We start from the raw sequence: 57,671 nt of genomic DNA on the forward strand, positions 1-57,671 counted from the left end.
CCAACCGCGCCGTGCGTGAAAAACTGATGGCCTTGTCGCAGGCGCGCGGCAGCCACGGCGGCCCGTACGACAACACCCAGGTGGTGCTGGCTATGGTCAAGCTGCGCGCGGAAAAAGCCGCGCTGATGGGCTATCCGAACTTCGCCGCGTATGCGCTGGAAGACCAGACCGCGCACGATACCGAAGCCGTCAACAAGATCCTGGCCGAGCTGACCCGCCCTGCCGTCGCCAATGCCAAGAAGGAAGGCGCCGAGATCCAGCAGGCCATCGACAAAGCCCATGGCGGCTTCCAGCTGGCGTCCTACGACTGGTCGTTCTACAGCGACAAGGTCAAGGCCGAACGCTTCAACTTCGACCAGAACGAACTGCGTCCCTACTTCGAACTCAATAACGTGCTGACCAACGGCGTGTTCTTCGCCGCGAACAAGGTGTACGGCCTGTCGTTCAAGGAGCGCAAGGACCTGCCGGTGTACGACCCGGACGTGCGCGTGTTCGATGTGTTTGACGCCGATGGCAAGCAGCTGGCCATCTTCATCGCCGACATGTACGCGCGCTCCAACAAGCGTGGCGGCGCCTGGATGAATGCCTACGTCTCGCAATCCTCGCTGATGGGTACCCATCCGGTGGTGGCCAATCACCTCAACATTCCAAAACCGAATGCGGGCGAGCCGACGCTGCTGACCTACGATGAACTGCGCACCATGTTCCATGAATTCGGCCACGCGCTGCATGGCATGTTCTCCAACGTGAAGTACCCGCGCTTTGCCGGCACCCGCGTGCCGCGCGATTACGTCGAGTTCCCATCGCAGGTCAACGAGATGTGGTCGGTGTGGCCGGAAGTGCTGGCCAACTACGCCAAGCATTATCAGACCGGCGCGCCGATGCCGAAAGAGCTGCTGGACAAGGTGGTCGCGGCGAAGAAATTCAACGAAGGCTTCCGCACCACCGAGTACCTGGCCGCGTCCATCCTGGACCAGAAATGGCACCAGCTGGGCGTATCGCAGATCCCGACCGACGTGCTGGGCTTCGAGGCTGCCGCGTTGAAATCGGCCGGTGTTGATTACGCCCCGGTGCCGCCGCGCTACCGCACCACCTACTTCTCGCACACCTTCGCCGGTGGCTACTCGGCTGGCTATTACGGCTACGTGTGGGCTGAGAAGCTGGACGCCGATGCGGTGGAATGGTTCGTCGAAAACGGCGGCATGCAGCGCAAGAACGGCGACTACTTCCGCAAGATGCTGCTGTCCAAAGGCGGCACCATGGACGCCATGCAGATGTACCGCAACTTCCGCGGCCGCGACGCCAAGATCGAACCGCTGCTGGAACGCCGTGGTCTGACTGAGAAGTAATCCGCTGTGACCGGAGGCTGGCGTCAGCTAGTCTTCGGTTTCTCTATCGGGATACTCCGGCTGTGTGGCGGGAGCGACAGGTATGGGGTAGCGGTGCTTGCGGGCCCATGTCCGGATGTCAGGAATAACACCGGGCTGTTCGCCGGATGGACATTCATGCAGGCACAGCCAGGTTTTACGGTGCATGCCGATCACTGGTTTTGGGGTGTCTCCAAACCCCGCCCAGCCCATAAAGCGGCCGATAAAATTGCCACGCTCACCATAGGATGTAACGTCGATATAGGGACGTTGCGCGCGATGGAGTTGGGCGGTCCACTCACGGCAACCAAAGCCACCGACTAGCGGTGTGTATGTCACCAGCCGACCATAACGGCGGCGATCAACCTGGGTACAAGGTGCTGGAAGATAGTGCACTGATTCGGAGTCGGACTCCGCCCAGTCTGCAAAATAATATGGTTTGCCATGCAGATCATCACGATTGACCAGTGCCAGTAGCGCGTTTGGTCTGTGCATCCCCTGAAACCGGGATAGCAAGGGATGTTGGCTGATTACCCTACCTGTGCGGTCGAATTGAAGCACGACTATGGCGGTTCCTGAATTGAAGACTGTCGTCGGTGTCAGCAATTCATCGGACTCCAGGTAGTCATTCTCGTTGTGACTTCGCAGGACATCCGCATTTTCATGCGCCGCTTTCATCGCGATTTGTCGAAAATTTCTGGCTGTATCGACAAACAGCACATATCGTATTTTCCAGGTAGGGGATTTGTCAGGCGGTGTACTGGGAGGTACGGCTGTCGTGCATATGGGCAGCAGGCACAAGAGCGCAAAGAGGCCATATTTATTCATAAATCTTCGGCTCCCTGACGGTTATATGAAGGTGATTTGCGTGGATTTTTTCTTCCCCGCTTTGCTGTTCGTTGCTGTGGCGGGAGCCAGGCTGTAGCGCGATGTACCAGGGATCTAAAATTTGCCGAACCAATTTATGCTTGGCTAAAGATTCACGCATCTGCTGCATGAGACTGGGCTCATTCGCTTGAAGCTCCTTCTCCCAGGCGACGCGGGCGATATCGCTGGCTTGAGTCGCGCCTGGGTCTTTTTTATGTTGTCGAGCCATCGCCTTTTTTTCCTGATGCTGCTGATGTAGCGCCTTTTCCTTATCGCTCACATTGGGATTGTGCGATGGCCCCTTATCATTCAACCCAGCCCGATTAATTTTTACCTTTTGCTGAGTATTGGTCAGGAAATCCACGTCCAGCCCCAGACCTGCGCGATGCACGATGGAACCTAATGAGGGCCGCCAGCAAGAGGTAATGTGCAGCTCGGTGATGCCTGCTTTGCGGGCTACGCTGAACAGCGCCGCAAACGTAAGTGGATGCGTCCGTGGCAACACGTCGGAGAGAAAAGAGCACGAGGTGATGTTGTTATGGGGGTTTTCCTGCTTGATCAGGCTGACACACAGCATCCCGCCTTCGTCCATGAGCGGTATATCCAGCTTGCCGGCGCTTAATCCACGATAAATGCCGCATACGGCTTTACGGATCGCAGGTTCCATGTCGTCTGGTAACAGATCGTTTGCTTCTGCTTCAGTGTATCGATGTGAAATGGCCATCCAGATATCGCCGGTTAGCAAGGCTTCATAACGGTCGACTGGCGGCGAACCGGGCTGGTTGGGCGCTTGTGTTTGCGCTTCACCGACAACCGGTTTAGCGTTGTGCGTTTTACCTGTTTTCTCGGTAATATTTACCAGCACATCGTGTTCTTTGACGTCCACAGCGTAGACAGGTGTACGGCGATGAGCCGGATGCACATCGCTGTTGAGATACAGCGCAACGCTGCTGCCAGCGCTGACAATCACGCTGATCTTGCGACTGGCTTTATTGAGTCTCCGCGGTTTGTCTGGAGACAGGACTGTGCCGTCAACAATCACCGTATAAGGCAACTCCAGGTCAGGATTGGTTGCGCTGGTATCGAACTGATAGCAGACGGTACGTTTTGCGCAGACGGGGACGATGGTCGTTGTAGCGTCGGCGGCGAGCTGGCAGGCGTGGGGCTGGTCACTCATCATAACTCTCCGTTTCCCAGTACAGCTTGACGGTGTCCGGATGGCTGCTGGTGACGCGCTGGGTATTGCCGTCCTGGCCGGTCTTGCCGCGAATGACGCTGCCGTCGGCAAGTTCGATGCGATAGGGGCGGCCGGAAACGGGCTGGCCGGTCCGTTCATCGACTGCACGGAAGGCGCCGCTGTACTGGCCTTGCTGGCCGCCGGTGACAGCGCCCTGCGCTTCACCCTGGCGGTCGTTGCACTGGCCATCATCGCTACCGCCATCGTCCACCACCATCTGCTGCTGGGTGGCGATGAGTTTGGCGCCGCACGCGGTTTTCATGCCGTCCAGTGCGGTGCCGCGGCCGGCGTAGGTGTGGCGGGCCAGGCCTTCGCTGATCGGATAGTTGCCTTTGCATTGGGGGCAGAACGTCATGTGGCCGATGTGCGCCACGGCGCGGCCGTTGGTGGTGACCAGTTCGTTGCCTTCGAGGACGGTGCCGCCGTGTGAAGTCGGGTCGCCTTTGCAGATGACTGCACGCAGCATTTCCTTCTCCCAGGGAAACAAAAACTCACTGTAGGTGGGCCGCTGCACGCTCATGTTGATCTGGCGCAGGCTGGAGCGTCGCATTTCGCTATCTTTGCGAGTAAGATCAACACTGGCGTTTTAACCAACAAAAGGTGACTTATGGACAGCAACCTCAAAGCATCGCTGAAATCCCTGCACGAACGCCTGGCACAGGCCGGGCCGGTGGATGAAGAGTTGCTGGAGCTGCTCAGGCAGCTCAACGGCGATATCGGCAGCTTGCTGGAACGCGGCAAGGACGAACCGGGCGAGACCACCACCTATGGTCTGGCGGAACGCACGCAGGAGCTGTCGGCCAAGTTCGCGGTCAAGCACCCGCAGCTGGAACCGGCGCTGCGCGAACTGGGAACCATCCTGTCGAATATGGGGATTTGAAAATAAGAAACCCGGGGAAGCCAGGTCCCCGGGTGGCCAGCGTTACTCAAACACCGGCATCTGCCAGCAGGAGTGTCCTGCCGCTACTCTGTTATAGCAAAGTTCCGGTCCAAATCAATGTGAGACTGACATCATTTCACTCAAGTGATTGAAAAGTAACAGAATTTTTTAAGTACCCGTGAGCGGAGCGGGGGCATTTCCGGTACAATACCGCCCCATGAATCCCCCTACCAATTTATTTGCGGCCGTCCCGAAACGGTCTGCACGCGCTGCCACTGCGCCTTTCCTGCCGATGTCCCGTGAAGAGATGGACGTGCTCGGCTGGGACGAGTGCGACGTCATTCTGGTGACGGGCGACGCCTACATCGACCACCCAAGCTTCGGCATGGCGCTGGTCGGTCGCCTGCTGGAAGCGAACGGCTACCGCGTGGGCATCATTGCCCAGCCGGACTGGCAGTCGGCGGATGCGTTCCGCACGCTCGGCAAGCCACGCCTGTACTACGGCGTCACGGCCGGCAATATGGACTCAATGGTCAACCGCTACACGGCGGACCGCAAGCCACGCTCGGATGATGCGTACACGCCCAACGGCGAGCCGAACAAGCGTCCGGACCGTGCCGTCACCGTCTACGCGCAGCGCTGCCGTGAAGCCTATCCGGGGATACCCGTGGTGATCGGCTCGATTGAAGCCTCGCTGCGCCGTATCGCCCACTACGACTACTGGTCGGACAAGGTGCGCCGCTCGGTGCTGTTCGAGTCCAAGGCCGACATGCTGATCTTCGGTAACGCCGAACGTGCGCTGGTCGACCTGACCAAGCGCATTGCCGATGGCGAGAACATCAAGACCATCCGCGACCTGCGCGGCACCGCGTTCCTGGTGCCGTCGGGCTGGATGCCGGGCGAAGAATGGGGCGTGCACAACAGCACCCGCGTGGATACGCCAGGCAAGGTCGACAAGCACATCGATCCTTATCTGATGGTCGACCAGAATTCGCCGACGTGCGCGACCGACAACAAGCCGGCGGAAGAAGTGAATCCGGCCATGGTCGAGCCGACCAAGGCCGCCGCGCCGCCACCGCCACCACCGGCCGAGGTGTTCAAGCCCATCCGCATCATGAGCCGCGAAGAACGCCGCGCCATGGAGCTGGAAAAACACCACAAGACCGTGGTGCGCCTGCCGTCGTTTGAAACCGTGAGCAGCGATGCGGTGATGTACGCGCACGCCTCGCGTGTATTCCACCTGGAGTCGAACCCGGGCAATGCGCGCGCGCTGGTGCAAGGCCATGGCGACCGTGACGTTTGGATGAACCCGCCACCGCTGCCGCTGCAGATGGACGAGATGGACAATGTCTACGACATGGCCTACGCACGCGGCCCGCACCCGAGCTATGGCAATGCCAATATCCCGGCGTGGGAAATGATACGCTTCTCGGTCAACATCATGCGCGGCTGCTTTGGCGGCTGCACCTTCTGCTCGATTACCGAACACGAAGGCCGCATCATCCAGAGCCGTTCCGAGCCGTCGATCCTGCGCGAGATCGAGCACATCCGCGACAAGACCAAGGGCTTCACCGGCATCATTTCCGACCTCGGCGGTCCGACCGCGAATATGTACCGCCTGTCCTGCAAGGACAAGGAAATTGAAACCACCTGCCGCCGCCTGTCGTGCGTGTACCCGTCGATCTGCGTGAACCTGGGCACCAACCACAATCCGCTGATCAAGCTGTACCGCCGCGCGCGCGAAATCCCGGGCGTGAAGAAGATCCTGATCCAGTCGGGTCTGCGTTACGACCTGGCCGTGCGTTCGCCGGAATACGTCAAGGAACTGGTGACCCACCACGTCGGCGGCCTGCTGAAAATCGCGCCGGAGCACACCGAAAGCAATGTGCTGAGCAAGATGATGAAGCCGGGCATCGGCGCCTACGACGAGTTCAAGGCCCTGTTCGAGAAGTATTCGCTGGAAGCGGGCAAGAAGCAGTACCTGATTCCTTACTTCATCGCGGCCCACCCGGGCGCCACCGACGAGGACATGCTGAACCTGGCGCTGTGGCTCAAGAAGAACAACTTCCGCCTGGACCAGGTGCAGACCTTCATGCCGACGCCGATGGCCATGGCCAGCGCCATGTATCACTCGCGCCGCAATCCGCTGCACAAGGTGACCGAAGACTCGGAAGAAGTGTTCACGCCGCGTTCGCTGAAACAGCGTCAGGCGCACAAGGCTTTCCTGCGCTACTACGATCCGAAGAACTGGCCTATTCTGCGTGATGCCCTGCGCAATATGGGCCGTGGCGACCTGATCGGTACTGGCGAGCGCCACCTGATCCCGCCATACACGGCGGGTGAAGAAAACTTCAAGGCCTCGCAAGGCAAGCGCGCGATGCCGATGCTGGCGCCTGGCAGCGACAAGCGCGGCGCCCGCGGTGCGCCGACGGTGGGCCGTGGCGGCAAGCCGAACGCCCTGACCGGTTCGCTGACCGCACGTGCCACGGTTGAAACCAAGGCCAAACCGTCGATCCTGGATACCATCAAGATCAAGAAACCGGCCGCTGCCGCACCCGCCAAGGGCGGCCGCGCTGCGCCACCGCCGCGCGGCCGCAAGTAGTCCGGCCGGCAGCCGAGCCCCACCGGCCTGAATGCGACCATGAGCGCATTCGGGCCGGTGGGGCTTTTTTTTCGTACAATTCCCAAAAGAAATGTTGTTAAATTACCCTAACGGTGTAATTACGTGGATAATTCACTCCTGCTTGTGCGATGCGTGGCCGTCATTGCGGGCTACACTGCTTGCACCGCAGACCTTATTCTGTGAACTGGAAGATCATGAAAAACTTTAAATTCTCCTCCCTGCTGCTGGCGCCGCTGTTTGCCGTGCTGGCGGCATGCGGCGGCGGTGGCGGCGGCAGCAACAACACGCCAACCACCCCGACCACGCCGACGCTCAAAAGTATTGCGGTGACTGTTCCGGTCAGCACCATTCCCATCGGCTCCAGCCAGCAGCTGACTGCGGTCGGGACGTATTCAGACGGCAGCTTTAAAACGCTGACCTCGACCACGGGCCTGGTCTGGACCACCAAGAGCGGTGGCACCAGCGTGGCGCAGGTGTTTAGCAATGGCAAGGTGACCGGCATGGGCGTGGGCACGGAAACCATCAACGCCACGCAGGAAAATGTGGTGGGCACGATTTCGCTGACCATTACCTCGCCCTGGACCGCCGTCGCTACCGGGGGCTACCAGACCATCGCCCGCAAGGCGGACGGCAATCTGTATGCCTGGGGCCAGAACATTCAGGGCCAGCTGGGTGACAGCAGCACCGCCAACCGCAACGCACCGGTGCAGGTCAACGCTGGCGCTGGCACCACCACGTGGCGCATGGTGGCGGTGGGCGACCAGTTTGCAGTGGGCATCCGTACCGCCGCAACCAGCGGCACCGGGACTAGCACCGGCGGTACGCTGTGGGCCTGGGGCTATAACCAGAATGGCCAGCTCGGCGATGGCACCCAGACCAACCGCTCGGTGCCGGTACAGATCGGCAAAGACTCTGACTGGACCTATGTGTCGGCCGGCAAGGGCCACGTGCTGGCGCTCAAGGGCGCCACAAATACGCTGTATTCCTGGGGCCGTAATGATACGGGCCAGATGGGCGATGGCACGCTGATCGGCAAGCTGGTGCCCACCAAGATCGGCACCGCGAGCTGGCTGACGGTGAGCGCTGGCGCGACGCACTCCATCGGCCTGCAAAAAGACGGCACGCTGTGGACCTGGGGCGGCAACTCCGATGGCCAGCTGGGCAATGCGACCTCGGGCAGCACGGCCATCCAGGCGCCGACCAAGATCGGCAACCTGACCTTTACCTCGGTGTCGGCTGGCGCCGCGCACTCGATGGCGATTGGCGCCAACGGCAGCCTGTTCGCGTGGGGCCAGGGCAGCTTCGGCCAGCTGGGCAACAACGGCGTGGCCAACCTGACGTCGCCAACCCAGATCGGCACCGACACCAACTGGTCGGTGGTGGCGGCAGGCGCCATCCACACCATGGCGGTACGCACTGACGGCACGCTGTGGGGCTGGGGCTCGAATATCGAAGGCCAGCTGGGTGACGGCAACGGCGATGAAGTGTCGCCGGTCCAGATCGGCACCGGCGCCAACTGGGTCACGGTCAGCGTCGGCACCGGCCACAGCTTCGGCCTGAAAGCGGACAACACCCTGTGGGGCTGGGGCCGCAACCAGGAAGGCCAGCTGGGTAATGGCAAAAACGTGCTGTCGCCAGTGCCGGTGAATATCCCGAACTGAGCCTGAGCGGCTAGACAACAACGGACGGCAGGCAGCAGCCTGGCCGTCCGTTGCTTTTTGTACTGTCCGGTTGGCAGACGCGCTACACTAGGATCATGGCCTTCCGCTTCCATGTCATTGCCAAACTCTGCACCGCTGCCGCCTTGCTGCTGGCTGCCATGCCGGGCATGGCGCTGGAAAAAATCACCTTGCAGCTCAAGCATGTGCACCAGTTCCAGTTTGCCGGCTACTATGCCGCAGTGGAGCAGGGTTACTACAAGGAAGCCGGACTGGAGGTGCAGATCCGCGAGGGCAGCGACGGCAACGAGCCGGAGCGCGACGTCATTGCCGGCAAGGCCGAATACGGTGTCGGCAGCAGCAGCCTGCTGCTGGCGCGGCTGGCCGGCAAGCCGGTGGTGGTGCTGGGCGTGGTGTTCCAGCATTCGCCGTATGCGCTGGCGATGCGCCAGAGCGGCGGCGATCCAGATATCCGCCGCCTCATCGGCAAGCGCGTGATGATCGGTTCCCTGACCGATGAGCTGGGCAATGCGGATGAACTGCTGGCCTACCTCATCAAAGAAGGTATCCCGCCGAACAAATTCCAGCGCGTCGAGCACAGCTTCAATCCCGAAGACCTGATCAGCGGCAAGGTCGATGCCATGACGGTCTACACCACCAACGAGCCGGACACCTTCGACCGCCTCGGCTTCCCGTATGATATTTACAGCCCGCGCGCGGTGGGCATCGACTTTTATGGCGATAACCTGTTCACGAGCGAGCAGGAGATTGCCAACCATCCGGCGCGCGTGGCCGCCTTCCGCGCCGCCAGCATGCGCGGCTGGCAGTGGGCCATGAGCCATCATGAGGATACCGCCGACCTCATCCTCAACAAGTACTCGCGCCGCAGCGACCGCCAGCATCTGCTGTACGAAGCGCGCCAGATGGTGCCGCTGGTGCAGCCGGTGCTGGTGGAAATCGGCTACATGAACCCGGACCGCTGGCACCATATTGCCGATGTCTACGCGGGCCTGCACATGCTGCCCAAGAACGCCAATTTCGACGGCTTTATGTACCAGATCGACAGTACCCGTCCCAGCCTGCTGTGGCTGTACCGCGTGCTGGGCGTGGCGGCCTTGCTGCTGGTGCTGGGCGCGGCCGTGCATTTCAGCCAGCTCGCGCGCGAGCGCAAGCGGGCGCTGGAGATCATCCGCAAGGGCGAGCAGCGCTTCCGCACCATGTTTGAAGCCTCGCCGCTCGGCATCGCGCTGATTGATTCGATCAGCTATGAGTACCGCGACATCAACGCGCGCTACCAGGAAATCCTCGGCCGTTCGCAGCATGAGCTGCGCGCACTGCGCTGGCTCGAGGTCGGCCACCCGGATGACGTGGTGCAGATCAAGGCGCAGATGGCCTTGCTGATCACGCAGCAGATCAGCAGCTTCAAGGCGCTGAGCCGGCTGTTCCGGCCCGATGGCAGCGTGGCGTGGATCGATGTCTCGGTGAATGCCATCGACACCGAAAGCGGCGGCCATCTGCACCATCTGTGCATGATCGAGGACGTCACGGCCAAGAAGCAGAGCGAGCAGCTGATCTGGCAGCAGGCCAATTTCGACACGCTGACCCATCTGCCGAACCGACGCATGTTCCTCGACCGCCTCGCGCACGACATGCTCAAGAGCCAGCGCGACAAGCTGCGCATTGCCATCCTGTTCATCGACCTCGACCACTTCAAGGAAGTCAACGACACGCTGGGCCACCAGCAGGGCGATGTGCTGCTGGTCGATGCGGCGCGCCGCATCAGCGCCTGCGTGCGCAAGTCGGACACGGTGGCGCGGCTCGGCGGCGACGAGTTCACCGTGATCCTGAATGAGCTCAACGAGTCGGACAACGTGGAGCGCATCGCCCAGGACATCCTCGACAGCCTGCTGCAACCGTTCGAGCTGGGCGCGGAGCAGGCGTTCGTGTCAGCCTCGATCGGCATTACCCTGTATCCCGACGATGCGCTGGACATCGACAGCCTGCTCAAGCACGCCGACCAGGCCATGTACGCGGCCAAGGGCGCGGGCCGCAACCGCTACAGCTATTTCACGCCGACCCTGCAGGTGGCGGCGCTGAACCGCATGCGCCTGACCAATGACTTGCGCGGCGCGCTGAAAGGCGAGCAGTTCGAGCTGTACTTCCAGCCCATCGTGCACCTCGAAAGCGGCGCCATCCACAAAGCCGAGGCGCTGATACGCTGGAACCATCCGCAGCGCGGCGTGGTGAGTCCGCTGGAGTTCATCCCGCTGGCCGAAGCCAGCGGCCTGATTATCGACATTGGCGCCTGGGTGTTCCGCGAATCGGCGCGCTGGGTGCAGCACTGGCGCCAGCAGTTTTATGCGGATTTCCAGGTCAGCCTGAACCAGTCGCCGCTGGAGTTCCAGCGCGAGGGCGAGTCCTACGAGTGCTGGGTCAGCCATTTGCAGGCGCTGGCGCTGCCCGGCCAGTCGCTGGTGGTGGAGATTACCGAGGGCCTGCTGCTGGACGCCAGCAACACCGTCAGCACCCGCCTGCTGCAACTGCGCGACGCCGGCATCCAGGTGGCGCTGGATGATTTCGGTACCGGCTATTCCTCGCTGTCCTATCTGAAGAAGTTCGACATCGATTACCTCAAAATCGACCGCTCCTTCACGCGCAACCTGGCGCCCGATTCCAGCGACATGGCGCTGTCGGAAGCGATCATCGTCATGGCCCACAAGCTGGACCTGAAAGTGATTGCGGAAGGCGTGGAAACGCCGGAACAGCGCGACCTGCTGGCCGCCGCCGGCTGCGACTATGGCCAGGGTTATCTGTTTGCCAAGCCGATGCCCGCCACCCAGTTCGACACCTTCCTGCGCGCCGCTGCCGCCGCCTCGGTGGAACAGCGATAATAGCTATCCCATCTGCGAGCGTGATAGTTAATGCCAATTGAAACTATTGAAACAATCAATTTTGCAAATAGGGTAAAAGCGCTTAAACTGGCGTCTCAATGATTCACAACCCAACGAGGAAACCACAATGTCCCTGATCAATACCCAAATCAAACCATTCAAGGCAACCGCATACCACGCAGGCAAATTCATCGACCTGAGCGAAGAGTCCCTGAAAGGCAAGTGGTCCGTTCTGATGTTCTACCCAGCCGACTTCACCTTCGTGTGCCCAACCGAACTGGAAGACCTGGCCGAGCAACAACCTGAATTCGCCAAACTGGGCGTGGACGTGTACGGCGTGTCGACCGACACCCACTTCGCGCACAAAGCATGGCACGACACCTCGGACGCGATCAAGAAAGTGAACTACCCACTGATCGGCGACCCAACCGGCACCCTGTCGCGTAACTTCCAAGTGATGATCGAAGAAGAAGGCCTGGCACTGCGCGGCACCTTCGTCATCAATCCAGACGGCTTCATCAAAGTGCTGGAAGTGCATGACAACGGCATTGGCCGCGACGCCAGCGAACTGCTGCGCAAAGTAAAAGCCGCTAAATACGTTGCCGAGCACCCAGGCCAGGTATGCCCAGCAAAATGGACCGAAGGCGCAGCTACCCTGACCCCATCGCTGGACCTGGTTGGCAAGATCTAAGGTCTTGAACAACACAGCAGCAAACAAGTAGTTACCGCGATGCCGGACCGGGCGTCCGGCCCGGCATCCGCCTAAATATTTGTAAAGGAAGAAATCATGTTAGACGCTACCCTCAAAACCCAGCTGAAAGCCTACCTGGAAAAAGTGGTCCACCCACTCGAGCTGGTCGCTTCTCTCGATGACAGCGCCAAAGCCCGCGAGATGAAAGAACTGCTCCTCGAAATCGCCGAGTTGAGCGACAAGATCTCGCTGGTCGAGCGTACTGAAGCTGGCGTGCGTACCCCGTCGTTCAGCATCAACCGTGCAGGCACCGGGATCGGCGTGCGGTTTGCCGCCATCCCAATGGGCCACGAATTCACTTCGCTGGTGCTGGCGCTGCTGCAAGTGGGCGGCCACACCATCAAATTTGACGAAGCCGTGATCGAGCAGATCCGCAACCTGGATGGCGATTACGAATTCGAAACCTTCATGTCGCTGACCTGCCATAACTGCCCGGACGTGGTGCAGGCGCTCAACGCCATGTCGGTGATTAACCCACGCATCAAGGTCACCACGATTGACGGCGGCCTGTTCACCCAGGAAGTCGAAGACCGCCAGATCCTGGCCGTGCCGATGATGTTCCTGAATGGCCAGCATTTCGGCCAGGGCCGCACCTCGGTCGAGGAAATCCTCGCCAAGCTGGACACCAATGCCAGCGTGCGTGCGGCTGCTGAACTGAGCAAGAAAGATGTGTTCGACGTACTCATCGTTGGCGGTGGCCCTGCCGGCGCCGCTGCGGCGATCTACGCTGCCCGCAAAGGCATCCGAACCGGTGTGCTGGCCGAGCGTTTCGGCGGCCAGGTGCTGGATACCCTGGCGATTGAAAACTTCATCTCGGTCAAGGAAACCGAAGGGCCGAAGTTTGCCATCGCACTGGAACAGCACGTCAAGGAATACGACGTTGACATCATGAACACCCAGCGCGCCAGCAAGCTGGTCAAGGTTGGCAAACGGATTGAAGTGCAGACCGAATCGGGCGCAGTGCTCAAAGCCAAGTCGGTGATTCTGGCGACCGGTGCACGCTGGCGCGAAATCAACGTGCCGGGCGAGAAGGAATACCGCAACCACGGCGTGGCTTACTGCCCGCATTGCGATGGTCCGCTGTTCAAGGGCAAGCGCGTGTCGGTGATCGGCGGCGGCAACTCCGGCGTGGAAGCCGCGATTGACCTGGCTGGCCTGGTCAGTCACGTGACCCTGATCGAGTTCGGCGCCGAACTGCGTGCCGATGCGGTACTGCAGCGCAAACTGCGCAGCCTGCCGAACGTGAAGGTGATTACTTCGGCGCAAACCACCGAGATCCATGGCGACGGCAAAAAGGTCAACGCGCTGAGCTACACCGACCGCAACACCAACGAGTCGCACAAGGTGGAGCTGGAAGGCGTGTTCGTGCAGATCGGTCTGGTGCCAAACACCGAGTGGCTGAAGGACACCATCACGCTGTCGCGTCACGGTGAGATTGAAGTCGATGCCCGTGGCCAGACCTCGCTGCCAGGCGTGTTTGCCGCAGGTGACGTCACCACCGTGCCGTACAAGCAAATCATCATCGCCACCGGCGAAGGCGCCAAGGCAGCACTGTCCGCCTTTGACCACCTGATCCGTTCGGACGATGACGAAGTCGTGGAAGAATCGGCTGACAAGCACGCAATGACGGCTTAATTAGTTGGTCGTCTGATCCCAGGCCCGGAAGTTGGAAACAACTTCCGGGCTTTTTATTTCGGAATTTCAGAAATATCCGACATATTTAAGCTATTCAAGGAGAATTTCGGTAAATCAGAAATTCCTCTCTTATACTGATTGAAGAATTTAAATTTCTGAAAGTCCGAAATGAATGACTCGACTGGCACCAAGCCTTCCTCAGTTCAAATCGTGCGTCACACTGCAGATCTCGGACAGCAAATACGGGCACATCGAAAACAGCAGGGGTTGAGAATCGATGACGCTGCGGCATTGAACAATGTCTCTGTGGACCTGCTGTCACGCCTTGAAAATGGCGCAGGCGGTGTACGCACCGACAAGCTATTTGCGGTGCTGGATGGGCTTGGACTAGCACTGGTCATTGCGCCCAAAGACCATGACTTCCTCAAACACTTGCCCCGGGATGCCGCATGAACGGGACCGCCCACCGGCTATGTTTGTGGCTGGAAAATCGTCTGGTTGCAGACATTGAATATGTTCCGACTGAGGAAAAGTGGTCACTGCGCTATGCCGAGGACTGGTGCGCCGATCCGGATGCATTTCCACTCTCGCCAGCCACGCCCCTGGATCAGCACATACCCTCTGCCACGGTGCGGCGTTTCATTGAGAACCTGCTGCCGGAAGGCCATGCGCTGGATATCGTGGCATCGAGCCAGGGTATCGCAAAAAGCAATGTGTTTGGACTGATCCGGGCGTTGGGATCGGAAACCACTGGTGCTTTCCGGTTTTTGCCGCAAGGCGTGGACGGCACAGTGGAGCAGCAAGCTGGCGCGCTACGTGAAATTTCGGTGGCAGAACTTGACCAGCGGATTGCTGGCCGCGACAAGCGTCCATTGATTGAATGGGACGGCAAGGTACGCATGTCGGTTGCCGGTTATCAGGACAAATTGCTGGTCTATTTTGACGGCAAACCCGAGGACGGCGCCCGCATGTTCCTGCCGGATTTTCCACTCGCTTCCACGCACATACTGAAACCGCAGCCCACCGAAGCGCGCTTGCCGCATATGGTAGCCAACGAACATTTCTGCATGACCCTAGCCCAGGCAATGGGCCTGCCAGTTGCGGAGGTGGCGATACTGCGTACGCCGAGGCCGGTACTGGCGGTGCGCCGATTTGATCGTACCGCCTTGCCTGGCGCACGGTGGCGGGTAGCACGCAAGCACATCATTGATGCTTGCCAGGCGGCCGACATGCCCGTCAGTTATAAATACGAGCGCAACATCGGCAGTGTCGGGGAGGCAGCGCGTTATCGGGATGGCGTTGGCTTGCCGGTGTTATTTAGTCTCCTTCAATTTTCCAACCGTAAAGCGCTCGACAAGCTGGCGATGTTGCGCTGGGCCTTGTTCCAGCTGATGATCGGCAACAGCGACGCGCACGGCAAAAATTTTTCCTTCTTCGTCCATGCCGCCGGCTTGCAAGCCGCGCCTTGGTATGACCTGGTGAGCGCCGTGCAATATCCGCAGTTCTCGCATGAGCTGGCGATGGCGTTTGGTGACGCGTTCAAGCTGGATCAGATCAAGGCATTTGCCCTGGCTGAGTTTGCCCAGCGCTGCGGTATTGACCGGCAACTGCTGGTGCGTGAATGCCGGCGATTACGTGATGGTGTGCAAAAACATGCGCTACAACTGGCGCAAACCGGTCCTTATGAAGATGGCGAGCGCGAACTGGTTGCGGCGATTGCTGCATACGCTATCGCACAGGCAGAGCAGTTGTGCGGTAGCGCGGTGGACGCCAGGCAGATCACTGGCGAGATGCTGTAAAGCTCAGGCGCTCAGGTCGTGGCTGGCTTGACGGGTACGCAGTGCGATGGCGTTGCGGTGGCGCGCGCGCAGGCGCGGGTCGGTAATCAAGCGGCCCAGCGTTTCGCCTATCACCATCACTACGCCCAGCAGCGGCAACACCAGCATCAGGCCGGCGACGCCAGCGACCGAACCGCCAATAAAAATCATCAGCACCGTAATCAGGGGATGGATGTGCAGGCTGCGGCCCAGCGTGAGTGGCATGAATACAAAGTCATCCAGCAGGCGTACCAGGATGAACACGCAGATCGCCAGGTAGGCCACCGATGGATCGTTGGGCGCATCGGTGGAGGCGACCATCACCACCAGCACGCAGCCGACGATGGAGCCCACATACGGCACCCACGCCAGCACCGCTGCAATCAGGCCCAGCACCAGCGGCGAGGACACGCCTATCGCCCACAGGCCAAACGCCAGCACCGCCGTATCGAGTATGGTCAGCCGTATCAGGCCCTGGAAGTAGCGGTGTGCGGTCTGGTCCACCTCGTGCAGCAGGCACAGCGTCCGTTCAAAGAAGGCATTCGGCACTGCGCGCGCCAAAAATTTTTTAAAGCGCAGGCCATCGCGCAAAAAGAAAAAGGTCAGGAACGGCGCCAGCAGCAGCGAGGGCAGCCAGCCTGCGGCCGAGACCAGGATGTCGGTCAGGTGCGACTGGATGAAGTCGCCCGTGAAGGCGCTCATGCGCTGGTTGACGGTTTCCGCCAACTGCACTTGCCGCAATATCGGGAACTGCTGCTCCAGCGCCATCATCGTGTGGCGCACGAAGTCCAGACCGCCCTGCAGATAGATGCCCAGCATGTCCTGCCATGAGGTCGATGGCGTGGACTTCCAGAAGACGGCCGCCAGGATGGCCAGCGCTACCAGCAAGGTGAACACAGTGCCCACCAGCATAGTGGCCGCATTCTGGCTGAACCCCATGCGGATCAAGCGCTGCATGGGCGGCTGCAGGATGTAGTACAGCACGATGCCCAGCAAAAATGGAATCGCCAGGAACAGCATCTGCTGCAGCAAAAACAGCAGCACGCAGGTGGCGGCGATGATGCCGCTCCATACCACCGGGCCGCCGCGCTTCTGGGTCGGCAGCAGGTTCATAGCGCCTCGACTTGCGGCTGGCCGCCCATCCAGTCACGCAGGCGGCGGCCGATGTGGCGTGCCAGGGCCAGCGAAATCTTGTAGCCGATCACGGGATCGGTTTCCATCAGGCCCATGAAGTCGGCACGGAAGAACACCGCCAGTTCGCAGTTGTCCAGCGCGCGCGTCTGCGCGTTGCGTGGCGAGTTGTCCAGCAAGGCCAGGTCGCCAAAGAAGGAACCGGCCGACAGTTCGGCCACCACCTCACGCCCGGCACCCAACTGGCGGCTGATGATGACGCGGCCCGACATCACCAGATACAGCGCCTGTCCCTCTTCGCCTTCGTCAAAGATGATTTCATCGGCCAGGTAGCGGCGCTCGTGCATGAGGCCATCAACGATTTTCAGTTCGAGCGGCGTCAGCGACGAGAACAGGGCTGATGCTTTCAAACGCAGCAGGCGTGGCGACAGCTCGGGCGATTTGAGGAAACCGAAAATCAAGGGAACTCCAGGGTGGGGATAAGGGGGATCCCCGTTATTGTCGCCGGTTTTCCCCTGTTGCTGCGTGTTTGTTGTTAAGAAATCACAGCTGTACTGTGCCTTGCAGCGGTAGTGCCGGTTCCAGGTGACTGGTCAGCACGATGCACTGGCGTTGCAGGCGCTCCCGTGTGGATAGCTGCTGGCGCAGGTAGGCGACCGCATCCACATCGAGGCCATTGAAGGGTTCGTCGATGAGCAGCAGTTTGACGGGCAGTGACAGCGCCAGCGACAGCTGCATTTTCTTGTGCTGGCCCAGCGACAGCGTGGTGACGGGCTGGTCCAGCGTCGGCAGCAAATGGAAGGCGGCCAGCTGGGCGTTGAGCTGTTCGGCATCGGTGCCGGGATACAGCGAAACGTGCATGTCGAGGATTTCGCGGACGGTCAGCCATGGCAGTTGTGGCGTGTCGCCACCGCAGTAGTAGCAGTGCAGACGGTAGGCCAGCGGCTGGGCGTGGATTTCGATATCGTCGATCCAGATCTTGCCCGTGTGCGGCGCGAGTACGCCGCACGCCAGCTTCAGCAGCGAGGTCTTGCCGGCGCCATTCTCGCCACGCAGCCAGGTGATGCCGGCGCCCAGCCGCAGGTTGAACTGGCGGAACAGCGGGTGGCTGGCGTATTCAAAGTTGAGCTGCTCGATTCTTAATTCCATAGTTCGCTTCCAATGGCGGTCAGGATGACGATGGCGCCGATGACCAGGCCGACGCGGCCGCGCGTGCTCAGACGGCGCAGCGAAATGAGGGCGATTTGTGCGATGCCTGCGCAACAGATCCATACGCTTGCCACGGTGTGGCTGTAACCTGGTGCGCTGCGGCCCAGCGTGAGCGCGGCAAACCACAGCAGCACGCACACACCCGGAAGCAGCGTGAACAGCATGGCCAGCCGGTACAGGTGTGCCGCAGGCACAGGCCAGCTGGCAGCGACAGGGCGCAGCAGCGTGATTTGTTCGCTCACGGCCTTGTCGCCACGGTCAGTCAGCAGCATGGTCATCATGGCGGCGCTGATGCCCCAGACGATGGGCGGGATCAGAGGCGGATGCCACAGCCACACGGCGATGCTGCCCAGCGCACCGGTGAGCAGCAAGGTCTGCTGGATGCCAACCACGTTTTCCGCGCGCCAGAACGGCAGCCAGAACAGTTGGCGCCAGTAATACGACAGCTTGGCCGCACCGCCGAAGACGCCGCGCCGCGCACTGCGGCGCACGGATGGTGCGGAGCGATAGGCCGTCGGTGCCGGGCGGCTGCGGCCGGGCTTGCGCGCGGCGGGTGGCCGGGCGCGGTGCATGAGAATCAGTGTGGCCAGCAGCCAGCCCAGCAACAGCGAGACGACGGTCAGCATGATGGCCTGCGGTGCGACGGGACGCAGCCAGTCCGGCCACTGGTACAGCCAGATGGCAGCAGAGATGGCATAAGCACCGCTGAGCGGACCAACGATCATGCCGGCCACAGCGGCATCGGCCTGCCAGCGGTGGCGGGCCGTGATGGGCAGCGGCCGGCTCCACGCGATCACGGCGGCGGGATGCAGGCGCTTGCGCAGCAGCCACACGGGCGCGGCGATGAACAAGGTCTGGCCGACGAACAATCCCAGCGCTTGCGGCCACGGCTGGGTGGCGGCAAACAAACCGGGCAAGGCAATCACCGCGATCAAACCCAGCAGCACCTGGGCAAAGATCAGCAAGATGTATTCGAGGGAACTTTTAAGGCTGGCGGCAAATTGCAGCAGGGCATGCCTGGCCAAGCGGAGACGAAAGCGCGGGTAGGAGGTTTTCATTGCACGCCAGCATACCTGTTATTGCTGAAGCGGAAATGAAAAAGGCCCGATGCGAACATCGGGCCTTCTTCTGAATATTGGCGGAGCGGACGGGGCTCGAACCCGCGACCCCCGGCGTGACAGGCCGGTATTCTAACCAACTGAACTACCGCTCCAATTCGTTTTTCAAGTTTTACTGGTGGGTGCTGAGAGGCTCGAACTCCCGACCTACGCCTTGTAAGGGCGCCGCTCTACCAACTGAGCTAAGCACCCAGTAAACTTGTCAGCGTTGTTTCATTTAACTGCTACAACTGCTGAACGAGGCCGTATTCTACAGGGCACCGAAACGATTTCGCAAGGGGTTTTGAAAATTATTTAGAAAATTGTTTTGCGGCCTCGTGCAGCGATGTCAATATTGCTTCATGAATCCTACCCTTGATCCCTTGTACCAGCGCGTGAGCGCGCGGCTGATACCGTTCCTGTTCCTGTGCTTCGTGGCCGCTTATCTGGACCGCGTCAACGTCGGCTTCGCCAAACTGCAGATGCAGGCCGACCTGCAATTCAGTGACGCCGTGTACGGTGTCGGCGCCGGGATTTTCTTCATCGGCTATTTTTTGTTCGAGGTGCCATCCAATCTGCTGATGACGCGCACCGGCGCGCGCATCTGGATTGCCCGCATCATGATCAGCTGGGGACTGATCTCCTCGGCGCTCATGTTCACCAGCAGTGTGACGACTTTTTATGTGCTGCGCTTTTTGCTGGGCGCGGCCGAGGCGGGCTTCTTCCCCGGTATCATCCTGTACCTGACCTACTGGTACCCGGCCCAGCGCCGTGCGCGCATGGTGGCGGTGTTCATGAGCGGCGTGGCAGTGGCGGGCGTGGTTGGCGGTCCGCTGTCCGGCTGGATCATGAAAACCTTCGCAGGGGTGAATGGCTGGAGCGGCTGGCAGTGGCTGTTCCTGCTCGAAGGCCTGCCTTCGGTGCTGATCGGCGTGTGGACGCTGTTCTATCTGGACGACGGCATCCGCAGCGCGCGCTGGCTCAGCGAACAAGACAAGCAGACGCTGGAACGCGAGATCGCCGCCGACCGCCAGGCGCAGCAGCATATGCCGCTGGCGCAGGTGTTCAGCAGCGGCAAGGTGTGGCTGCTGGCGCTGGTCTACTTCCTCTGTGTGATGGGTTTGTATGGCGTAAGTTTCTGGCTGCCGCAACTCATCAAGAATAGCGGCGTGACCGATGTGCTGGATATCGGCCTGCTGTCCGCCGTGCCGTATTGCGTGGCGGCAGTGGTGATGATACTGGCCGCGCGCCATTCCGACCGCAGCGGCGAGCGGCGCTGGCACACGGCGCTTGCCGCGCTGGCTGGCGCGGCGGGACTGGTGACGGCCACGGTCTACAGCGACAACACCGTGATCGCGCTGGCGGCGCTGAGCGTGGCCACGGCCGGCATCCTGTCCACCTTCCCGATCTTCTGGAGCCTGCCGACCGCGATGCTGGGCGGCGCGGCCGCAGCGGCGGGTATTGCGATGATTAACTCGGTTGGCAATCTGGCCGGCTTCGTGGCGCCCTACCTGGTGGGCGTGGTGCGCGATGCCACCGGCAGCACCGCCAGCGGCATGTATCTGATTGCCGCCAGTCTGCTGGCCGGCGCGGTGCTGGTGGTGGCTGCGGTACGGCGATTACCTGGGACGTAATCGCCGCCGTGCCGGCATTGCCGGAGAATGGTTTCTGTCGATACGACATTACCACTCACCAAGGAGAACATCATGAATGCAGCCAATATCGCCACCCAATACCTGGCCATCTGGAATGAACGCGATGCCGCCGCGCGCCGCGCGCTGGTCGCCAAGGCCTTCAGCCTGGATGCCAGCTATATCGATCCCATGATGCGCGGCGCCGGCCATGACGGCATCGATGCCATGATCGCTGGCGCCCAGGGCCAGTTCCCCGGCTACCGTTTCGAACTGGCGGGAACGCCGGACGGCCACAACGACGTGGTGCGCTTCTCATGGTCGCTGGCGGCGCCGGGTAGTGCGCCGGTCGCGTTTGGCACCGACGTCGCCAAAGTAGCGCCGGACGGCCGCCTGGCCAGCATCACCGGCTTCCTGGACGCAGCCTGAGTCCGCCGCCCCTTATCATTGCCTTCTCAAGGAGACCATCATGTCCGCCATCAGCGCACCAGGTTTTATCCGTACCGGCGACGGCGTCGATCTGTTCTACCGTGACTGGGGCCAGGGCGAGCCGGTGCTGTTCATCGCCGGCTGGTCGCTGCCGTCTGACATGTGGCAGTACCAGATGCTGGCGCTGTCGCAGCGTGGCCTGCGCTGCATCGCCTTCGACCGCCGCGGCCATGGCCGTTCCAGCGACCCTGGGCGCGGCTACGACTTCGATACGCTGGCCGATGACATTGCCGCCGTGATTGATGCGCTGGGCCTGGAGCAGGTCACGCTGGTCGGCCATTCGATGGGCTGCAATGAAATCGTCCGCTACCTGAGCCGCCATGGTGAGGCGCGGGTCAAGCGCGTCGCTCTGCTCGGCACGATGACGCCGATGATCTGCCGCGATGACAGCAATCCCGATGGCCTCGATCCGGCGCTGCTGGCGTTCTTCCGCACGCAGCAACTGGGCCGCGATTTTCCGGCCTGGATAGACGAGAACATGCCGCCGTTCCTGACACCGGACACCTCGCCTGGGATCGCCAACTGGTTGCGCCAACTGGCGCTGGGCGCGTCGCTGCAGGCGCTGGTGGAATGCAACCGCGCGCTGGCCAGCGCCGATTTCCGCGCCGAGCTGGCGCGCATCAGCTCGCCAGTGTTGCTGATCGCCGCCGACCAGGATGTCAGCGCCCCGTTCGAGCTCACCGCCAAACCGACTGCGGCGCTGCTGCCCAACGCGCAACTGCGCATGTATCAAGGCGCACCGCATGGCATGTTCGTCACCCACACAGAGCGCGTCAACGACGACCTGCTGACGTTCCTGGATGCGGCATGAGCGCGGCCACCGAATATTTCAGCGACTTTGCCGCAGCGCTCAAGTACTGGCGCGGCAAGCGCGGCTATAGTCAGCTGCGTTTGTCGACCGAGAGCGAAATCTCCCAGCGCCACATCAGCTTTTTGGAAAGCGGCCGTTCGCAGCCCAGCAAGGAACTGATCCTCAAGCTGGGCATGGTGCTAGAGGTGCCACTGCGCCAGCGCAATGCCATGCTGCTGTCCGCAGGTTTCGCACCGGCCTACCAGGAACGCAATCTGTCCGACCCGGAACTCAAGGCGGTGCGCCAGGCGCTGGAATTCATGCTGGCGCAGCAGGCGCCGTATCCTGCGCTGGTGGTGGACCGTCTGTGGAATCTGCTGATGCTGAACGAGCCGGCGCTGCACATGCTGCGCTGGCTGCACGGCCTGCCACCCGATGCACAATTGCCCACCGACGGCTCGCTCAACGTGATCCGTCAGACGCTGGACCCGAACGGCCTGCGTCCCTATCTCGCCAACTGGGAAGACGTCAGCGCCGACCTGCTGTTGTGGATACAGCGCGAAGCCATGAGTGATGGTCCCGGCAGCGAAGCCACGGTGCTGCTCAGCGATCTGCTGGCGCTGCCCGGCATCGCCGGCATGCCGCGCATTCCCAACCTGGACCGCCGCGCCTTGCCTTTTCTGCCCATGACCTTGCGCAAGGACCGCGTGGAGCTGAATCTGTTCACCACCATCGCCACGCTGGGCACGCCGCATGACGTGACAGTGCATGAACTGCGTGTGGAAAATTTCTTCCCGGCCGACGAGGCCACGGCCAACTGGTTCAAGCAGCGCTAGCGGTGCTAGTGCGCTGGCAGTGCGTCGAGGATGTCGTGCGTGCCGCTGCTGAAAATCTGGCGCGTGATGTCTTCGCCCAGATAGCGTGCATAAATACGCTGCACCGTGCCGTCTGCCACGATCGCGCGCAGCGTGTCCGCATAAGCTTGCAGGACCTTGGGCGGCACCTTGTTGGAAACATACATGCCGACCAGCGCGCGCGGCGATTCGGCAAACGGCGTGCCGGTCATCTTGCCCATCATGCCGAACGCGCGCTGGTGCAGCACATGGATGGCGGGCGGCGCCAGCGTGCCTTCCGCGCGGCCGGCCTGAATTTTCCGGAACACCACGCTGTAATCGTTGACGTATTCCAGCCGGCCCAGCTTTTGCAGACGGTCCATTTGCACGGCCGTGGCGGTAGAATAGGAAATCCCGCGCGTGACGTTGAGGCGGGCTTTGCTGTGCTCGACAAAATCGGCCAGGCTGCGGAACTTGCCGGCGTGCTTGTTCAACAGCAGCAGCTCAAACTGGGTGGAGGTGTACGGCAGCCAGACGCCATAGCGGTCGCGCTCCGGAGTACGCAGCGATGCGCCCGTCAGGTCCAGCTCGTTGTTGAAGAATTGCGCGTATAACCGGCCGTGCGGATACCAGCGGATATGGAATTGGCAGCCGCTGCGCTTGCGCATTTCGGCCAGCACATCCACGGTGCTGCCGCGGAAGCTGGCGCCGTCCCGGAAAGCCGAGTAACCGAGGTCGCTCAGACCGACACTGGCGGGCGGGCATGCCCCATGGGCCGCAGCGAGCGGCAGCCAGCAGGCCAGCAAAACGGTGGTCAGGCGTTTGGTCATTGTTGCAGTGTAGCATTAGCAACTTGCGGTCAGGGCAGTTTCCGTGGATACTGTATGCATTCCCAGTAATCGTTCTGCATTATGGCTGAAGCCGAGCGCCGCATTGCCCACATCGACATGGATGCGTTTTTCGCGTCGGTCGAGCTGTTGAGTTATCCGCAGCTGCGCGGCCAGCCCGTGGTCATTGGTGGACGCGGCCATGCGCCGGAGCAGCGCGCAGATGGCTCGTATGTGTTTGCGCGCCTGCGTGATTACGTGGGGCGCGGCGTCATCACGACCGCCACCTACGAAGCGCGCGCGTTTGGCGTGGGTTCGGCCATGGGCATGATGAAGGCGGCCAAGCTGGCGCCGGATGCGATATTGCTGCCGGCCACGTTTGACGCCTACCGCCACTATTCGCGGCTGTTCAAGGAAGCGGTGGCCAGCATTGCGCCGGATATCGAGGACCGCGGCATTGATGAAATCTTTGCCGACCTCACGCATGTGGAAGGCGAAACGCGTGCGCTGGCGGCGCGCATCAAGCAGGCGGTGCTGGATGCTACCGGCCTCACTTGTTCGATCGGCGTCACGCCCAACAAGCTGCTGTCGAAAATCTGTTCGGATCTGGAGAAGCCGAACGGGTTGACGGTGCTGGGGTTTGAAGACATCCCCGCGCGCATCTGGCCGCTCAATGTGCGCAAGGTGAACGGCATTGGTCCCAAGGCCACCGCCAAGCTGGCTTCGCTGGGCATCGAAACCGTGGGGCAGCTGGCGCATACCGACCAGGGGCTGCTGCAGGATTATTTCGGCGCGCATTACGCGGCGTGGCTGGCGCGCGCGGCGCACGGCATCGACGAGCGGGAAATTTCCACCAGCCGCGAGAGCAAGTCGATGTCGCGCGAGACCACGTTTGAACGCGACCTGCATGCGCGCCAGGACCGCGATGCGCTCTCGGCCATTTTGGTGCGGCTGTGCGAGCGGCTGGCGGAAGATTTAAAGCGCAAGAATTACGTCAGCCGCACCATTGCCGTCAAGCTGCGCTATGACGATTTCCAGATCGTCAGCCGCAATGTCACCTTGCCGTTACCGGTGGCGGATGCCGACCAGATCCTGCACGCGGCGCGTGAATGTCTGAAGCGGGTGCCGCTGCAACGCAAGCTGCGCCTGCTGGGCGTGCGCGCCAGCGCACTGGAACCTCCCGGCGCCATGGCGCGGATACCACAGCCGGTGCAAGGCGATTTATTTGCCTGAGCCCGGGCCGGTATCAGCGTGTAAAATGGCGCTCTTTTGCAATCTCCGAAACAAGGCCTGTCAACTTTATGTGGTTCAAGAATCTACAGATTTACCGTCTGCCGGCCCCTTGGGCCTATACCCCCGAACAACTGGAAGCCGCGCTGGCGACCCAGGCTTTCACGCCGGCCAGCAGCAATGAATTGCTGCGCCAGGGCTGGGACACGCCGCGTCCTAACGGTGGCCTGGTGCATGTAGTCAACAAGCAAATGCTGATCTTGCTGGGCGCCGAGAAGAAACTGCTGCCAAACAGCGTCATCAATCAGGTAGCCAAGGCGCGCGCTGCCGAGATGGAAGAAGCCCAGGGCTTCGCTCCCGGCAAAAAAGCCATGAAAGAATTGAAAGAACGCGTGGCCGATGAGCTGTTGCCGCGCGCGTTCTCGATCCGCAGCAATGTCTGGACCTGGATCGATCCGGTCAATGGCTGGCTGGTGGTGGATGCCGCCAGCCCGGCCAAGGCCGATGAAGTCATCAAGCTGCTGCTGAAGGCAGTCGACCGCATGCCGCTGGAAAGCCTGCGCGTGCAGCGCTCGCCGGTGGGCGTGATGACCGAATGGCTGCAAACCGATGAGGCGCCAGCTGGTTTCACCGTCGACATGGATACCGAACTGCGCGCCACCGGCGAGAGCAAGGCGGCCGTGCGTTACGTGAAGCACTCGCTGGACCCGGAAGAAGTGCGCCGCCACATTGCCAACGGCAAGCAGTGCACCCGCCTGGCCATGACCTGGGACAGCAAGATCTCCTTCGTGCTGACCGAATCGCTGGCGATCAAGGGCGTCAAGCCGCTCGACGTGCTGGACGAAAAAGACGCCGGCGTGCGCAATGACGACGAGCGTTTCGATGGCGATTTCATGCTGATGACCGGCGAATTGGCGAAGATGATGGCCGACGTGGTCGAAGCGTTGGGCGGCGAAGCCAAGGCCTGAACTTCTTTGCCATTCAGTAAAAAATGCCGCGAAGTCATTGATTTTGCGGCATTTTTATATGGTGAAATGGTAAAAAAAGTCGCATTTCCCTGAGGAAATTACCTGAAATTCTGCTATAGTGAATAGTCTTAGCAAAAAAGGAACTTCCTATGAGCGGACCCATCGGCCTGACGAGTCAACAGATCGCCAATCTGACCACCCAGCAAATTGCTGCATGGTCAACCGATGACATTCGTGATCTGATCAGCAGCCAGATTCCTGGACTGCGGACCGATCACGCCGCCGCTCTGAGCAGCTTGCAGCTGTCCGTCCTGTCCCCGACCAATTTCGCGACCCTGGCCACCCAGGACATCGCTGCCCTGAAACCTGCCGTATTGAATGCTGCCGGTGCCGTGTCGCCTGCGCTGATGGCCATGCTGAGCAGTGCCCAGATCGTGGCGTTGACCACTGCCCAGGTTGCAGCACTGGGCACCCGTGCCTTCAGCAATCTGGCCCCGGGCGCCATTGCCGTGTTTGAAACGGCCGATGTCGCTGCACTGGGTACCGCCAATATCGCCTTGCTGCAGCCCGACGATATGGCGGTCATGCAGAGCCAGCAGTTTGCCGCGCTCAGCAGCCGCCAGTTCGGCGTCCTGTCCAGTGCCGACATCCAGGCCATTGGCAACGTCAGCTTTGCCGCCTTGAGCACGCAAGTCATTGCCGGGCTGGGCAGCAAGCAGGTCAGCGCGCTGACCACCAGCCAGGCCATCGCCTTGAGCACGCTGCAGGCAGCGGCGCTGACGTCGGCGCAGCTGGCCTTGCTGAGTTCCGACAATTTTGCCGTGCTGGAAGCCGCCGACCTTGGCGCGATGAAGACTGCCACGATCGCCAGCCTGTCGACGCGCCAGATGGCCGCACTGAATTCCACCCAGCTCGCAGGGTTCACCACCGCGCAGCTGGCGGCGCTCGGTACGCGACAGGTGGTGGCGCTGAATAGTGCAGTACTGACGGGCCTGGCGGCGTCCGGCCTGGCTGCGCTGAGCACGGCTGCCATCGCGCAATTGAGCGGCGGCGTGCTGGGTCAGCTCAGCAGCGACCAGCTGCGTGCCCTGTCCACCCAGCAGATCAATGCCATGGGCAGCGCGCAGTTTGCCGCGCTGGGCAGCGACCAGATCACCAACTTGCGTACTGCGCAGCTCAGCGTGCTGGGATCGCGCCAGTTCGCGGGCCTGGGCGTGGACGATATCGCCGCGCTCGATGAAAACGATTTGCCTTTCCTGAGCACAGCGGCGATGGCCGCGTTGAGCTCGCAGCAATTCAGTGCGCTGGGCGGCAGCGACTACAGTGCGATCGCCTCGCTGAGCACGGCGCAGATCGGCGCCCTGCGCTCCACCGCGCTGGTGGCGATGACGAGCGCCCAACTGGCGCAGATGAGCACCCGCCAGGTGGCGGCGCTGAGCAGCAGCCAGGTCAGCGCCATCTCGACCAGCGCCCTGCATGGCCTGTCGGCGGGCGACATTGCGGTGCTGCGCACCAATGTGGTGGCGGGCTTGTCGACAGCACAGGTTGCCGCGCTGGGCAGCGACCAGCTGGCCGCGTTCAGCACGGGCCAGATCGCTGCCTTGAACAGCCGCCAGCTGGCGGCCCTGACCAGCAGCACCATCGTCGGCCTGTCCAGCGCCGGGCTGGCGGCATTGACTACCAGCGCCGTGCCATTGCTGACGCCGGCGTTGCTGGCCGCGCTCAGCGTCGACCAGTTGACGGGCCTGAGCTCGCGCCACTTTGCCGTGATGAGCACGGCACAGATCGCAGCCTTCGATGCGACCCAAATCGCTTCGCTGAACACGGCGCAGGTGGGCATCCTGAATTCGCAGCAGATCACGGCCTTGAGCACTGACGAGGTGGCCGTACTGGGCAGCAGCGCCATGCGCGCGCTGAACACCAGCGCGATTGCGGCGCTGAATTCGGCGCAGCTGTCGGCGCTGGGCGAAGATCCGGGCGGCAGCCTGTTTGGCTTGCTGACCACGGCACAGATCGCGGCGCTGCGTTCGGGCGCGCTGGCCGGCATCAGCAACGAGCAGATCGTGGCGCTGACCACGGCCCAGGCCGCAGTGCTGAACAGCGCCCAGATCGCCGGCATCGCGACCAAGCTGGTGCCAGCGCTGGAGTCCGCCGACCTGGCCGCATTGAACACGGGCGCCATCTCCAGCCTGAGCACGGCGCAAATGGCGCAGCTGAGCGCGGAGCAGGTGGCGGCACTGACCACGCTGCAAGCCAGCGTGCTGAACTCGCGCCAGTTTGCCGCCCTGACGCCGGGCGCACTGGCCGGCCTGGAAAGCGCCGACCTGGGCGCGCTGACCACGGCCACCGTGGCCGCCATCAGCACCGATGCGCTGGCGGCACTAAGCACCAGCCAGCTGACCGGCCTGAGCACGCGCCAGGTGACGGCGCTGAATGCCGGCCAGCTCAACGCACTGACGCTGGAGCAACTGGGCAGCCTGCGCACCATGCAGATCGCTGCACTGGGCTCGCGCCAGGTAGTGGGCCTGAGCACCGACGTGGTGGCAGCGCTGGGCAGCACCGGCCTGACCGCGTTGAGCGTGGGCGCCATCGGCGCGCTGAACTCGGCGCAACTGACTGTGCTGGAGCAGAACATCCAGGTATTGAGCACGGCGCAGATTGCCGCGCTGCGTACCAGCGCCCTGCTGGGGCTGACGCCGGAAGAAGCCGTTGCATTGACCTCGCGCCAGGCTGCCGCGCTCAGCGCCGACCAGGTGCGCGTGCTGAGCACGCAAGTGATCGCCGCCATGGAGGGCGTGGATTTTGCCGCGCTGCGGACCTCGGCGATTGCCGCATTGAACACCGCACAGGTTGCGGCGCTGGGCAGCGACCAGCTGGCCGCCATGACCGGCCCGCAATTCCTGGCGATGAGCACCGGCCAGCTGGCTGCGTTGCCGACCAATGTGATCGCGGGCTTCGGCACCAGTGGCCTGGCGGCCATGGGGCCGGCGTTCCTGGCGGCCTTGCCGGGCGATCTGCTGGCGACGCTGAGCACGGACCAGCTCAACAGCCTGAGCTCGCAACAGTTTGGCGTCTTCAGCAGCCGCCAGCTGCTGGCGCTGAGTCCTGAACAAATCGCCGGCCTGGGCAGCAAGCAGCTGGCCGGCCTCAACACGCGTAACCTGCCGGGCCTGACGGCGGCAGATATCGCTGCCATGGGCAGCGATGGCATGCAGGCGCTGAGCACGGCCATGCTGCTGGCATTAAACACGTCGCAGCTGGCGGCGCTGGGCGCCAATCCTGGCGGCAATCTGTTTGGCGCATTGACCACGGCGCAGCTGGCCGCGTTTGGCACGCGCGCCATCAGCCAGCTCACCACCGACCAGATCGTTGCGTTGAGCACCACCCAGGCCTCCGCGCTGAGCAGCTTGCAGGTGGGCGCGTTCAGCACGGACGATATCGTGGCGCTGGAAACCGCCGACCTGGCGGCCTTGCGCACGGTGGCCGTGCGGGCCCTGAATTCGCGCCAGATTGCTGTGCTCAGCAGTGAACAGGTAACGGCGCTGACCAGCAGCCAGATCGCGGCGTTGACCGCCGCCCAGTTCTCGGCATTGAGTTCGGATGGCGTGCAGGGCCTGGAACTCAGCGATATCCCGGTGCTCAACACCAGCGTGATTGCCGGCCTGTCGACCCGTGCGTTGACGGGCTTGAGCACCGACCAGGTGGCCAGGCTGGGCACCAACCAGATCGCCGTGCTGGGCAGCGCCCAGCTTAATGCGCTGGGCAGTGACCAGCTGATCAGCCTGGGATCGTCCCAGGCTGCCGCGCTGAACGCGATCCAGCTGGGCAATATGAGCACGCGCGCACTGGCGTCGCTGAGCACCGACAATCTGGCAGTGCTGAAAACCGCAGCGATTGCGGCGTTGAATGCGGCGCAGTTGAGCGTACTGGGCAATGATCCCTACGGCAGCGGCGCCACCGCGATTGCCTCGCTGACCACGGCCCAGATCGCTGCGTTGCGCGCGCAGGCCATGGCCGGCCTCAGTGCGGCGCAGGCCGCCGCGCTGACGTCGAACCAGGTGGCGGCGCTGAGCAGCGCCCAGCTGGCCGCGATGCCGGGCGCCGATGTGGCGGCCTTTGACCTGGAAGATATCGCCGCGCTCAAGACTGCCACCATCCGTGGCCTGTCGTCGGCGCAGCTGGCCGCCTTGAACGGCGACCAGTTCGGCACGCTGACCACGGGCCAGTTTGCCGCGCTGGGTTCGGGCGCCATGAGCGGCCTGACCAATGCACAAGCGGTGGCCATCACGGTCAGCCAGGCCGCAGTGATGACCAGCAGCCAGCTGGGCGCGCTGTCGCTGTCCGCCGTGGGCAGTCTGGAAGCGGAAGATGTGGCGGCGCTGCAGACCGGCGCCATCACCGGCCTGAGCTCGGCGCAGATGGGGGCCGTCAGCGCCGGCCAGCTGGCCGCGTTGTCCACGGCCCAGGTGGCCGTGCTGAGCAGCCGTCAGATTGGCGGCCTGCACGATGCCAGCGTGGCCGGCTTGTCCGCCGCCAGCCTGGCCGTCCTGAGTACGCAGGCGCTGACCGGCCTGGCCGCCAGCGCGCTGACGCAGTTGAATGGCGACCAGCTGCTGGCCTTTACCACGCGCCAGATCAGCAGCCTGAGCTCGCGCCAGATCGGCGCGCTGCAACCGGGCCAGATCACGGCGTTGAGCAGTGACCAGGTCGGTGCGCTGGGTTCGCGCCAGACGGTGGCGCTGTCGTCGGCCGCCATCAACGCGCTGAACGAGGACACTGGCGTGCTGAGCACGCAAGCGGTGGCGGCGCTGACCGCGGCCCAGATCGTGGCGCTGGGCGCCAGCGCGAGCGGCGAGGCGGTCAACTTCGGCCTGGTGACGACGGCGCAGATCGCCGCCATCAGCACCGGCGCCCTGCAGGCGCTGAGCAATGCCCAGCGTGCGGCGCTGAGCGCGGCGCAGGTGGCGGCGCTCAGTGTCAAGCAAGTCACTGCCTTGTCGCAGAGCTTCCTCAGCGGCATGAGCAATCCACAGATTGCCGCCATCGGCACGGCGCAAATCCGCGCGCTGACCACCGCGCAGCTGGACGCCTTCAGCATCGACCAGTTTGGCGCGTTCAGCGCCGACCAGGTCCGCGCGCTGACTGCCGCCCAGTTTGCCAGCCTGACGCCGGCCGAAGTGGGTGCGCTCAATACCGCCGCGCTGGGCGCCGTCAGTCCGGGCACGATTGCCGGCCTCACCTCGGACCAGCTTACGGCCATTGGTACGCAAGGATTTGCGGCCTTGAGTCCTGAACAGGTAGCTTCGCTGACCACCAAGGCCTTTGCCGGCCTGACCACCGCGCAGGTCGCCGCGCTGACCCCGGCGCAGGCGGCAGCGCTGAGCGCCGGGCAGATGCTGGCCTTGCCGCTGACCGTGGTGGCCGCCCTGCAGGCCGAGGATATCGCCGCGCTAAAGCAGTCGGTGATCGCCTCGCTGAAAACCCAGCAGCTGCTGGCGCTGAAGAGCAGCCAGATTGCCGCGCTGACCGCAACCCAGGTCGCCGCCATGGGCAGCGCCCAGCTCGCCGCGCTGGGCGCGTCGCAAGTGGTGTTCCTCGATCTGGAGGATGTGGCTGCCATCAATCCGCTGTTCCTGAACGCCGCCGCCAAGGATGGCAACCTGCTGGCCGCGATGAGCACCACGCAGCTCAAGGCGCTGACGGGGGCGCAGGTGGCGGCGCTGAATTCGGTCGCCATCGCGCGCTTGCAGCCGGCCTCGCTGGCGGCGCTGGAGCCGGTCGATGTCGCCATGCTGGGCACGGGCGCGATCCGCGCGTTGAGCGAACAGCAGCTGCTGGCGCTGACCGCTGAACAGATCAGTGCGCTGACGGTGCAGCAGGTCGCCGCGATCCAGCCCGGCAGCAACGTCAACCAGTTCACTTCTGCCCAGATCTCGGCCTTCACCGGCACCCAGCTGGCCGCCATGAGTACCGCGCTGATTGCCGACCTGAGCCAGGCTAACCTGGGCGCCATCGATGTGTGGGATATCGCCAGCCTCGGCACGCAGCAGATCCGTGCGCTGTCGCCATTCCAGATGACCGCGCTGAGCCTGGATCAGTTGCGCCAGCTGAGCACGCGCCAGACCCATGTCATGACCGCCGACCAGTACCATGCGTTGACCGACAGCCAGCAGGCGGCCTTCAGCGCCGAGCAGAAAGCGGCGATGCCGTTCGTCACGCCGCTGGTGCTGGACCTGGACGGCAACGGCATCCGCACGCTGGGCCTGGAGGCGGGCGTGCAGTTCGACCTGGCCGCCAGCGGCAGCCGGGGTGCCACGGGCTGGGTCGGCCCCGGCGACGGCCTGCTGGCGCTGGACCGCAACCATGACGGCATCATCAACGACGGCAGCGAACTGTTTGGTTCGGCCACGCGCCTGGCGGACGGCAGCACGGCCGCCAACGGCTATGTGGCGCTGGCCGCGATCGACAGCAATGGCGATGGCGTGGTGGATGCCAAAGACGCGCTGTTTGGCGACCTGCGCGTGTGGGTGGATGCGGACGCGGATGGCGTCAGCCAGGCCGGCGAGCTGAAGACACTGGCCGAGTTGCATATCACCAGCCTCAAGCTCGACGTCCAGCGCGGCAACGCGGTCGACCACGGCAACCTGATCGGCCTGACCTCAAGCTACACCACCGACGATGGCAAGTCGCATGCGGCGGCCGATGTCTGGTTCGCGCAAGGCCTGAGCAGCAATGTGAGCGGTATGGCGCACGCGCTGTCATCGTTCACGGCGGCACAAGCGGCGCCTGCGCCAGCGTCCGGCCAGCTGGCGGCGCACAGCGCGCGCCTGGCGGCAGCGCTGCAGCAATATGGCGCGCCACTGACCGCCAGCGCCGCGCAGAGCGACTCTGACAGCCTGCGCCTGAAGGCATTGCAGTCCTCCGCCACGCCCGGCATGCTGGCGCTGCCACGCGCGTAATTTCCTTTTCCCCCGGCTAGCCGCGTGTGCGGCGGGCTGGGGGCGTCCGCCGATCCACTTCAGCGTTCGATAAAAAAGGAAAACCTATGAGTATTGACCGTAATTTGACGACCGCGCAGTTTGCGGCCGGCGGTACGCGCTTGATCGCCAGCCTTACCACCGCCGACCTCGCGACGCTCTCCACCGACTATCTGGTCGCCATGACCACCACCCAGGCCCGCGCACTCAGCGGCGCCCAGCTGCTGGCCCTGCCGGGCGCCAGTGTCGCCGCGCTGGAAACAGCGGATGTGGCGGCCCTTGGCCTGTATCCGCTGACACTGGCGACGCAGTCCACCAACTTGATGTCGGCGCTGACGCCGGAACAGGTGGCGGCGCTGACCACGCCGCAGGCGCTGGTACTGAGCCCGAAAGGCCTGGGCAGCGTCAGTCCTGAGGCGCTGGCCGCCTTGCACACGCAGCAACTGGCCGTGCTGCGCGAGATGCAGCTGCGCGCGCTGACGGCAGCGCAGATCCACACGCTGACCTCCGACCAGATCGCCGCGCTGACGGTGCAGCAGCTGCGCGTGATGCCCAACAAGCGCGAACCGGGCGGCGACATGTTCCGTCCCGACCAGATCGTCGCGCTGGGCACGCACCAGATCGCGGCGCTGAACACCGCCATGCTGTCGGCGTTCAGCGCCACCGAGATGGCAGCGATTGAAACGCGCGACATCGCCGTGCTGAAGGCTTACCAGATTGGCGTGCTCAGCGTGGACCAGGTGCTGGCGCTGAACAGCGACCAGCTCGGCGCCATCAACAGCATGCAGATCGGCGCGCTGGGCACGCAGCACGTACAGGCGCTCGACAGCGGCCGCCTGCACGCGCTGAGCACGGCCGCGATCGGTGCGCTGACCAGCCGCCAGCTGAATGTGCTGTCGAGCGACACCTTTGCGGCGCTGGACAACGAAGAACTGGCCGCGCTGGGGCCGCTGGCGATCACCGGTCTGGCGACGCGTCTGCTGGCGGTGCTGAATCCGGACCAGATCACCGCACTGACGCCACGCCAGATCGCGGCGCTGAGCTCGGCCAGCCTGAACGCCCTGCGCACCGAGCAGTTCCTGGCGCTGACTACCAGGCAGATCGCCAGCCTCAGCGTGACCCAGCTGGGCGGCCTGTCAACCGCCAACCTGGCGGCGATCCAGGCCGAGAACCTGAGCGCCCTGCCTGCCACGTTTATCGGTGCGCTGAATGCGCAGCAGTTTGCCGCACTGGGCGGCGCCGCGCACGACATCAGCTACCTGAGCCTGGACCAGATCACCCAGCTGCGCACCACGGCGCTGGCCGGCATGACGACTGACCAGGCAGTGGCGCTGACCACCGAGCAGGTGGCGCGCCTGAGTGGCGTGCAGGTCAGCGCGTTGTCGACCAGCGTGATCGCGGCATTGGAGACGCAGGACTTTGCGGCGCTCACTGCGACGGCGATTTCGGGCCTCAGCACACGCCAGTTTGCCGTGCTGAGCAGCGACCAGATCCTTGGCCTGAGCACCGCGCAGGCATCCGGGCTGGGCAGCCAGCACATCGCCGCGCTGTCGAGTGCCGTGATGGCGCAGATGCAGGTGGAAGAAATCGCTGCGTTGCGGCCGCTGGCGATTGCCGGATTGCGCATCGACCAGTTGCGCGCCATGTCCAGCGACCAGATCCATGCGCTGACGGCGGCCCAGTCCAGCGTCCTGAGCAGCAACCAGTTCCGCGCGCTGGACACGGGCGCCGTCGCCGCGCTGGATACCGAAGATATAGCCGTGCTCAACACCAGCGTGATCGCCGCGCTGTCGACCAGCGCGCTGGCGGTGCTGCAGACCGATCAGGTGGCCGCGCTGACCGCCACCCAGATCGGCGCCATGAGTACGGCTTCGCTGGATGCGCTGAGCGACGAACAGTTTGCGGCGCTGGGGTCGCGCCAGATGGCCGGCTTGAGTTCGCGTCAATACCAGGCGCTGTCCACGCGCGACATGGCGGCCATTGGCACGGCGCAGTTTGGCGGCTTGTCGACGCAAGTGATCGCCAGCCTGAGCTCCACCCAGGCGGCCATGCTGAGCACGGATCAAATCGTCGCGCTGACCGTGACCCAAGTGGGCGCGCTGACCAAAACCGTACTGAGCGCGCTGGGGACGGAAGACATGGCGGTGATGGAAACGGCCGACCTGCGTGCGCTGAGCAGCGCCCAGCTGAAAGTGCTGTCGACCACGCAGATCAGCGCCTTCAGCAGCGTCCAGGCGAACGTGTTTACGACCGCGCAGACAGCGGGCCTCAGCACGGCGCAGATGGCCGCGCTAAGCGCCGCCAAAACCGCCCCGGTCCACAGCGCGCTGAGCCTGCGCGTCCGCGACCTGGCACAAGCGCTGGCATCCTACCATCCCGACATCGTCACACCGGGCCTGGACGCGCTACGCGAATCGGCGGCAAGCCATAGCGTACAGCTCAACCTCTACGCACCCGACACACCGCAGCACCTGGTTCCTCCCCGCAAATAAAAATCCGGGGTCAGTTCTTGCAATCCAACACGAGCTCTGCCTTTAATGCCTTTAATGGCTGAGGCCGTGTTGGATTGCAAGAACTGACCCCGGATGGTTTACAGGGGTTGGAAGACGCCGGCGGCTTTGTTTTTCTGGACGTTGTCCCAGGCGAAGATCTTGCCGTTCATGGCGACATACACGCCCGCCGGCAGCGTCTGCGCCACGCCGGCGGCAAAGCCGAGGTTGAACATGGCGTCGGAGTTGGCAATCGAATACGGTATCATGGCTCCGGTCAGGACGATGGTCTTGCCGAGGTTGGCCGGCCCCAGTACGGCGGCCGTCTGCGGCATGGTGTCGGTACCGTGGATGATGACGATGGCTTGCTCGCTGGCCGCTTGGCACGAGGCCAGGATGCGCGCGCGGTCGGCGTCGGCCATGTCCAGCGAATCCATGAGCGGTAGCTGCTCCAGTGCTACGTCTACTGTCAGGCGGCAACGCTTGAGCAGCTCGGGCACGTGGCTTTCGGCAAAGCCCAGGGTGCCGTTCAGTTCGTTATAGTGTTTGTCGAAAGTGCCGCCGGTGGCGAGGATGCGCAGGGTCATGGTAAAAGCTCAGGCGAATGAAAAATGATGTGCATCATAACCTAAACCACGGCCATCAAATGCTGCTGAAATGCACTGGAAAACTCGGCAGACAGCAGCTATATTGGTTTCTTTGTGTGTTGACTCCCTATGAAAGCGCTTGCTCCCGGCACTGTTATTTTCCACCGCCACCGTGGCTACGGGGTGATCACGACGGTCAATTTGCTGACCGGCTGGATTTCCGCGCGCTTCGGCAGCGAGTCGCGCACGCTTGATCTGAACCTGTCCACCGATGAAGTGCAGTTTGCCGATGGCGAGGCGATCCTGTTCCGCCGCGCCCCGCCCGACCGCATGCCCCATGCGCGTCTGATGGCGGTGGTGCGTGCACTGCACCAGGCCGGTTATCAGAAGCTGTATCTGTATTCCTGGCCCAAGCCGTCCGGTCTGCACTGGCGCTGGCATTTGTTCACGGGGCCGCGCGACTGGATGCAGCGCGCCTGGCGCGAGGGCTGGTATGGCTCGGGCGCCGATTACAACGTCAATCCGGTGATGGGCTGGGGCGACTCGCCCGGCGCCACCACGGAGGAGCTGATCCACGCGCTGGCGAAGTTCGATCCGCAAGGGCTGGCCCAGGCGCTGGGCCGCGATGAAGACCACACGGCCTGGTTTGCCAGCGTGTGCGATGCGCTGCTGCCCGGCTATATGTACAGCCTGGACATGCAGCGTCCCCAAGGCGGTCCCCTGCTTGAGATGCCGTCCGTGCCCGTAGTGCCGGTGCGCGCTGCGCTGCCGCCTTACGCCGGACCGGACATCAGCTGGCCGCCCGGCTGGGCCGGCCTGTGGAGCAAGGTGCACGCCATGCCCACGCCGCGCATCAATCTGAGCGGCATCCCGGAGCAGACGGACTAGCGGGCGTTGGCCGCGTAGTCCGGATTGTGGAGATTGGCCGGCGTGCCTTGCGCAAACGCGACCACGTTGCTGAACGCGTGGTGGAAGTACAGCTCGTAGCTGTCCTGCTCGACGTAGCCCAGGTGTGGCGTGGCCAGCACGGTAGGCATGCGCAGCAGCGGCGACCCCGCATCCAGCGGTTCGGAGGGGAACACATCCAGCGCCGCATAGCCGGGATGGCCTTTCTGCAGAGCCTGTTCCAGCGCATCGGCCTGGACCAGCTCGGCGCGGCTGGTATTGACGAACAGCGCGTCCGGCTTCATCTGGGCCAGGTCGTCTGCGCTGACGATGCCGCGCGTGGCGTCGTTCAGGCGCAGATGCAGGCTCAGCACATCGGCTTGCGCAAAGAAAGCCGCGCGCGAGGCCGCCGCCGTGCAGCCATCCGCCACCGCCTTGTTGCGGCTGGCCTCACTGCCCCACACCAGCACCTGCATGCCAAAGGCGCGGCCGTAGCCGGCAATCAGCTGGCCGATCTTGCCGTAGCCCCAGATGCCCAGCGTGCGGCCCTTGAGCACATAGCCCAGCCCGTTCAGCTGCGGATTGATGGACGCGGTCTGCCACAGGCCTTCCTTGAGGTTGTTCGCATACGGCACGATCTTGCGGGCGGCCGCCATGATCAGCGCCCAGGTCAGTTCGGCCGGTGCGGTCGGCGAACCCACGCCTTCGGCAATTGCGATGCCCAGTTCGGTGGCAGCCGCCACATCCACATGGCCGGCCAGTTTGCCGGTCTGCGAAATCAGCTTCAGATTGGGCAGCTTGGCCAGCAGCGCGCGGTTGAACGCGGTGCGCTCGCGGATTAACACCAGCGCATCAAACGGCGCCAGACGCAGGGCCAGCTGGCCCAGCCCGCGGGTGCTGCTGTTGAACACTTTTACTTCGTGGTCTGCCAACAACTGAAAGCTTTTCAAGCCTGGAGTTGCATTTTGGTAATCGTCAAGAATTGCGATTTTCATGTGAGATAAGCGATTTTTGAATAAATTTCGTAGGGAAATAACAGTCTGGTGGAGACCTTGAATAGCTTACTACTTTAGTCAACCAATTCTCCTACATTTTTGTATGGAAGCCTTGTTGAGGGGTGTACAATCGGCCCACCAAACCATGGCCCGTCGACCAGATCCGGGCCGCGCAAGACCGCCGTAGAACCGCCGACCCATTTTCGAATGGACCTCTGAGCGCAAGCCATAAGCTGACGACGATCCCGCGCTACCGAATTCTTAATTAGCATTGGAGAGGTACCATGAATCAACCTGTGATGGGTGGCGTTGCGCCATTGAACGCCCCAGCTTACATCAAACAGCAAAAGCTCATCAATTGGGTGGCCGAGATCGCTGCCCTGACGAAACCGGACCGCATCTACTGGTGCGATGGTTCGCAAGAAGAGTACGACCGCCTGTGCGCGGAGATGGTTGCCGCCGGCACCATGAAAAAGCTAAACCAGGAAAAGCGTCCCAACTCCTACCTGGCGTGTTCGGACCCGACCGATGTCGCCCGCGTGGAAGACCGTACTTTCATCTGCTCCAGCACCCGGGAAGAAGCCGGCCCGACCAATAACTGGATGGACCCGGCGGAAATGCGCGCCACCCTGAGCCCGCTGTTCGACGGTTGCATGAGCGGCCGCACCATGTATGTGGTGCCGTTCTCGATGGGTCCGCTGGGCTCGCCGATCGCCCACATTGGCGTGGAACTGTCGGACTCGCCTTACGTGGCGGTCAACATGCGTACCATGACCCGTATGGGCAAAGCCGTCTACGACGTGCTGGGCACCGACGGCGAGTTCGTCCCTTGCGTGCACACCGTGGGCGCACCGCTGAAAGCCGGCCAGAAAGATGTGGCCTGGCCATGCAACGCCACCAAGTACATCGTGCACTACCCGGAAACCCGCGAAATCTGGTCCTTCGGTTCGGGCTACGGCGGCAACGCGCTGCTGGGCAAGAAGTGCTTCGCGCTGCGTATCGCCTCCAATATGGGCTTCCAGGACGCCCAGAACGGCGGCACCGGCTGGCTGGCCGAACACATGCTGATCCTCGGCGTGGAATCGCCGGAAGGCAAGAAGCATTATGTGGCAGCGGCGTTCCCGTCGGCGTGCGGCAAGACCAACTTTGCCATGCTGATCCCGCCAACCACGTTCAATGGCTGGAAGATCACCACCATCGGCGACGACATCGCCTGGATCAAGCCGGGCAAGGATGGCCGCCTGTACGCGATCAATCCGGAAGCGGGCTACTTTGGCGTGGCGCCGGGCACCAACGAAAAAACCAATTACAACTGCATGGCCTCGCTGCGCGAGAACACCATCTTCACCAACGTCGCGCTGACCGATGATGGCGATGTGTGGTGGGAAGGCCTGAGCAAGCCGGCGCCACAGCACCTGATCGACTGGCAAGGCAAGGACTGGACGCCGGAGTCGACCAGCAAGGCCGCGCATCCGAATGCGCGCTTCACCGTGGCGGCGACCCAGAACCCGGTGATCGACCCGGCCTGGGACGATCCAGCCGGCGTGCCGATCTCGGCCTTCATCTTCGGTGGCCGCCGTTCGACCACCGTGCCGCTGGTGACCGAAGCCCGCAACTGGGTGGAAGGCGTGTACATGGCTGCCACCATGGGTTCCGAAACCACCGCTGCCGCTGCCGGCCAGATGGGCGTGGTGCGCCGCGATCCGTTCGCCATGCTGCCGTTCATCGGCTACAACATGAGCGACTACTTCCAGCACTGGCTGAACCTGGGCGAAAAAGTCGGCAAGATCGACGGCGCCGAGCTGCCGAAGATCTTCTGCGTCAACTGGTTCCGCACCGATGAGCAGGGCCACTTCGTCTGGCCTGGTTTCGGCGACAATATGCGCGTGCTGAAGTGGATGCTGGAACGTATCGAAGGCACCGCCGGCGGTATCGAAAACATCTTTGGCACCACGCCGCGCTTTGGCGATCTGAAGTGGGACGGCATTCCGTTCTCGCCAGAAGAGTTCGAGACCATCACCTCGATCGACAAGGACGCCTGGCGCGAAGAATTGAAGCTGCATGAAGAACTGTTCACCAAGCTGGCTTACCGCCTGCCGGAAGAACTAAAGGCAGTGAAAGCCGACCTCGAGAAGCGCCTGGCAAAATAAGCCGGCCGGAGGAGACCGCAACGGCGCGTAGCAATACGCGCCGTTTTTTTTGCTTGCTGTTTCGCACAGGTGTGCTAAAGTTCAGCCCATGGATACCCTGACCGCAAAAAGCGAAGCCACCTTTGCCGCCATCATCGCCGCCGCCATGGCCATGGCGGCGGCGGATGGCATCGGCAAGCTGTCGCTCGGTGAACTGGCCAAGCGCACCGGCATCAGCAAGAGCGGGGTGTTTTCGCGTGTCGGCTCGCTGGAGGCCTTGCAGGAAGCGGTGCTGGATGAGTATGACCGCCGCTTTGCGGCCGAGATCTTCCTGCCGTCGCTGCAGCTGCCCAAGGGCTTGCCGCGCCTGCTCGCCCAGGTCAACGCCTGGTCGCGCCGGGTGGCGGAAGAGGGCTTGCACAACTCCTGCCTGTACAGCGCGGGCGCGTTCGAGTTCGATGACCAGCAAGGCCCGCTGCGCGACCGCCTGCACCGTGGCGTCGAAGCCTGGCGGGCCTCGCTGCGCAAGACCATCCTGCAAGCCATGGAGCTGGGCCATCTGCGGCCGGACACCGATGCAGGCCAGCTGGTGTATGAAATCTACAGCCTGGTGGTGGGGCTGATCCATGACACCCGCTTCCTGCACGACGAACAGGCGCGGCGCCACATGCAGCGCGCCTTCAGCCGGCTGATATCGACCTACAAGAGCTTTAACGATCTGGAATAAACCCCGGTGCGCCGCAGTGGACGGCGCATTTTTCACGGCTAATTTCGCACAGGTGTGCGAAACAAAGGAGAACATGATGTTTGCTTTGCTGTTGCTGATTCCCGCTGCGGCCTACCTGTTGTGGCGCAGTCCGCTGGGCCAGGTGCTGCGGTCGCTGCCGAACAACAATGATGATTTTGTCCTGTTCTGAAGGACGCTTTTTGTTAGACTCGCGGCATGACTACGAGCCCCAACGATAACGCCAGCCTGCTGGCCCGCATTGCCCAGACCACCCGGCCCAACCTGGTCGTCACCATCGGTTACGGCGACGAATTGCCGGTGTTCCGCCACGCGCGCGCGCTGTGGCAGTTTTATATGTGCCATTTCCCCGGCATCGAAGTCATCTTCGTGCGCTGGTCGGACAAGCTGAAACGCGGCGAGGTCATGTCCGACGGCCACGACCTGCTGGTCGGCATCGGCGGCGATTTCCAGGGCGCGGCAGGCTATAACACCAGCGGCGTGTGGTCGCAGTCGGAAAACGCGCGCTGGATTTACCGCCAGGTGCTGGTGCAGGACTACCTGCTGCGCACGCGCGATGCGCCGTTCTTCCTGTACCAGACCACGATTACCTCGGTGGTGGATTTCCGTGGCCTGTGCACGGTGCTGGACCACATCGCGCCGGAGAATTGCTTTGCCGGTCCGGTGGGCCGCCTGAATGCGCCGGAAGCGTTTGCCGGCCTGACCTTCATCAGCGGCGCCAGCTCACTGATGTCGCGCGATGTGCTGGTGCGTATGCGCGAGCGCTACGATCCCAGCCACGTCTACGCATCCTTGCCCAACGATATCTGGCAGGCGGCCGTGCTGCATGACGTGCCGCGCCAGGCGCTGCCGACCTTTAACTTTGTCCGGCCACGCGCACCGCGCGCCGACGCCAGCTACCTCTACGCATTGGCGACGCAGCTGCTGCAGCAGGGCCAGTACCACTTCCGCATCAAGACCGTGGCGCCGGAAGACGCGGCCGGCCGCCGTGAAGACATCGATCCGTGGATCATGCTGCGCATCATGGAAGCGATCCTGGACAGCGAACATACGCCAGCCGCCACGCTGACCATGATCGACAAGGTGCGCCGCCTGACCGACGGCGGCGCCGGCGGTCCGATTGAACCGCGCCGCGCCGCGCCCGTACACATCGGTCCGCGCGACTTTGCCATGAACGACGGCGAACTCGCCTAGCCGCCTGGCCTTATTGCGGCTGCTCCTCCAGCAGGAAGAAGGTGGTGGGGCCAAAGCTCGTCAGATGGTTATCCAGCTCGAACTGCCACTCGATACCATCCAGGCTTTCCACGGACGTGCTGGCGAGCGTGTCGCGGCGGTTGCCACGCAGGTCGAGCGCGATTAAACGCATGGGCGTTTTGTGCTTGAGTTTGATCGAAGCCTTGGCCACGCCGCGGCGTATCTGGACCGGCATCTGGCCCAGCGTTGTCAGCGTCACCAGCGTGGTATCTTTGAACTTCATACCGGTATTTTGCGCATCGGTGGCAAAGATCATCAGGATACGTTTGCTGTCTTCCAGATTACCTTCGTTCAGCGTGCTGGCGGACAGCAGCGCCGGACCATCAATGCTGGTCACTTTCAGGGCATTGAAGCGGTAGTTGCCGATCGCGGTTGCGGTCGACAGCACTTCGGAGCGCGGCGTGGTCACCGTGATGCGGCGATTGGTCTTGTCCAGCGCGAATTGACCGGTGTCGCTCTGGTAGTAGGCATTGGCAAGCGTGACGTGGGGCGGCAGGATGTTGTTATCCACCAGCGTCTGGATGCGTGCCGCCTGATTGATGTTTGACAGGCTCGGCGTCATTTCGACCGTGATGCCGGGAACCTTCACCGAGCTTTCCAACGGGTGGCGGATCTCGAGGCCCGTCAGCAAGCCGAGGATGCGCAGGTCGGACATGACGGCATTGCCGGAATCTTTGGGCACTTCGTTATCCGGTGAAGGATACTTGACCACCACCCGGTTAGGCGACGGTGCGACATCGCCGCGCAGGAACAGCAAGGCTGACAAGGTCTCGCCCGCACGCAGCACCGGATCGATGCCCACGCCATAAGGATTGATGGCCTGCTTGCGGATGATGCCGGGCTGGCTGAAGCTCAGATCGACACCGCCTTCGCCGTGCATGCATATCATGTCCCAGCCCTGCAGCGCGGCGATGGCGGGCGTGACCACCGAGCCTTCAAAGCGGTACTGGTTCCAGAACACCTGGCCGTACTCGGTCACGATAAACGGCTTGCCGGCATGGCGTGCCGAGGCGATGCGGGCGACGAAATTCAGGTCAGGCGCATCGGTCTGGCTGCCCTGGACGGCGGTGGCGCCGGGGCCAGCGCCCGCAACCTCCTGGAAATAACCGTGGGCGTCGATCAGTTCCAGGCTGGAGCGTGTCTTGTGGGCGGTGATGCGGTCCCAGTTGTTATAGCTGGTGACCAGGCCATGATAGCCAAGGCTGTTCAGATGTGCCGTCATCCACACCACCGAATTCTGCTGCAGCTGGGTCAGGAAATCCTGGAACGTCGCCATGCGCTGGCTGTAGGCGTCCCTGGTTGGCGGCATCTCGATATTGCCGTCGGCAAGATGTTCGGTATTGGCCAATGCACCGCTGTCCTTGGCCCAGTCCGCTTTGAGCTGATTTTCATTGGTACCGTATTTTTTGAGCAGATAGGCATTGAAAGGCTGCTTGAGTTCGGGCTGGAAGCCAACCAGATTGAGCGGTTTGCCGTCGATATCCTTGGCCTGGGTGGCCAGGTAGTTGATCTCGCCTTCATTGACCAGATTGACCGCGATGAGTGCCGGGTCGCTCAGTGTCGATTGCTGGGTGTAAGGATTGACCGCAGCGTAGATGGCGTTGACCTGGTTTTTCCAGGCGTCTTTGGCGGCCTGGTCCGATGGCAGCTGGACCCGGAATTTCAGGTTCAGATTACCTTCCCAGCGGTTGTTCTTGTCGTTGCCAATGGTGCCGTTATCCGAGGACATCATATCGATGACCCAGTAGATGCCTGCCGCCTTCAGCTCCGCAAGAAATTTGTAGAACCGGCGCAGCTGTTCGCCATCGAACTGGTTATCCACCTTGCTTTTATGCATGAGGATGCCTTCAACGTAGTGCAAACGCACCACGTTGTAGCCATGCAGCTTGAGCTGCTGGGCATACACGGCGGCGGTGTTATCGTCCGGGAAGGAGCCCGTAGCCGGACTCCAGGCCAGCGAGACGCAGTTCAGTTTGGCGGGCACGTCCTTGCGGTCGTCGAACACCAGCCGGCCGTTCCTGGCGAGGACGGGGCCATGGTCGCCGGCCTTACCCGCAGGCAGTAGCGCGCTGAAATCCAGCGGACTGCCTGCGGTGATCTTCAAATCATTTTCGGCGGTCGAGATTTCTTTCCAGGTATCGACAGCGAAGGCGGGCGCGGTGAAAGCAAAAGCCGCTACCAGCCAGGCAGTCGCGGCATGGGAAAAGGCAGGTCGCATCGTCACTCCGGGAAGGGATGTAAGGCGGCCATTATGATATTTATTTTACAATTTCAAAAGCTATATTTTTTTACTTTTGATATTGTGCGTGCTCGCCCAGTATGGCTTTCGGCTCCAGGTAGGCGTCCAGTCCGTAGGGGCCGAATTCGCGGCCGATGCCGGATTGTTTGAAGCCGCCGAACGGCGCGATGAGGTCATCGTGGATGCCGTTGATGTGCACCCGGCCGGCCACCAGCTGGTGCGCCACGCGGTTGGCGCGCGCCAGGTCGGTGGAGCTGACATAGGCTTGCAGGCCATAGGGCGTGCCATTGGCGATGGCGATTGCTTCCTCCTCCGTTTCATAGCGCATGATGGACAGTACCGGACCGAAGATTTCTTCTTTGGCGATGGTCATGGATGGCGTCACGCCAGCGAACACCGTAGGTTTGACGAAGTAGCCTGCTGCCAGTCCTGCCGGTTTGCCCAGGCCACCCGTCACCAATTCCGCACCTTCCTCGATGCCGGTGCGGATGTAATGCTGCACGCGCTCATACTGCTGGTGCGTGACGATGGGGCCGAGCGTGACAGCCGCGTCGTGCGGATCGCCCACCACCACAGCCTCCGCCGCCATTTTGGCCAGCCGCTTCACCTCGTCCAGCCGGTGGCTGGGCACCAGCAGGCGCGAGCCGGCGATGCAGGCTTGGCCATTGTTCATGTAGCAGGCCGCCACCGCCATCGGGATCGCCCGGGCGAAATCGGCGTCGTCCAGAATGACGTTGGCGCTTTTGCCGCCCAGTTCCAGCGTCACGCGCTTCATGGTGTCCACACCGAGACGGGCGATGTGCTTGCCGACGGGCGTGGAGCCGGTGAAGGAGATCTTGGTGATGTCGGGATGCGTGCTCAGCTCCGCACCCACCACGTCACCGCGGCCGTTGACGATGTTGAGCACGCCCGGCGGCAGGTCGGCCGCATGGAAGCATTCGGCCAGTATCTGATTCTGGCGCGCGCTCAATTCACTGGGTTTGACCACCACCGTGCAACCAGCTGCGATGGCGGTAGCGACCTTGTTGGCGATGAACCAGGCGCTGGAATTCCAGGGCGTGATGATGCCGACCACACCCACCGGCTCCAGCACCACCGTGGACTTGTTGATGGTCTTGACGTATGCGTGGTCGTCCATGACCTGCTTCACATCCAAAAACATATTCGCGGTGTAGCGCGAGCGGGCCACGCTGGTGTTGTGTGGGCCGCCATACTCCTCCACCAGCGCGGCTGCCGCTTCATCGGCGCGCGCCAGGACGGCGTCATGCAGGCGTTGCAGCATCGCGCCGCGCTGCGCCTTGGTGGTGCGCGAGAAGGCCGGGAAAGCCGCTTTGGCGGCAGCGATGGCCCGGCGCGCGTCTTCTGCATCGCCGAGGCGTACCTGGCCCGCCAGCTGGCCGTTGCTGGGGTTAAGCAGGTCAAACATCTCGGTGCCGTGCGGCGTGACGAACTGGCCGTTGATGTAGATGTGGTCGATGATGTACATGGCAGCTCCTTATGGGGAATAGAGGATAGGGATGCAGCCATTCTAGGAATCCGTGGTTGCGCGCATCAGTGGGATTCCTGCAGCATGGTTGCCTGATTCTGCATTCCATGCCGGAGTTTTAGCATTTCGTCACATTTCGCAAGCGGCTGGCAATCTGCCACGCTACAGTGCACGCTCAACATTTTTATAAGATAGGCCGACATGACAACGACTACCCGTATCGGCGCTGCCAGCGCCCTGTTGTTCTCCCTGATCCTGGGCGTGGCCCATGCCGACACTGCCGCTCCCGACCTGGAAGCGCGCCGCACGGCGTTGAATAGTCTGCTCAAGGAGCAGTGGGAATACACCATGCGCTCCAGCCCTGAATGGGCATCGCTGTTGGGCGACAAGCGCTACAACGACAAATGGTCGGACTTCTCGCAGGCCGGCATCGAGGCCGATCTCAAGGCCAGCGCCGATTTCCTCAAGCGCTTCGAGGCGGTCGATACCACCGGCTTCCCGCTGCAGGAACAGCTGAACCGCGAGCTGATGGTACGCCAGCTGCGCCAGAATCTGGACGGCGCCCGCTTCAAGGACTGGGAGATGCCACTGGCGCAGAACTCCGGCATCCATATCGATGGTCCCATGATTATCTCGGCGCTGAACTTTGAAACCGTCAAGGATTACGAGGACTACATCAAGCGCCTGCACGCGCTGCCCAAGCTGTTCGAGGAAACTCGCGTCCAGATGGACAAAGGTGTCAAGGATGGCCTGATGCCGCCGAAATTCCTGATCCCGAAAATCGTCAAGCAATGCGAAGACGTGGCGGCCATGAAGCCCGCCGATTCGCCGTACGCCGAACCGCTGAAGAAGATGCCCAAGGATTTCTCGGCAGCCGATAAAGAACGCCTGACCAAGGAAATTCTGGCTGCGGTGAAAACCGATGTCGCACCGGCCTACAAAAAGCTGGCGGTCTACACCAAGACCAAATACCTGCCGCATGGCCGCACGGAAGTGGGCATGTGGTCGCTGCCGGACGGCGTGGCACGCTACAACTTCAAGGCGCAGTCCTCGACCACCACCGAGATGTCGGCGGAACAGATCCACCAGCTAGGCCTGTCGGAAGTCGCACGCATTGAAGGCCAGATGCTGGAAACCGCGAAGAAGCTGGGTTACAAGGATCTGAAGTCGTTCAACAAGGCGGTGGAAGCCAATCCGGCGCTGCATCCGAAATCGCGCCAGGAGATCATCGACCTGTATCAGAAATACACGGACCAGATGTACACCCAGCTGTCCAACCAGTTTGGCGTGCTGCCGAAGAATAAGGTGGAGATCAAGCCGGTGGAGGAGTTCCGCGAGAAGGGCGCTTCCGCTGCGGCCTATATGCCAGGTTCGCCGGACGGCAAACGTCCGGGCCGCGTGATGGTCAACACCGGCGATTTCGCCAAGCGCTCCACCATCGATATCGAAACCACCGCGCTGCATGAAGGCGTGCCGGGCCACCACATGCAGCTGACCATCGCGCAGGAAATCCAGGGCCTGCCGGACTTCCGCCAGCAAGGCAATTACACCGCGTATGCGGAAGGCTGGGCGCTGTACTCGGAACGTCTGGGCGAAGAGCTGGGCTTCTACAAGGACCCTTACAGCTACTACGGCCATTTGCAGGATGAGATGCTGCGCGCGATCCGCCTGGTGGTGGACACCGGCCTGCATTACAAGAAGTGGAACCGCCAGCAGGTGGTGGACTTCTTCCACGCGCATTCGGGCATCGGCGAAGTGGAAGTGCAGAGCGAGACGGACCGTTACATCGTCTGGCCAGGCCAGGCGCTGGGCTACAAGATCGGCCAGCTGAAGATCCTCGAACTGCGTGACTACGCGCGCAAGGAACTGGGTGACCGCTTCGACATCCGCAAATTCCACGACCAGGTGTTAGGCGCCGGCGCCTTGCCGATGGACGTGCTGGAATCGCACATCAAGGATTGGGTCGCAACGGAGAAGAAGACCGTCGCAAATCAATCTTCGTAACCCACCAGGCCTTGTTGCGGAAAGTGAAGTCAAGGGCGCCGATGGCGACGACCTTGCCTTCACTGGCCGAGACTTCGCCCGCCTTGGGCAACGTGGTCAGATCTGGATTGTTGTGGCCCAGCGCATCCAGCGCCTGCAGCAGCACGACATCATCGCGCTTCAATGCAGCGCAGGCGCCATACTGGTCGCAGACCTGCACCGGGAAGGCGATGAAGCGTGCCGCGCGGTCCAGCATATCCTCGTTGCCCAGGTAGTTGAATACCCATCCCGCCGCATCGGCCAGCTCGCGTGCACGCGCCAGTACGGCGTCGTTTTCCTGTTTGATCTCTTCCCGCATGGAGCGGCCCTGGCCGTACAGCATGTCGTCCACACGCCAGCCAGCGTCCTCTTTTACCAGCACGTAGCGGATCTGGCGCTCATAGGCTGAGCCCATATCGGGATAGACGTTGAACGTGGCTTCCACGGTGTTCTCGCCAACGCGCGCCACCTGGAAGTGCGAGCGTTCGAAATCCAGGCTGGGTGGCACTTCCTGCGTGTCGAGAAACACATCGCCATCGGCGCCATAACCGCAGATATCGTCGCCGCGCGACAGGCTGTCGCACAGCTGGAGGTTGGCGTCGACCAGCGCTTCCAGCTCGGCAGAGTAGAAAGCGCCGGCAGGCAGCTGGCTGGCCTGGCGGATCTCCGGCCGTGCCATATGGTCTTTGTAGAAATTGGTGATGAGGTCCAGCTGCTGCTGTTTCTCCGACCAGGCTTTATCGGCCAGCAGGCCAATCGCGGCAAAGGCAAACAAGCCCACGCCGATCGGCAGCAGGCGCTTCTTGTTGATGTTCATGGCGTAGTCCGGAGTTTCTTCATGTCTTGCATAGGCGGTGCGCCAAACAGGCGGCGGTATTCGCGGCTGAATTGCGATGCGCTTTCGTAGCCGACCTGGTAAGCGGCCGTGGTGGCATCGACATCGCCATTCAGCAGCAGCGTGCGTGCCGCCTGCAGGCGCAGCTGCTTTTGATACTGCATCGGTCCCATCGTGGTCACGGCCTTGAAGCGGTGGTGCAGGCTGGAGATGCTCATGTTGGTGGCCTGCGCCAGTTCCTCCACTTTCACCGTCTGATCGTAATGCTCCCTGAGCCAGGCAATGGCCTTGCTGATGCCGCGGTCCTGCTGGTCCAGCACAATGTTCTGGTACAGCTGGCGGCCGTCAGCGCCGGTCAGCATGCGATAAATGATTTCGCGCTTCAGTCCTACCGACAGAAACGCCGCTTCCGCTGCTGGCGCTGCTAGTAAGCGCACCAGCTGGTATAAGGACTCCTGCAAGGCATCGTCGGTTTTGCCGACGAAGGCGCCGCGCACCGGTTCCTGCGTATCGATGGCGATTTTCGCCTCCAGCACGACGGCTGCGATTTCCTGCGGATCGAGTTCGATATTGAGCAGCAGATAGGGCTTGTCCGGCGTGGCGTTGACGATGTGGCCTGCGGCCTGCATGTCGACCGACACCACCAGGTATTCACCGGGGCCGTAATCGAGGATGTCCTCGGCCAGATGCACGCGCTTCTGGCCCTGCAGGATCACGCAGCACGAGGGTTTGAGGACGCCGCGCGTGACCGGCGTGGGATGCGATGAACGCAGCAGCGACAGAAACGGAATCGCCGTCGCCACCCGCTGTTCGTCCAGCACATGGCGCTGGACGAGATCGATCATGTGATCGAGGCGGGTGGGCGATGGATCCCGTTTCATGGCATGGCTTACTTCAGCAGCGGCACCAGGTATTTACCGGTCACGCTGGCTGCGTTGGCCGCCACTTCTTCCGGCGAACCGCTGGCGATGATCTTGCCGCCGCCCGCACCGCCTTCCGGACCCAGGTCGACGATCCAGTCAGCGGTCTTGATCACATCGAGGTTGTGCTCAATGATGACCAGCGTGTTGCCCTGGTCGCGCAGACGGTGGATCACTTTCAGCAGCAGGTCGATATCGTGGAAGTGCAGGCCGGTGGTCGGCTCGTCCAGGATGTACAGCGTGCGGCCCGTGTCGCGCTTGGACAGCTCCAGCGACAGCTTGACGCGCTGCGCTTCGCCGCCCGACAGCGTGGTCGCGCTCTGACCCAGCTTGATGTAGCCCAGGCCCACGTCGAGCAGCGTATGCAGCTTGCGCGCGATCAGCGGCACCGGCTTGAAGAACTCGTGTGCGTCTTCGACGGTCATGTCGAGGATCTCGGTGATGTTCTTGCCCTTGTACTGCACTTCCAGCGTTTCGCGGTTATAGCGCTTGCCGTGGCAGACGTCGCACGGCACGTACACGTCCGGCAGGAAGTGCATCTCGACCTTGATCACGCCATCGCCCTGGCACGCTTCGCAGCGGCCGCCCTTGACGTTGAACGAGAATCGGCCAGCGCTGTAGCCGCGCTCTTTCGCGGTCGGCACCGTGGCAAACAGGTCGCGGATCGGCGTGAACAGGCCGGTGTAGGTGGCCGGATTCGAGCGCGGCGTACGGCCAATCGGCGCTTGGTCGACCGAGATCACCTTGTCGAAGTGTTCCAGGCCGCTGATGGTGTCGTGCGGCGCTGGCTCGGTCTGCGAACCGTACAGGTGGCGCGACAGGGCCGGGAACAGCGTGTCGTTAATCAGCGTCGATTTGCCGGAGCCGGAGACGCCGGTCACGCAGGTCATCAGGCCGACGGGCAGCTTGAGGTTGACCTTTTTCAGGTTGTTGCCGGTGGCGCCGGTGATGACCAGCTGCTTGTCCGGATCCGCAACATGACGCTTTTTCGGCACGTCGATTTTGCGCGTGCCGCTCAGGTACTGCGCGGTCAGCGACTTCTTGTTCTTCAGGATGTCTTTGAGCGAACCGGCAGCAATCACTTCGCCGCCATGCACGCCAGCGCCCGGCCCCATGTCGACCACATAGTCGGCAGTGCGGATCGCATCTTCATCGTGTTCCACTACCAGCACGCTGTTGCCGATGTCGCGCAGGTGCTTGAGCGTGTCGATCAGGCGGTCGTTGTCGCGCTGGTGCAGGCCGATTGATGGCTCATCGAGCACGTACATCACGCCGGTCAGGCCGGAGCCGATCTGCGAGGCCAGGCGGATACGCTGCGCTTCGCCGCCCGACAAGGTATCGGCGCTGCGGTCCAGCGACAGGTAGTCCAGGCCGACGTTGTTGAGGAACTGCAGGCGCGAGATGATTTCCTTGACCACGCGGTCGGCAATCTCTTTCTTCGCGCCTTTGAGCTTCAACTGCTCAAAGAAGGACAGCGTTTCACGCAGTGGCTTCTCGGCGATCTCGTAGATGGCGCGTTCCTGCTTGCCGCTGCCAACCTTGACGTAACGCGCTTCCACGCGCAGACGCGCACCTTCGCACGACGGGCATTTCTTCTCGTTGATGAATTTGGCCAGTTCCTCTTTCACCGCCATCGAATCGGTTTCGCGGTAGCGGCGCGCGAGGTTGTTGACCACACCTTCAAACGTGTGTTCCTTGACCACGGTGCGGCCACGCTCATTGATGTAGGTGAACGGGATCTGGGTTTTGCCGGAACCATGCAGCACGGCTTCCTGTGCCGGCTTCGGCAGCTTCTCGAACGGCAGGTCCAGATCAAATTCGTAGAAGGCCGCCAGGTTGGACAGCATCGAGAAGTAGAACTGGTTGCGGCGGTCCCACCCTTTCACGGCGCCGGACGCCAGCGACAGGTTGGGGAAGGCGACGATGCGTTTGGGATCGAAGAACTCGATGTGGCCAAGGCCGTCGCACTCCGGGCAGGCGCCCATCGGGTTATTGAACGAGAACAGGCGCGGCTCCAGCTCCTGCAGCGAATAGCCGCAGGTGTTGCAGGCGAACTTGTTGGAGTAGACGTGCTCCGTGCCGTTATCCATTTCCAGCGCCACGGCGCGGCCGTCGGCCAGGCGCAGCGCGGTTTCAAAGCTTTCGGCCAGACGCTGCTTGATGTCGGCGCCGACCTTCACGCGGTCGATCACCACGTCGATGGTGTGCTTCTCGGTTTTCTTCAGCTTCGGCAGGTCTTCCACTTCGTAGATCTTGGCGTCATGCGTACCGCTCTGGACGCGGAAGCGGATAAAGCCCTGCGCCTGCATGGCTTCAAACAGGTCGACGTGCTCGCCCTTGCGGTTTGCAACCACCGGCGCAAGGATCATCAGCTTGGTGTCTTGCGGCAGGGCCAGCACGGCATCGACCATCTGCGAGACCGTCTGCGCAGCCAGGGCCTGGTCCGGGTGGTTGATGCAATAGGGCGTACCGACGCGCGCATACAACAGACGCAGGTAGTCGTGGATCTCGGTTACGGTGCCGACGGTCGAACGCGGGTTGTGCGAGGTGGCTTTCTGCTCGATTGAGATGGCCGGCGACAGGCCCTCAATCAGGTCGACATCCGGCTTTTCCATCAGTTGCAGGAACTGGCGGGCATAGGCCGACAGCGACTCCACATAGCGGCGCTGGCCTTCGGCATACAGCGTGTCAAATGCCAGCGAGGATTTGCCGGAACCGGACAAGCCGGTAATCACGATCAGCTTGTTGCGAGGCAGATCGAGATTGATGTTTTTGAGGTTGTGCGTGCGTGCGCCGCGAATGCGGATCTGTTCCATGGATTTGGCCTTTAGAGTCAACCCGTAACTATAGCTGGGTTTGGATATATGCGCCGACCTCGCGCGAGATCGTCGGGTGGCGGCGCGGCACTGTATATAATACCAGTATTTTCTTGCGTTGGTTCAACTGGCAGACGAAGCGGATAGTTGGGGACGGCTTCGCAAAATAGTAGGTCCAGCGCGCACTCTACCGGCCATGGCGGAGGCCTTGCCTGGCCAGCCCCTCAGGTTGACGTTGATTGGCAACTAATTTAATAGCACATCGATATTTAAAAATAATATATTGCTAATTTTATTAAAACAATGTTATTTTTTCTACTCAACTACACCACATGAGGGGAAATGATGAAGAAAATCGCAATCGCGGTACTGGCATTGGTTTCTGGCATCGCTAACGCAGGCGAGTTGTATAACAACGGTCCGGTAGTTGAATCGAATGGCTTGTCCATCATCGCGCCAGACGCCAACACCTATGGCTTCGGCAACCAGACCAATTCGGGCAATTTCGTCGCGGATGATTTCAATGTTACCGCCGGCAAAAGCTGGAATGTGTCCAGCCTGAGCTTCTATGGCTATCAAACCGGCGCGAGTGGCTTCAGCTTCACCTCGGCGACCTGGAGCATCGTCTCCGGTAGCGACATCAACACTGGCACCGTGGTTGCCTCCGGCACTTCCGGCGTCACCAACGGCGGCCTGGCCGGCTACCGTGTCACTGACCTCACCCTCAACAACACCCAGCGCCGCATCTACAAGATCGACACCGACATCGCCGACATCACGCTGGCTTCCGGCCACTACTGGCTGACTTGGGGCCTGACCGGTACCGCCGCCTCCGGTCCATGGCAGCCGCCGACCTCCGATGCGCGTGAAGGCAATGCGCAGCAATCGCAGGTCGGTGCCCCCTTCATCCAGATTGAAGAGAGCAGCAGCGGCTTGTCGGTAGAGCTGCCGTTCGCCGTCAACGGCACCGTCTCCGCCGTACCGGAACCGGAAACTTACGCCATGCTGCTGGCTGGCCTGGGCCTGGTTGGCCTGGCACGCCGCCGCGCGCGCCGCGGCTGATAGCCGCTTTATGCCGGGGCAACCCGGCAGCAACGGCTGGCGGACGACGTCATTGTCCGCCCAGCCGGTCAGCAATGCCAGCAATACATGGCAGCGCTTCCTTCCCCATGCGGCGTACCGCTGCTATCCCTGAGGCTCATTGCCTGTCCAGTCCGCTAGTTGTCCGAAAATTCCTTGTGCCAGATCAGAATTTTGAACCACATTGGCATGCAATTCCTATCCTGGGCGGTAAAGTACGGTAAACTTAAGCACTTTTGGGTGAGTCCACACGCGTTTAATTGATAGAAAAACATCGACAGTCAATTAAGCATCTGGAACAAAATTCCCGCACTTGGACATTGAATTGGCCCGGTGGACCAAACGAATTGCCCTCATACCTCAGGAGTTTTATACATGGCATCAGTTAACAAAGTCATCATCGTCGGCAATCTGGGTCGCGATCCGGAAATTCGCTACATGCCTAGCGGTGATGCGATCGCCAACATTGCAGTGGCGACCTCGTATCGCTCGAAAGACCGCAACACCGGCGAACAAAAAGAGCTGACCGAGTGGCACCGTATTTCCTTCTTCGGCCGTCTGGCGGAAATCGTTGGCCAGTACCTGAAAAAAGGTTCCTCGGTCTACGTTGAAGGCCGCCTGCAGACCCGTAAATACACCGACAAGGACGGCGTCGAGAAATACGCGACCGACATCATCGCCGAGCAGATGCAAATGCTGGGTGGCCGTCAAGGCATGGGTGAAGGCGGCGGCATGGATGATGGCGGCTACGGCGGTGGCGGTGGTTACGAAGCCGCGCCACAGCAGCGTCAAGCCCCAGCACCACGCCCACAGATGGCGGCACCAGCGCCGGCACCACGCCCAGCCCCGCGCCCAGCGCCGAACTTCTCGGACATGGATGACGATATTCCGTTCTGAGATCTAGTAGCCTCTAATTTGTAAACTAAGCCCTGTAGGTTGTTGATCTACAGGGCTTTTTTGTTGTTTTAGGGGATTTTTGGACAACTTAACCGGGAGATTTGATCTACCACTAAGCAAAGCTGGCAATGCCACAATGTTGTCATATTTGCTCGCTACCATCTCTGTTTTCGTCCAGCAGAGAGCCCGCCGATGTCGACCAGCCGTCGTAACTTCCTTCGCTACGCCGTTGCCGGCGCGGGCGTGAGCGCTACCACCGTTTTCCCTGACCTGATTCGCGAGGCGTTGGCGATCCCGGCCAACAACGCCACCGGCACTCTGGCCGACATCGGCCACGTGGTGATCCTGATGCAGGAAAACCGCTCGTTCGATCATTATTTCGGTGCGCTGGCGGGGGTGCGTGGTTTTGACGACCCGCGCGCCATCGATCTGCCGAATGGTCGGCCGGTGTGGTACCAGCCCGACGCTGCGGGCGGCTATGTGCTGCCGTTCCATTTCGACGCCAAGAACACCAGCGCGCTGTCGGTTGGCCTGGACCATTCCTGGAAAGGCGCACAGGCTACCTGGCAAGGCTGGGATGCCTGGGTCAAGCAGAAAAGCGCGCAGACCATGGGCTACTTCAACCGTGGCGACCTGCCGTTCTACTATGCGCTGGCGGATGCCTTCACGATCTGCGATGCCTACCACTGCTCGATCTTTGGCGCGACCGACCCTAATCGCCTGTATTCGCTGAGCGGCACCAACCAGGGCTGGTTCGGCGCCATGGGCGGCTTGTACAACATCAGCGCGGGTGGCATCTACAACGCCGATCCCGCCAACGACAACCTGTCCGCTGCAGTCACCGGCAGCGCGCCCAACTGGCAGACCTATGCTGAAGTGCTGCAGGCGAATGGTGTCAGCTGGAAGGTGTATCAGGAGTGGGACAACTACGGCGACAACTACCTGGCTTACTTCAAGAACTTCCGCGTCAATGCGGATGGCAGCCGCCTCTCCGCCAGCTCGCCGCTGGCGCAAAATGGCCGGGTGATGGCGCCAGGTTCGAGCGCCGCCAACGCGGCCGGCACCAAGGGCGATCTGCTGGTGCGGGCGTTCGCTGATGACGTGCAAAACAACCGGCTGCCGCAGGTGTCGTGGATCTCCGCGCCCACCGAATACTGTGAACATCCATCGCACTCGCCGAACGCGGGCGAAAGCATCACGGCGCGCCTGCTGGCGGCGCTGGTGGCCAATCCCGCGGTCTGGTCCAAAACCGTGTTCCTGCTGATGTATGACGAAAATGACGGCTTCTTCGACCACGTGCCGTCCGATATGGCGCCGCTCAATACCGGCATGGGCAAGACCACGCTGGCCGACATCGGCGCCTATGAAAGCTATCAGGGCATTCCGGTCGGCCTTGGGCCACGGGTGCCGATGCTGGTGATTTCGCCATGGAGCAAAGGCGGCCGCGTCTGCTCGCAGCTGTTCGATCACACCTCCAAGCTGCGCTTCCTGGAGGAGTGGCTGGTACAGGGCCTGGGCAAGGACCGCGCCAGCATCACCTGTTCGCAGATTTCGCCGTGGCGCCGCACGGTCTGTGGCGACCTGACGTCGGCCTTCGATTTCAAGCATCCCAATAGCGACTGGCCCACCAGCGCGCCGAAGACGGCCGCCTACGCGCCGGTCAGCGGCAAGCCGTCACCGGTGCCGCCCGCCGTGCAGACCCTGCCGCGCCAGGAGGAGGTGGCCGCTGACGGTCCGCGCTATGCCTGTCCGCTGCCGTATATGTTGCAGGTCCAGGCCAGCAACAACGGCAACAAGCAGCTGGCTGTCAGCTTCAGCAACCTTGGCCAGGTGGGCGCCGCCTTCATCGTGTATTCCAGTCTGCGCAGCGACGGGCCTTGGTACTACACGGTGGAAGCAGGCAAGAGCATCGACAACGAAATGTGGAACTGGAGCGGCAGCAGCTACGCACTCAGCGTTCATGGCGCCAACGGTTTCCTGCGCCAGTTCGCCGGGACTGTGGCGCAGGCGGCCGGCGGCGCGCGGCCGGAGCTGCAATGCATGTACAGCGTGGCCAGCAACGGCATCTGGCTCACGCTGTCGAATGTGGGCGGGCAGCAGGCTTGCCGCTTTACGATCAACGATAACGCTTACGGGGTTGCGCAGGCCAGTTATACCGTCGCGGCCGGACAGACGCTGGCGATCGACTACGCTCTGGCGGACAGCTTTGGCTGGTATGACTTCACCGTGACCTGCGATGCCGATGCCTTGTGGTCGCGCCGCGTCGCCGGGCACGTCGAGACCGGCGCGGCAAGCCGGGTCGATCCGATGATCGGCACCAACAAGAGCCGCATCGTGTTCGACACCAGCACGCCGTACGCGATGAAGGGCGCGCCGCTAAATTTTAACTACGCGGCGCCGAACGGCAAGCTCGATCCGAAGAACTGGATCGGCCTGTATGCGGCAGGCCGTACCCCGGGCAATGGCAGCTCCGCACTGTGGAGCTATGCGCCCGATGCCAGCGGCAGCGTAGCGTTCAGCACCGGCACGCTGGCGGTGGGCGACTATGCGGCCTGGTATCTGTACCAGGATGGCTACCAGGCGCTGGGTGGTCCGGTCGCGGTCAGTGTGACGCAGCTGGCGGCCAGTACCGCCAGCGTCAAACAGGGCACGCCGATGCTGGTCAATTATGCGCTGCCGGCCTCCAAAGTCAGCAGCACCAACTGGATCGGCATCTGGAAGGCGGGCGTCACGCCCGGCAGCGGCAGCTATCTGACCTGGCAGTACGCGACCGCCGCCAGCGGCAGCGTCAGCATCGACACCAGCAAGCTGGCGCCCGGCAGCTACAGCGCGTGGTGTTTGTATGCGAACGGCTATACGCTGATGGCGGGACCAGCCAATTTCACGGTGACGTGAGCCGGCGCGCATACGGTCGGGTGCGCCGGTTTCCTGCTGATTTGAAGTAAGCTGTTCCGCGATCACATTATCAGGGGAGTGGCGTTGCGGCAGGAATCGATGTTTCGCCAGGTCGCGCTGGTCAGCTACGGCACGCAGTTCTTGTGGCACGCGTGCGCGCTGGAAGACTGGTATCGGCATGCGGTGTTCAGGGATGCCCGTTCCCAGTTCCGCTCGCTTGCGGGGAATGCCTTGCTGGCTGATGATTTCACGCAGTGGCTGGACCAGCTGCGGCGATCAGGCGCGCAGCATTTGTCGCTGCATGTGGCCGAAAAACTAAGACAGCGATTACCGCCGGCTCAGTGACGATGAGGCGGCGAAGGCCGATGACTGGAGCCGGCGCCTGGATAGCTGGATGACCGAAGTGCTGCTGCGCTGCGCGAACGACATCGGCGGTATTGAGAAAGAGACGCCGCAGAAGGTTGCGGCAAGCAAGTGGATCAGCGGCCT

Annotated in this window: 42 protein-coding genes and 2 tRNA genes (2 of these 44 cut by a window edge); 27 read left to right on the forward strand and 17 right to left on the reverse strand. The window is 62.2% G+C overall.

What is annotated here, in order from left to right; all coding sequences use genetic code 11:
• Positions 1-1,349: the 3' portion of a M3 family metallopeptidase gene (locus GTP58_RS14180; protein WP_161077980.1), read on the forward strand. Its footprint begins 781 nt before the window's first position; only the last 1,349 of its 2,130 coding nucleotides appear in the window; the start codon falls outside the window, past its left edge; it ends in the stop codon at positions 1,347-1,349.
• 27 nt (positions 1,350-1,376) lie between these two features.
• Here GTP58_RS14180 and GTP58_RS14185 read toward each other — a convergent pair whose 3' ends face one another.
• From GTP58_RS14185 to GTP58_RS14195, 3 genes are read right to left on the reverse strand one after another with little or no spacing between them, the layout of a single operon-like run.
• Positions 1,377-2,195: a hypothetical protein gene (locus tag GTP58_RS14185; protein ID WP_161077981.1), complete on the reverse strand. Its 819-nt coding sequence runs from the start codon at positions 2,193-2,195 to the stop codon at positions 1,377-1,379.
• The gene (locus GTP58_RS14190) at positions 2,188-3,414 is read right to left on the reverse strand and encodes a hypothetical protein (protein WP_161077982.1); all 1,227 of its coding nucleotides are present in this window, start codon (positions 3,412-3,414) and stop codon (positions 2,188-2,190) included. Before GTP58_RS14190 ends, GTP58_RS14185 begins: the two co-directional genes overlap by 8 nt.
• A complete protein-coding gene (locus tag GTP58_RS14195) occupies positions 3,404-4,021 on the reverse strand; it encodes a PAAR domain-containing protein (RefSeq protein ID WP_161077983.1) in 618 nt (205 codons plus the stop codon). Before GTP58_RS14195 ends, GTP58_RS14190 begins: the two co-directional genes overlap by 11 nt.
• A 57-nt stretch (positions 4,022-4,078) precedes the next feature.
• On the opposite strand from GTP58_RS14195, the gene GTP58_RS14200 reads away from it, so the two are divergent.
• From GTP58_RS14200 to GTP58_RS14235, 8 genes are all read left to right on the forward strand, one after another.
• Positions 4,079-4,351, forward strand: a complete 273-nt coding sequence (locus GTP58_RS14200; RefSeq protein ID WP_161077984.1) for a DUF4404 family protein — start codon at positions 4,079-4,081, stop codon at positions 4,349-4,351.
• 292 nt (positions 4,352-4,643) lie between these two features.
• Positions 4,644-6,953: a YgiQ family radical SAM protein gene (locus GTP58_RS14205; RefSeq protein ID WP_229215595.1), complete on the forward strand. Its 2,310-nt coding sequence runs from the start codon at positions 4,644-4,646 to the stop codon at positions 6,951-6,953.
• A gap of 215 nt (positions 6,954-7,168) precedes the next feature.
• Entirely contained in the window at positions 7,169-8,635 is a 1,467-nt protein-coding gene (locus GTP58_RS14210; protein WP_161077986.1) for a hypothetical protein, read from the forward strand.
• A gap of 95 nt (positions 8,636-8,730) precedes the next feature.
• On the forward strand, positions 8,731-11,523 hold the full coding sequence (locus tag GTP58_RS14215) for an EAL domain-containing protein (RefSeq protein WP_161077987.1): 2,793 nt from the start codon (positions 8,731-8,733) through the stop codon (positions 11,521-11,523).
• A gap of 127 nt (positions 11,524-11,650) precedes the next feature.
• Positions 11,651-12,214 carry an alkyl hydroperoxide reductase subunit C gene (gene ahpC, locus GTP58_RS14220; RefSeq protein WP_161077988.1) on the forward strand — a complete coding sequence of 188 codons (564 nt, stop codon included), beginning with the start codon at positions 11,651-11,653 and terminating at the stop codon, positions 12,212-12,214.
• A gap of 96 nt (positions 12,215-12,310) precedes the next feature.
• Positions 12,311-13,909 carry an alkyl hydroperoxide reductase subunit F gene (ahpF, locus tag GTP58_RS14225; protein ID WP_161077989.1) on the forward strand — a complete coding sequence of 533 codons (1,599 nt, stop codon included), beginning with the start codon at positions 12,311-12,313 and terminating at the stop codon, positions 13,907-13,909.
• Between the two features lie 168 nt (positions 13,910-14,077).
• Positions 14,078-14,362, forward strand: coding sequence for a helix-turn-helix domain-containing protein (locus GTP58_RS14230; RefSeq protein ID WP_161077990.1), 285 nt, complete (start codon positions 14,078-14,080; stop codon positions 14,360-14,362).
• Entirely contained in the window at positions 14,359-15,708 is a 1,350-nt protein-coding gene (locus GTP58_RS14235) for a HipA domain-containing protein (RefSeq protein ID WP_161077991.1), read from the forward strand. The genes GTP58_RS14230 and GTP58_RS14235 overlap by 4 nt, the downstream gene beginning before the upstream one ends.
• 3 nt (positions 15,709-15,711) lie before the next feature.
• Here GTP58_RS14235 and GTP58_RS14240 read toward each other — a convergent pair whose 3' ends face one another.
• The 6 genes from GTP58_RS14240 to GTP58_RS14265 all read right to left on the reverse strand — a co-directional run bounded on the left by GTP58_RS14240 (position 15,712) and on the right by GTP58_RS14265 (position 19,376).
• Positions 15,712-16,839, reverse strand: a complete 1,128-nt coding sequence (locus GTP58_RS14240; RefSeq protein ID WP_161077992.1) for an AI-2E family transporter — start codon at positions 16,837-16,839, stop codon at positions 15,712-15,714.
• The gene (locus tag GTP58_RS14245; RefSeq protein WP_161077993.1) at positions 16,836-17,318 is read right to left on the reverse strand and encodes a cyclic nucleotide-binding domain-containing protein; all 483 of its coding nucleotides are present in this window, start codon (positions 17,316-17,318) and stop codon (positions 16,836-16,838) included. Before GTP58_RS14245 ends, GTP58_RS14240 begins: the two co-directional genes overlap by 4 nt.
• Before the next feature lie 82 nt (positions 17,319-17,400).
• Positions 17,401-18,006: an ATP-binding cassette domain-containing protein gene (locus GTP58_RS14250; RefSeq protein ID WP_161077994.1), complete on the reverse strand. Its 606-nt coding sequence runs from the start codon at positions 18,004-18,006 to the stop codon at positions 17,401-17,403.
• Positions 17,997-19,124: a hypothetical protein gene (locus GTP58_RS14255; RefSeq protein ID WP_161077995.1), complete on the reverse strand. Its 1,128-nt coding sequence runs from the start codon at positions 19,122-19,124 to the stop codon at positions 17,997-17,999. The genes GTP58_RS14250 and GTP58_RS14255 overlap by 10 nt, the downstream gene beginning before the upstream one ends.
• 78 nt (positions 19,125-19,202) lie before the next feature.
• A tRNA-Asp gene (locus GTP58_RS14260) sits at positions 19,203-19,279 on the reverse strand.
• 21 nt (positions 19,280-19,300) lie between these two features.
• Positions 19,301-19,376 (reverse strand) — tRNA-Val (locus tag GTP58_RS14265).
• A 149-nt stretch (positions 19,377-19,525) separates the two neighbouring features.
• Here GTP58_RS14265 and GTP58_RS14270 point away from each other — a divergent pair.
• From GTP58_RS14270 to GTP58_RS14285, 4 genes are all read left to right on the forward strand, one after another.
• A complete protein-coding gene (locus GTP58_RS14270; RefSeq protein ID WP_161077996.1) occupies positions 19,526-20,797 on the forward strand; it encodes an MFS transporter in 1,272 nt (423 codons plus the stop codon).
• A gap of 72 nt (positions 20,798-20,869) precedes the next feature.
• A complete protein-coding gene (locus tag GTP58_RS14275; protein ID WP_072783374.1) occupies positions 20,870-21,223 on the forward strand; it encodes a nuclear transport factor 2 family protein in 354 nt (117 codons plus the stop codon).
• A 40-nt stretch (positions 21,224-21,263) separates the two neighbouring features.
• The gene (locus GTP58_RS14280) at positions 21,264-22,094 is read left to right on the forward strand and encodes an alpha/beta fold hydrolase (RefSeq protein ID WP_161077997.1); all 831 of its coding nucleotides are present in this window, start codon (positions 21,264-21,266) and stop codon (positions 22,092-22,094) included.
• Entirely contained in the window at positions 22,091-22,909 is an 819-nt protein-coding gene (locus tag GTP58_RS14285) for a helix-turn-helix domain-containing protein (protein WP_161077998.1), read from the forward strand. The genes GTP58_RS14280 and GTP58_RS14285 overlap by 4 nt, the downstream gene beginning before the upstream one ends.
• 5 nt (positions 22,910-22,914) lie before the next feature.
• Here GTP58_RS14285 and GTP58_RS14290 read toward each other — a convergent pair whose 3' ends face one another.
• A complete protein-coding gene (locus tag GTP58_RS14290) occupies positions 22,915-23,736 on the reverse strand; it encodes an ABC transporter substrate-binding protein (protein ID WP_161077999.1) in 822 nt (273 codons plus the stop codon).
• Between the two features lie 81 nt (positions 23,737-23,817).
• Here GTP58_RS14290 and dinB point away from each other — a divergent pair, with 81 nt between their 5' ends.
• From dinB to GTP58_RS14310, 4 genes are all read left to right on the forward strand, one after another.
• Complete coding sequence (gene dinB, locus GTP58_RS14295; protein WP_161078000.1) at positions 23,818-24,966, forward strand: DNA polymerase IV; 1,149 nt, start codon at positions 23,818-23,820, stop codon at positions 24,964-24,966.
• A 68-nt stretch (positions 24,967-25,034) separates the two neighbouring features.
• Positions 25,035-25,931: a recombination-associated protein RdgC gene (locus tag GTP58_RS14300; RefSeq protein ID WP_072783384.1), complete on the forward strand. Its 897-nt coding sequence runs from the start codon at positions 25,035-25,037 to the stop codon at positions 25,929-25,931.
• A 149-nt stretch (positions 25,932-26,080) separates the two neighbouring features.
• Positions 26,081-32,890, forward strand: a complete 6,810-nt coding sequence (locus tag GTP58_RS14305; RefSeq protein WP_161078001.1) for an S-layer family protein — start codon at positions 26,081-26,083, stop codon at positions 32,888-32,890.
• Between the two features lie 86 nt (positions 32,891-32,976).
• Entirely contained in the window at positions 32,977-35,400 is a 2,424-nt protein-coding gene (locus tag GTP58_RS14310) for a hypothetical protein (RefSeq protein WP_161078002.1), read from the forward strand.
• 98 nt (positions 35,401-35,498) lie between these two features.
• On the opposite strand, the gene GTP58_RS14315 is transcribed toward GTP58_RS14310, so the two are convergent.
• Positions 35,499-35,984: an asparaginase domain-containing protein gene (locus GTP58_RS14315; RefSeq protein ID WP_161078003.1), complete on the reverse strand. Its 486-nt coding sequence runs from the start codon at positions 35,982-35,984 to the stop codon at positions 35,499-35,501.
• A 129-nt stretch (positions 35,985-36,113) separates the two neighbouring features.
• On the opposite strand from GTP58_RS14315, the gene GTP58_RS14320 reads away from it, so the two are divergent.
• Positions 36,114-36,872 carry an L-asparaginase gene (locus tag GTP58_RS14320; RefSeq protein WP_072783392.1) on the forward strand — a complete coding sequence of 253 codons (759 nt, stop codon included), beginning with the start codon at positions 36,114-36,116 and terminating at the stop codon, positions 36,870-36,872.
• Here GTP58_RS14320 and GTP58_RS14325 read toward each other — a convergent pair.
• Positions 36,869-37,864, reverse strand: coding sequence for a D-2-hydroxyacid dehydrogenase family protein (locus GTP58_RS14325; RefSeq protein ID WP_161078004.1), 996 nt, complete (start codon positions 37,862-37,864; stop codon positions 36,869-36,871). The two genes, GTP58_RS14320 and GTP58_RS14325, sit on opposite strands and share 4 nt — an antisense overlap.
• A 284-nt stretch (positions 37,865-38,148) precedes the next feature.
• Between GTP58_RS14325 and GTP58_RS14330 the strand changes: the two genes are divergently transcribed.
• The 3 genes from GTP58_RS14330 (at position 38,149) to GTP58_RS14340 (ending at position 41,932) form a co-directional block, all read left to right on the forward strand.
• On the forward strand, positions 38,149-40,014 hold the full coding sequence (locus GTP58_RS14330) for a phosphoenolpyruvate carboxykinase (GTP) (RefSeq protein ID WP_161078005.1): 1,866 nt from the start codon (positions 38,149-38,151) through the stop codon (positions 40,012-40,014).
• Between the two features lie 88 nt (positions 40,015-40,102).
• Positions 40,103-40,720: a TetR/AcrR family transcriptional regulator gene (locus GTP58_RS14335; protein ID WP_161078006.1), complete on the forward strand. Its 618-nt coding sequence runs from the start codon at positions 40,103-40,105 to the stop codon at positions 40,718-40,720.
• 216 nt (positions 40,721-40,936) lie between these two features.
• Positions 40,937-41,932 carry a hypothetical protein gene (locus GTP58_RS14340; protein WP_161078007.1) on the forward strand — a complete coding sequence of 332 codons (996 nt, stop codon included), beginning with the start codon at positions 40,937-40,939 and terminating at the stop codon, positions 41,930-41,932.
• Positions 41,933-41,942: 10 nt separating this feature from the next.
• On the opposite strand, the gene GTP58_RS14345 is transcribed toward GTP58_RS14340, so the two are convergent.
• Together GTP58_RS14345 and GTP58_RS14350 are read right to left on the reverse strand one after the other, a co-directional pair.
• Positions 41,943-44,210, reverse strand: coding sequence for a hypothetical protein (locus tag GTP58_RS14345; RefSeq protein WP_161078008.1), 2,268 nt, complete (start codon positions 44,208-44,210; stop codon positions 41,943-41,945).
• A gap of 70 nt (positions 44,211-44,280) precedes the next feature.
• Entirely contained in the window at positions 44,281-45,717 is a 1,437-nt protein-coding gene (locus tag GTP58_RS14350) for an aldehyde dehydrogenase family protein (protein WP_161078009.1), read from the reverse strand.
• A 201-nt stretch (positions 45,718-45,918) separates the two neighbouring features.
• Here GTP58_RS14350 and GTP58_RS14355 point away from each other — a divergent pair, with 201 nt between their 5' ends.
• A complete protein-coding gene (locus GTP58_RS14355) occupies positions 45,919-47,721 on the forward strand; it encodes a DUF885 family protein (protein ID WP_072783413.1) in 1,803 nt (600 codons plus the stop codon).
• On the opposite strand, the gene GTP58_RS14360 is transcribed toward GTP58_RS14355, so the two are convergent.
• The 3 genes from GTP58_RS14360 to uvrA are packed head-to-tail and all read right to left on the reverse strand — an operon-like array spanning position 47,669 to position 52,310.
• Positions 47,669-48,556, reverse strand: a complete 888-nt coding sequence (locus GTP58_RS14360; protein ID WP_161078010.1) for a hypothetical protein — start codon at positions 48,554-48,556, stop codon at positions 47,669-47,671. The genes GTP58_RS14355 and GTP58_RS14360 overlap by 53 nt on opposite strands.
• A complete protein-coding gene (locus tag GTP58_RS14365) occupies positions 48,553-49,455 on the reverse strand; it encodes an AraC family transcriptional regulator (RefSeq protein ID WP_161078011.1) in 903 nt (300 codons plus the stop codon). The genes GTP58_RS14360 and GTP58_RS14365 overlap by 4 nt, the downstream gene beginning before the upstream one ends.
• Before the next feature lie 8 nt (positions 49,456-49,463).
• Positions 49,464-52,310, reverse strand: coding sequence for an excinuclease ABC subunit UvrA (uvrA, locus tag GTP58_RS14370; protein WP_072783419.1), 2,847 nt, complete (start codon positions 52,308-52,310; stop codon positions 49,464-49,466).
• A gap of 342 nt (positions 52,311-52,652) precedes the next feature.
• Between uvrA and GTP58_RS14375 the strand changes: the two genes are divergently transcribed.
• From GTP58_RS14375 to GTP58_RS14395, 5 genes are all read left to right on the forward strand, one after another.
• Entirely contained in the window at positions 52,653-53,372 is a 720-nt protein-coding gene (locus GTP58_RS14375) for a PEP-CTERM sorting domain-containing protein (RefSeq protein WP_229215566.1), read from the forward strand.
• Positions 53,373-53,765: 393 nt separating this feature from the next.
• On the forward strand, positions 53,766-54,287 hold the full coding sequence (gene ssb / locus GTP58_RS14380; RefSeq protein ID WP_161078012.1) for a single-stranded DNA-binding protein: 522 nt from the start codon (positions 53,766-53,768) through the stop codon (positions 54,285-54,287).
• 192 nt (positions 54,288-54,479) lie between these two features.
• Positions 54,480-57,182, forward strand: coding sequence for a phosphocholine-specific phospholipase C (locus tag GTP58_RS14385; protein WP_161078013.1), 2,703 nt, complete (start codon positions 54,480-54,482; stop codon positions 57,180-57,182).
• Between the two features lie 99 nt (positions 57,183-57,281).
• Positions 57,282-57,527 (forward strand): hypothetical protein, encoded by a 246-nt coding sequence (locus GTP58_RS14390; protein ID WP_161078014.1) that lies wholly within the window; start codon positions 57,282-57,284, stop codon positions 57,525-57,527.
• A gap of 49 nt (positions 57,528-57,576) precedes the next feature.
• Positions 57,577-57,671, forward strand: the beginning of a protein-coding gene (locus GTP58_RS14395) for a hypothetical protein (protein WP_161078015.1). The gene runs 133 nt beyond the window's last position; the window shows 95 of its 228 coding nt (coding positions 1-95); the start codon lies at positions 57,577-57,579; its stop codon lies off the right edge, out of view.

The organism is Duganella sp. CY15W (genome assembly GCF_009857555.1).
Lineage (GTDB): Bacteria > Pseudomonadota > Gammaproteobacteria > Burkholderiales > Burkholderiaceae_D > Rugamonas > Rugamonas sacchari.

Coding starts and splice junctions, on each gene's coding strand:
- GTP58_RS14185 (WP_161077981.1), bottom strand. CDS start 2,195: ATGAATAAATATGGCCTCTTTGCGCTCTTGTGCCTGCTGCCCATATGC.
- GTP58_RS14190 (WP_161077982.1), bottom strand. CDS start 3,414: ATGATGAGTGACCAGCCCCACGCCTGCCAGCTCGCCGCCGACGCTACA.
- GTP58_RS14195 (WP_161077983.1), bottom strand. CDS start 4,021: ATGCGACGCTCCAGCCTGCGCCAGATCAACATGAGCGTGCAGCGGCCC.
- GTP58_RS14200 (WP_161077984.1), top strand. CDS start 4,079: ATGGACAGCAACCTCAAAGCATCGCTGAAATCCCTGCACGAACGCCTG.
- GTP58_RS14205 (WP_229215595.1), top strand. CDS start 4,644: ATGTCCCGTGAAGAGATGGACGTGCTCGGCTGGGACGAGTGCGACGTC.
- GTP58_RS14210 (WP_161077986.1), top strand. CDS start 7,169: ATGAAAAACTTTAAATTCTCCTCCCTGCTGCTGGCGCCGCTGTTTGCC.
- GTP58_RS14215 (WP_161077987.1), top strand. CDS start 8,731: ATGGCCTTCCGCTTCCATGTCATTGCCAAACTCTGCACCGCTGCCGCC.
- ahpC (WP_161077988.1), top strand. CDS start 11,651: ATGTCCCTGATCAATACCCAAATCAAACCATTCAAGGCAACCGCATAC.
- ahpF (WP_161077989.1), top strand. CDS start 12,311: ATGTTAGACGCTACCCTCAAAACCCAGCTGAAAGCCTACCTGGAAAAA.
- GTP58_RS14230 (WP_161077990.1), top strand. CDS start 14,078: ATGAATGACTCGACTGGCACCAAGCCTTCCTCAGTTCAAATCGTGCGT.
- GTP58_RS14235 (WP_161077991.1), top strand. CDS start 14,359: ATGAACGGGACCGCCCACCGGCTATGTTTGTGGCTGGAAAATCGTCTG.
- GTP58_RS14240 (WP_161077992.1), bottom strand. CDS start 16,839: ATGAACCTGCTGCCGACCCAGAAGCGCGGCGGCCCGGTGGTATGGAGC.
- GTP58_RS14250 (WP_161077994.1), bottom strand. CDS start 18,006: ATGGAATTAAGAATCGAGCAGCTCAACTTTGAATACGCCAGCCACCCG.
- GTP58_RS14255 (WP_161077995.1), bottom strand. CDS start 19,124: ATGAAAACCTCCTACCCGCGCTTTCGTCTCCGCTTGGCCAGGCATGCC.
- GTP58_RS14270 (WP_161077996.1), top strand. CDS start 19,526: ATGAATCCTACCCTTGATCCCTTGTACCAGCGCGTGAGCGCGCGGCTG.
- GTP58_RS14275 (WP_072783374.1), top strand. CDS start 20,870: ATGAATGCAGCCAATATCGCCACCCAATACCTGGCCATCTGGAATGAA.
- GTP58_RS14280 (WP_161077997.1), top strand. CDS start 21,264: ATGTCCGCCATCAGCGCACCAGGTTTTATCCGTACCGGCGACGGCGTC.
- GTP58_RS14285 (WP_161077998.1), top strand. CDS start 22,091: ATGAGCGCGGCCACCGAATATTTCAGCGACTTTGCCGCAGCGCTCAAG.
- GTP58_RS14290 (WP_161077999.1), bottom strand. CDS start 23,736: ATGACCAAACGCCTGACCACCGTTTTGCTGGCCTGCTGGCTGCCGCTC.
- dinB (WP_161078000.1), top strand. CDS start 23,818: ATGGCTGAAGCCGAGCGCCGCATTGCCCACATCGACATGGATGCGTTT.
- GTP58_RS14300 (WP_072783384.1), top strand. CDS start 25,035: ATGTGGTTCAAGAATCTACAGATTTACCGTCTGCCGGCCCCTTGGGCC.
- GTP58_RS14305 (WP_161078001.1), top strand. CDS start 26,081: ATGAGCGGACCCATCGGCCTGACGAGTCAACAGATCGCCAATCTGACC.
- GTP58_RS14310 (WP_161078002.1), top strand. CDS start 32,977: ATGAGTATTGACCGTAATTTGACGACCGCGCAGTTTGCGGCCGGCGGT.
- GTP58_RS14315 (WP_161078003.1), bottom strand. CDS start 35,984: ATGACCCTGCGCATCCTCGCCACCGGCGGCACTTTCGACAAACACTAT.
- GTP58_RS14320 (WP_072783392.1), top strand. CDS start 36,114: ATGAAAGCGCTTGCTCCCGGCACTGTTATTTTCCACCGCCACCGTGGC.
- GTP58_RS14325 (WP_161078004.1), bottom strand. CDS start 37,864: ATGAAAATCGCAATTCTTGACGATTACCAAAATGCAACTCCAGGCTTG.
- GTP58_RS14330 (WP_161078005.1), top strand. CDS start 38,149: ATGAATCAACCTGTGATGGGTGGCGTTGCGCCATTGAACGCCCCAGCT.
- GTP58_RS14335 (WP_161078006.1), top strand. CDS start 40,103: ATGGATACCCTGACCGCAAAAAGCGAAGCCACCTTTGCCGCCATCATC.
- GTP58_RS14340 (WP_161078007.1), top strand. CDS start 40,937: ATGACTACGAGCCCCAACGATAACGCCAGCCTGCTGGCCCGCATTGCC.
- GTP58_RS14345 (WP_161078008.1), bottom strand. CDS start 44,210: ATGCGACCTGCCTTTTCCCATGCCGCGACTGCCTGGCTGGTAGCGGCT.
- GTP58_RS14350 (WP_161078009.1), bottom strand. CDS start 45,717: ATGTACATCATCGACCACATCTACATCAACGGCCAGTTCGTCACGCCG.
- GTP58_RS14355 (WP_072783413.1), top strand. CDS start 45,919: ATGACAACGACTACCCGTATCGGCGCTGCCAGCGCCCTGTTGTTCTCC.
- GTP58_RS14360 (WP_161078010.1), bottom strand. CDS start 48,556: ATGAACATCAACAAGAAGCGCCTGCTGCCGATCGGCGTGGGCTTGTTT.
- GTP58_RS14365 (WP_161078011.1), bottom strand. CDS start 49,455: ATGAAACGGGATCCATCGCCCACCCGCCTCGATCACATGATCGATCTC.
- uvrA (WP_072783419.1), bottom strand. CDS start 52,310: ATGGAACAGATCCGCATTCGCGGCGCACGCACGCACAACCTCAAAAAC.
- GTP58_RS14375 (WP_229215566.1), top strand. CDS start 52,653: ATGATGAAGAAAATCGCAATCGCGGTACTGGCATTGGTTTCTGGCATC.
- ssb (WP_161078012.1), top strand. CDS start 53,766: ATGGCATCAGTTAACAAAGTCATCATCGTCGGCAATCTGGGTCGCGAT.
- GTP58_RS14385 (WP_161078013.1), top strand. CDS start 54,480: ATGTCGACCAGCCGTCGTAACTTCCTTCGCTACGCCGTTGCCGGCGCG.
- GTP58_RS14390 (WP_161078014.1), top strand. CDS start 57,282: ATGTTTCGCCAGGTCGCGCTGGTCAGCTACGGCACGCAGTTCTTGTGG.